The organism is Pseudonocardia terrae, from assembly GCF_021343995.1.
Taxonomy (GTDB): domain Bacteria; phylum Actinomycetota; class Actinomycetes; order Mycobacteriales; family Pseudonocardiaceae; genus Pseudonocardia; species Pseudonocardia terrae.
The window spans coordinates 57,143-112,833 of record NZ_JAJTTE010000001.1 but is presented as its reverse complement, the minus strand read 5'-3'; the positions used below and the strand labels follow the sequence as shown (position 1 = coordinate 112,833).

The 55,691-nt window shown below is 74.4% G+C and carries 57 protein-coding genes and 1 pseudogene (2 of these 58 running past the window's edge); 25 read left to right on the top strand and 33 right to left on the bottom strand.

All coding sequences use genetic code 11. The features are described 5' to 3' along the window. The 3 genes in view from LWC33_RS00550 to LWC33_RS00540 are tightly spaced (each overlapping or abutting the next) and all read left to right on the top strand, a layout consistent with a single transcriptional unit that may run on beyond the window. Positions 1-130, top strand: the end of a protein-coding gene (locus LWC33_RS00550; protein ID WP_233302247.1) for an amidohydrolase. It extends 1,490 nt beyond the left edge of the window; 130 of the gene's 1,620 nt are visible here — the last part of the coding sequence; its start codon lies off the left edge, out of view; its stop codon occupies positions 128-130. Further along, complete coding sequence (locus LWC33_RS00545) at positions 127-1,443, top strand: MFS transporter (RefSeq protein WP_233302111.1); 1,317 nt, start codon at positions 127-129, stop codon at positions 1,441-1,443. The genes LWC33_RS00550 and LWC33_RS00545 overlap by 4 nt, the downstream gene beginning before the upstream one ends. After that, positions 1,436-3,106: a thiamine pyrophosphate-dependent enzyme gene (locus LWC33_RS00540; RefSeq protein ID WP_233302110.1), complete on the top strand. Its 1,671-nt coding sequence runs from the start codon at positions 1,436-1,438 to the stop codon at positions 3,104-3,106. The genes LWC33_RS00545 and LWC33_RS00540 overlap by 8 nt, the downstream gene beginning before the upstream one ends. 7 nt (positions 3,107-3,113) lie before the next feature. Here LWC33_RS00540 and LWC33_RS00535 read toward each other — a convergent pair whose 3' ends face one another. From LWC33_RS00535 to LWC33_RS00525, 3 genes are all read right to left on the bottom strand, one after another. Then, positions 3,114-3,881 carry a DUF5995 family protein gene (locus LWC33_RS00535; protein WP_233302109.1) on the bottom strand — a complete coding sequence of 256 codons (768 nt, stop codon included), beginning with the start codon at positions 3,879-3,881 and terminating at the stop codon, positions 3,114-3,116. Between the two features lie 75 nt (positions 3,882-3,956). Then, positions 3,957-4,214 carry a DUF6295 family protein gene (locus tag LWC33_RS00530; RefSeq protein ID WP_233302108.1) on the bottom strand — a complete coding sequence of 86 codons (258 nt, stop codon included), beginning with the start codon at positions 4,212-4,214 and terminating at the stop codon, positions 3,957-3,959. A 3-nt stretch (positions 4,215-4,217) separates the two neighbouring features. Beyond that, positions 4,218-4,964 carry a dienelactone hydrolase family protein gene (locus LWC33_RS00525; protein WP_233302107.1) on the bottom strand — a complete coding sequence of 249 codons (747 nt, stop codon included), beginning with the start codon at positions 4,962-4,964 and terminating at the stop codon, positions 4,218-4,220. A gap of 110 nt (positions 4,965-5,074) precedes the next feature. Here LWC33_RS00525 and LWC33_RS00520 point away from each other — a divergent pair, with 110 nt between their 5' ends. The 3 genes from LWC33_RS00520 (at position 5,075) to dinB (ending at position 9,213) form a co-directional block, all read left to right on the top strand. Next, positions 5,075-6,325 carry an aminotransferase family protein gene (locus LWC33_RS00520; protein WP_372476526.1) on the top strand — a complete coding sequence of 417 codons (1,251 nt, stop codon included), beginning with the start codon at positions 5,075-5,077 and terminating at the stop codon, positions 6,323-6,325. 77 nt (positions 6,326-6,402) lie between these two features. Further along, entirely contained in the window at positions 6,403-7,881 is a 1,479-nt protein-coding gene (locus LWC33_RS00515; protein WP_233302106.1) for an aldehyde dehydrogenase, read from the top strand. A 117-nt stretch (positions 7,882-7,998) separates the two neighbouring features. Beyond that, the gene (gene dinB, locus LWC33_RS00510; protein ID WP_233302245.1) at positions 7,999-9,213 is read left to right on the top strand and encodes a DNA polymerase IV; all 1,215 of its coding nucleotides are present in this window, start codon (positions 7,999-8,001) and stop codon (positions 9,211-9,213) included. 182 nt (positions 9,214-9,395) lie between these two features. Here the strand turns inward: dinB and LWC33_RS00505 are convergent, their stop codons facing one another. Together LWC33_RS00505 and LWC33_RS00500 are read right to left on the bottom strand one after the other, a co-directional pair. After that, the gene (locus tag LWC33_RS00505) at positions 9,396-9,980 is read right to left on the bottom strand and encodes an Rv1733c family protein (protein WP_233302105.1); all 585 of its coding nucleotides are present in this window, start codon (positions 9,978-9,980) and stop codon (positions 9,396-9,398) included. 65 nt (positions 9,981-10,045) lie between these two features. Beyond that, entirely contained in the window at positions 10,046-10,858 is an 813-nt protein-coding gene (locus LWC33_RS00500) for a siderophore-interacting protein (RefSeq protein WP_233302104.1), read from the bottom strand. 202 nt (positions 10,859-11,060) lie between these two features. Between LWC33_RS00500 and LWC33_RS00495 the strand changes: the two genes are divergently transcribed. Both LWC33_RS00495 and LWC33_RS00490 read left to right on the top strand, forming a co-directional pair. Beyond that, complete coding sequence (locus LWC33_RS00495) at positions 11,061-12,347, top strand: acyl-CoA dehydrogenase family protein (protein ID WP_233302103.1); 1,287 nt, start codon at positions 11,061-11,063, stop codon at positions 12,345-12,347. Positions 12,348-12,478: 131 nt separating this feature from the next. Beyond that, positions 12,479-13,522 carry an NAD(P)-dependent alcohol dehydrogenase gene (locus LWC33_RS00490; protein ID WP_233302102.1) on the top strand — a complete coding sequence of 348 codons (1,044 nt, stop codon included), beginning with the start codon at positions 12,479-12,481 and terminating at the stop codon, positions 13,520-13,522. 22 nt (positions 13,523-13,544) lie between these two features. On the opposite strand, the gene LWC33_RS00485 is transcribed toward LWC33_RS00490, so the two are convergent. The 3 genes from LWC33_RS00485 to LWC33_RS00475 form a co-directional block, all read right to left on the bottom strand. Then, complete coding sequence (locus LWC33_RS00485; RefSeq protein ID WP_233302101.1) at positions 13,545-14,537, bottom strand: adenosine deaminase; 993 nt, start codon at positions 14,535-14,537, stop codon at positions 13,545-13,547. 83 nt (positions 14,538-14,620) lie between these two features. Next, entirely contained in the window at positions 14,621-15,409 is a 789-nt protein-coding gene (locus LWC33_RS00480; protein WP_233302100.1) for a carbon-nitrogen hydrolase family protein, read from the bottom strand. Positions 15,410-15,413: 4 nt separating this feature from the next. After that, entirely contained in the window at positions 15,414-16,061 is a 648-nt protein-coding gene (locus LWC33_RS00475) for a TetR/AcrR family transcriptional regulator (RefSeq protein ID WP_233302099.1), read from the bottom strand. A 77-nt stretch (positions 16,062-16,138) separates the two neighbouring features. Between LWC33_RS00475 and LWC33_RS00470 the strand changes: the two genes are divergently transcribed. Beyond that, positions 16,139-17,947 carry an acyl-CoA dehydrogenase gene (locus LWC33_RS00470; protein ID WP_233302098.1) on the top strand — a complete coding sequence of 603 codons (1,809 nt, stop codon included), beginning with the start codon at positions 16,139-16,141 and terminating at the stop codon, positions 17,945-17,947. On the opposite strand, the gene LWC33_RS34700 is transcribed toward LWC33_RS00470, so the two are convergent. Both LWC33_RS34700 and LWC33_RS00465 read right to left on the bottom strand, forming a co-directional pair. After that, positions 17,884-18,180: a hypothetical protein gene (locus LWC33_RS34700; protein ID WP_308190873.1), complete on the bottom strand. Its 297-nt coding sequence runs from the start codon at positions 18,178-18,180 to the stop codon at positions 17,884-17,886. The genes LWC33_RS00470 and LWC33_RS34700 overlap by 64 nt on opposite strands. Then, positions 18,099-18,764 (bottom strand): amino acid permease, encoded by a 666-nt coding sequence (locus tag LWC33_RS00465; protein WP_255690360.1) that lies wholly within the window; start codon positions 18,762-18,764, stop codon positions 18,099-18,101. Before LWC33_RS00465 ends, LWC33_RS34700 begins: the two co-directional genes overlap by 82 nt. Before the next feature lie 137 nt (positions 18,765-18,901). Here LWC33_RS00465 and LWC33_RS00460 point away from each other — a divergent pair, with 137 nt between their 5' ends. Further along, positions 18,902-19,450, top strand: coding sequence for a dihydrofolate reductase family protein (locus LWC33_RS00460; RefSeq protein WP_233302097.1), 549 nt, complete (start codon positions 18,902-18,904; stop codon positions 19,448-19,450). A gap of 224 nt (positions 19,451-19,674) precedes the next feature. Further along, the gene (locus LWC33_RS00455; protein WP_233302096.1) at positions 19,675-21,627 is read left to right on the top strand and encodes an HNH endonuclease signature motif containing protein; all 1,953 of its coding nucleotides are present in this window, start codon (positions 19,675-19,677) and stop codon (positions 21,625-21,627) included. Between the two features lie 25 nt (positions 21,628-21,652). Here LWC33_RS00455 and LWC33_RS00450 read toward each other — a convergent pair whose 3' ends face one another. Together LWC33_RS00450 and LWC33_RS00445 are read right to left on the bottom strand one after the other, a co-directional pair. Next, positions 21,653-22,417 carry an acetoin reductase gene (locus tag LWC33_RS00450; protein ID WP_233302095.1) on the bottom strand — a complete coding sequence of 255 codons (765 nt, stop codon included), beginning with the start codon at positions 22,415-22,417 and terminating at the stop codon, positions 21,653-21,655. Further along, positions 22,414-23,481 (bottom strand): 2,3-butanediol dehydrogenase, encoded by a 1,068-nt coding sequence (locus tag LWC33_RS00445; RefSeq protein WP_233302094.1) that lies wholly within the window; start codon positions 23,479-23,481, stop codon positions 22,414-22,416. The genes LWC33_RS00450 and LWC33_RS00445 overlap by 4 nt, the downstream gene beginning before the upstream one ends. 65 nt (positions 23,482-23,546) lie before the next feature. Between LWC33_RS00445 and LWC33_RS00440 the strand changes: the two genes are divergently transcribed. Next, a complete protein-coding gene (locus tag LWC33_RS00440; protein ID WP_233302093.1) occupies positions 23,547-24,626 on the top strand; it encodes a class I SAM-dependent methyltransferase in 1,080 nt (359 codons plus the stop codon). Positions 24,627-24,691: 65 nt separating this feature from the next. Here LWC33_RS00440 and LWC33_RS00435 read toward each other — a convergent pair whose 3' ends face one another. Beyond that, positions 24,692-26,215 (bottom strand): catalase, encoded by a 1,524-nt coding sequence (locus LWC33_RS00435; RefSeq protein WP_233302092.1) that lies wholly within the window; start codon positions 26,213-26,215, stop codon positions 24,692-24,694. A gap of 217 nt (positions 26,216-26,432) precedes the next feature. Here LWC33_RS00435 and LWC33_RS00430 point away from each other — a divergent pair, with 217 nt between their 5' ends. Both LWC33_RS00430 and LWC33_RS00425 read left to right on the top strand, forming a co-directional pair. After that, the gene (locus tag LWC33_RS00430; RefSeq protein ID WP_233302091.1) at positions 26,433-26,582 is read left to right on the top strand and encodes a hypothetical protein; all 150 of its coding nucleotides are present in this window, start codon (positions 26,433-26,435) and stop codon (positions 26,580-26,582) included. Positions 26,583-26,709: 127 nt separating this feature from the next. Then, positions 26,710-28,392: a sigma-54-dependent Fis family transcriptional regulator gene (locus tag LWC33_RS00425; RefSeq protein ID WP_233302090.1), complete on the top strand. Its 1,683-nt coding sequence runs from the start codon at positions 26,710-26,712 to the stop codon at positions 28,390-28,392. On the opposite strand, the gene LWC33_RS00420 is transcribed toward LWC33_RS00425, so the two are convergent. Genes LWC33_RS00420 through LWC33_RS00405 form a run of 4 tightly spaced genes read right to left on the bottom strand, consistent with a single transcriptional unit; the run spans position 28,378 to position 31,433 of the window. Continuing rightward, entirely contained in the window at positions 28,378-29,211 is an 834-nt protein-coding gene (locus LWC33_RS00420) for a DUF2182 domain-containing protein (RefSeq protein ID WP_233302089.1), read from the bottom strand. The two genes, LWC33_RS00425 and LWC33_RS00420, sit on opposite strands and share 15 nt — an antisense overlap. Positions 29,212-29,215: 4 nt before the next feature. Further along, positions 29,216-29,818 carry a DUF1326 domain-containing protein gene (locus LWC33_RS00415; protein WP_233302088.1) on the bottom strand — a complete coding sequence of 201 codons (603 nt, stop codon included), beginning with the start codon at positions 29,816-29,818 and terminating at the stop codon, positions 29,216-29,218. Positions 29,819-29,871: 53 nt separating this feature from the next. Then, positions 29,872-30,927 (bottom strand): LLM class flavin-dependent oxidoreductase, encoded by a 1,056-nt coding sequence (locus tag LWC33_RS00410; RefSeq protein ID WP_233302087.1) that lies wholly within the window; start codon positions 30,925-30,927, stop codon positions 29,872-29,874. Further along, positions 30,927-31,433 carry an SRPBCC family protein gene (locus LWC33_RS00405; RefSeq protein WP_233302086.1) on the bottom strand — a complete coding sequence of 169 codons (507 nt, stop codon included), beginning with the start codon at positions 31,431-31,433 and terminating at the stop codon, positions 30,927-30,929. The genes LWC33_RS00410 and LWC33_RS00405 overlap by 1 nt, the downstream gene beginning before the upstream one ends. A 241-nt stretch (positions 31,434-31,674) precedes the next feature. On the opposite strand from LWC33_RS00405, the gene LWC33_RS00400 reads away from it, so the two are divergent. Beyond that, positions 31,675-32,658 carry a beta-ketoacyl-ACP synthase III gene (locus LWC33_RS00400; RefSeq protein WP_233302085.1) on the top strand — a complete coding sequence of 328 codons (984 nt, stop codon included), beginning with the start codon at positions 31,675-31,677 and terminating at the stop codon, positions 32,656-32,658. 118 nt (positions 32,659-32,776) lie between these two features. Next, positions 32,777-34,627, top strand: a complete 1,851-nt coding sequence (locus tag LWC33_RS00395; RefSeq protein ID WP_233302084.1) for a putative nucleotidyltransferase substrate binding domain-containing protein — start codon at positions 32,777-32,779, stop codon at positions 34,625-34,627. Between the two features lie 57 nt (positions 34,628-34,684). Here LWC33_RS00395 and msrA read toward each other — a convergent pair whose 3' ends face one another. From msrA to LWC33_RS00350, 9 genes are all read right to left on the bottom strand, one after another. Continuing rightward, positions 34,685-35,200, bottom strand: a complete 516-nt coding sequence (gene msrA, locus LWC33_RS00390) for a peptide-methionine (S)-S-oxide reductase MsrA (RefSeq protein ID WP_233302083.1) — start codon at positions 35,198-35,200, stop codon at positions 34,685-34,687. A 95-nt stretch (positions 35,201-35,295) separates the two neighbouring features. After that, positions 35,296-36,210 carry an NADP-dependent oxidoreductase gene (locus LWC33_RS00385; RefSeq protein ID WP_233302082.1) on the bottom strand — a complete coding sequence of 305 codons (915 nt, stop codon included), beginning with the start codon at positions 36,208-36,210 and terminating at the stop codon, positions 35,296-35,298. A gap of 119 nt (positions 36,211-36,329) precedes the next feature. Further along, on the bottom strand, positions 36,330-37,301 hold the full coding sequence (locus LWC33_RS00380) for an L-histidine N(alpha)-methyltransferase (RefSeq protein ID WP_233302081.1): 972 nt from the start codon (positions 37,299-37,301) through the stop codon (positions 36,330-36,332). 10 nt (positions 37,302-37,311) lie between these two features. Beyond that, entirely contained in the window at positions 37,312-38,340 is a 1,029-nt protein-coding gene (locus tag LWC33_RS00375; RefSeq protein ID WP_233302080.1) for an iron-containing redox enzyme family protein, read from the bottom strand. After that, positions 38,337-38,546, bottom strand: a complete 210-nt coding sequence (locus LWC33_RS00370; protein ID WP_233302079.1) for a CDGSH iron-sulfur domain-containing protein — start codon at positions 38,544-38,546, stop codon at positions 38,337-38,339. The genes LWC33_RS00375 and LWC33_RS00370 overlap by 4 nt, the downstream gene beginning before the upstream one ends. Beyond that, on the bottom strand, positions 38,539-39,186 hold the full coding sequence (locus LWC33_RS00365; RefSeq protein WP_233302078.1) for a HemK2/MTQ2 family protein methyltransferase: 648 nt from the start codon (positions 39,184-39,186) through the stop codon (positions 38,539-38,541). The genes LWC33_RS00370 and LWC33_RS00365 overlap by 8 nt, the downstream gene beginning before the upstream one ends. A gap of 130 nt (positions 39,187-39,316) precedes the next feature. Beyond that, entirely contained in the window at positions 39,317-41,353 is a 2,037-nt protein-coding gene (ligD, locus tag LWC33_RS00360; protein WP_233302077.1) for a DNA ligase D, read from the bottom strand. 65 nt (positions 41,354-41,418) lie between these two features. After that, on the bottom strand, positions 41,419-42,405 hold the full coding sequence (locus LWC33_RS00355) for an FAD-dependent monooxygenase (protein WP_233302076.1): 987 nt from the start codon (positions 42,403-42,405) through the stop codon (positions 41,419-41,421). Positions 42,406-42,540: 135 nt separating this feature from the next. Next, on the bottom strand, positions 42,541-43,320 hold the full coding sequence (locus tag LWC33_RS00350; protein WP_233302075.1) for an enoyl-CoA hydratase-related protein: 780 nt from the start codon (positions 43,318-43,320) through the stop codon (positions 42,541-42,543). A 220-nt stretch (positions 43,321-43,540) separates the two neighbouring features. Between LWC33_RS00350 and LWC33_RS00345 the strand changes: the two genes are divergently transcribed. From LWC33_RS00345 to fmdA, 3 genes are all read left to right on the top strand, one after another. Further along, the gene (locus LWC33_RS00345) at positions 43,541-43,822 is read left to right on the top strand and encodes an FmdB family zinc ribbon protein (RefSeq protein WP_233302074.1); all 282 of its coding nucleotides are present in this window, start codon (positions 43,541-43,543) and stop codon (positions 43,820-43,822) included. A gap of 88 nt (positions 43,823-43,910) precedes the next feature. After that, positions 43,911-44,564: an AmiS/UreI family transporter gene (locus tag LWC33_RS00340; RefSeq protein WP_233302073.1), complete on the top strand. Its 654-nt coding sequence runs from the start codon at positions 43,911-43,913 to the stop codon at positions 44,562-44,564. Between the two features lie 39 nt (positions 44,565-44,603). Next, positions 44,604-45,857, top strand: coding sequence for a formamidase (gene fmdA / locus LWC33_RS00335; protein ID WP_233302072.1), 1,254 nt, complete (start codon positions 44,604-44,606; stop codon positions 45,855-45,857). A gap of 159 nt (positions 45,858-46,016) precedes the next feature. Here fmdA and LWC33_RS00330 read toward each other — a convergent pair whose 3' ends face one another. The 4 genes from LWC33_RS00330 to LWC33_RS00320 form a co-directional block, all read right to left on the bottom strand. Next, positions 46,017-46,373, bottom strand: coding sequence for a hypothetical protein (locus LWC33_RS00330; RefSeq protein WP_233302263.1), 357 nt, complete (start codon positions 46,371-46,373; stop codon positions 46,017-46,019). 128 nt (positions 46,374-46,501) lie between these two features. Next, the gene (locus LWC33_RS00325; protein ID WP_233302071.1) at positions 46,502-47,011 is read right to left on the bottom strand and encodes a MarR family winged helix-turn-helix transcriptional regulator; all 510 of its coding nucleotides are present in this window, start codon (positions 47,009-47,011) and stop codon (positions 46,502-46,504) included. Then, entirely contained in the window at positions 46,995-47,129 is a 135-nt protein-coding gene (locus LWC33_RS34695; RefSeq protein ID WP_255690355.1) for a hypothetical protein, read from the bottom strand. The genes LWC33_RS00325 and LWC33_RS34695 overlap by 17 nt, the downstream gene beginning before the upstream one ends. Positions 47,130-47,196: 67 nt before the next feature. Further along, positions 47,197-47,382 carry a hypothetical protein gene (locus tag LWC33_RS00320; RefSeq protein WP_233302070.1) on the bottom strand — a complete coding sequence of 62 codons (186 nt, stop codon included), beginning with the start codon at positions 47,380-47,382 and terminating at the stop codon, positions 47,197-47,199. 389 nt (positions 47,383-47,771) lie between these two features. On the opposite strand from LWC33_RS00320, the gene LWC33_RS00315 reads away from it, so the two are divergent. Further along, positions 47,772-49,043, top strand: a complete 1,272-nt coding sequence (locus LWC33_RS00315) for a protein kinase family protein (protein WP_233302069.1) — start codon at positions 47,772-47,774, stop codon at positions 49,041-49,043. A gap of 132 nt (positions 49,044-49,175) precedes the next feature. After that, positions 49,176-50,561, top strand: coding sequence for a GAF domain-containing protein (locus tag LWC33_RS00310; protein WP_308190872.1), 1,386 nt, complete (start codon positions 49,176-49,178; stop codon positions 50,559-50,561). Between the two features lie 6 nt (positions 50,562-50,567). Here the strand turns inward: LWC33_RS00310 and LWC33_RS00305 are convergent, their stop codons facing one another. Further along, positions 50,568-50,861, bottom strand: coding sequence for a hypothetical protein (locus LWC33_RS00305; protein WP_233302068.1), 294 nt, complete (start codon positions 50,859-50,861; stop codon positions 50,568-50,570). Between the two features lie 228 nt (positions 50,862-51,089). Here LWC33_RS00305 and LWC33_RS00300 point away from each other — a divergent pair, with 228 nt between their 5' ends. The 4 genes and pseudogenes from LWC33_RS00300 to LWC33_RS00285 all read left to right on the top strand — a co-directional run. Beyond that, on the top strand, positions 51,090-51,785 hold the full coding sequence (locus LWC33_RS00300) for a ThuA domain-containing protein (RefSeq protein ID WP_233302067.1): 696 nt from the start codon (positions 51,090-51,092) through the stop codon (positions 51,783-51,785). After that, complete coding sequence (locus LWC33_RS00295; RefSeq protein WP_233302066.1) at positions 51,778-52,551, top strand: sugar phosphate isomerase/epimerase family protein; 774 nt, start codon at positions 51,778-51,780, stop codon at positions 52,549-52,551. The genes LWC33_RS00300 and LWC33_RS00295 overlap by 8 nt, the downstream gene beginning before the upstream one ends. Position 52,552: 1 nt before the next feature. Then, complete coding sequence (locus LWC33_RS00290) at positions 52,553-53,311, top strand: SDR family NAD(P)-dependent oxidoreductase (protein WP_233302065.1); 759 nt, start codon at positions 52,553-52,555, stop codon at positions 53,309-53,311. 70 nt (positions 53,312-53,381) lie between these two features. After that, positions 53,382-54,239, top strand: a pseudogene (locus tag LWC33_RS00285) (zinc-dependent alcohol dehydrogenase); the annotation flags it as partial. Between the two features lie 43 nt (positions 54,240-54,282). On the opposite strand, the gene LWC33_RS00280 reads toward LWC33_RS00285, so the two are convergent. Beyond that, a complete protein-coding gene (locus tag LWC33_RS00280; protein ID WP_233302064.1) occupies positions 54,283-55,173 on the bottom strand; it encodes a TrmB family transcriptional regulator in 891 nt (296 codons plus the stop codon). Between the two features lie 59 nt (positions 55,174-55,232). After that, on the bottom strand, positions 55,233-55,691 hold the 3' portion of the coding sequence (locus tag LWC33_RS00275) for an SDR family NAD(P)-dependent oxidoreductase (protein WP_233302063.1). The gene runs 345 nt beyond the window's last position; 459 of the gene's 804 nt are visible here — the last part of the coding sequence; the start codon falls outside the window, past its right edge; it ends in the stop codon at positions 55,233-55,235.

Sequence of the window (55,691 nt, the reverse complement as noted above, 5' to 3'; positions counted from 1 at the left end):
CCTCGGCGACGACCCGCTGTCCCTGCCCGCCGACCGGATCGGCGCGACCGAGGTGGTCGCGACCCTCCTCGGCGGCCGCCCCACCCACGGCTCCGCCACGCTCGGTCTCGATCCCCTGGAGTTGTCATGAGCTCACCGGTCCGCGCCGCGACCGTCAGCGATCGCGAGGCGCGCACGGTCGCCTTCGGCGCCTTCGTCGGCACCGCTCTCGAGTGGTACGACTTCTTCCTCTTCGGCACCGCCGCCTCGCTGGTGTTCAACCACCTGTTCTTCACCGGCTCGCCGGTCGCGGCCACGCTGGCGGCGTTCGCCACCTTCGCCGTCGGGTTCGCCGCCCGGCCGCTGGGCGCGATCCTCTTCGGGCACCTCGGCGACCGCATCGGCCGGCGGACCTGCCTGCTCATCACCGTGACCATGATCGGCGTCGTCACCGGTGTGATCGGCGTCCTGCCGACGGCCCTGTCGATCGGCGTGCTCGCGCCGATCGCGCTCACCGCGCTGCGCCTGCTGCAGGGCATCGCCGTCGGCGGCGAGTGGGGCGGCGCGGTGACGCTCGCCGTGGAGCACGCGCCGAAGGACAAGCGCGGCCGGTACGCGGCGATGCCCCAGATCGGCTCGCCCATCGGCACGCTGCTGTCGTCGGGCGCATTCCTCGCCGTGTCCGCGCTGCCGAAGGACAGCTTCGACTCCTGGGGCTGGCGGATCCCGTTCCTGATCGCCTTCCCGCTGCTCGGCGTCGCGCTGTACCTGCGCCGCCGGGTCGAGGAGTCGCCGCTGTTCGAGCAGCTGCTGGCCGAGGACGAGCGGGCCAGCTCGCCGGTCAAGGACGTCGTGGTGCACTCGCTCCCGCAGCTGCTGGTGGGCGCCGGCTCGGCGTTCCTCGGCGTCGGCGGGTTCTACCTGGCCACCACGTTCGTGATCAGCTACGGCACGGCCACGCTCAAGCTCCCGTCGTCGCTGATGCTCGCCGCCACGCTCGTCGCGGCCGCGGTGGAGATCGCCGTGCTGATCACCGGCGGCCGGCTCGCGGAGCGGTACGGCGCGGCCAGGATCACCGTCGCCGGCGCCGTGTTCTCGGCGATCGCCGCCTTCCCGATGTTCTGGCTGATCGACTCCAGGTCGGCCACGCTGGTGATCATCGGCGTCACGTTGGGCGTCGCCTGCCTGTCGGTGCCCTACGCGGTCTCCGGCGCGCTGCTCACCGAGCTGTTCCCGGCGCGGCTGCGGTACTCCGGCGTGGCCCTGTCGGCCAACGTCGCCGGCGTGGTCAGCGGGTTCGTCCCGCTCGTCGCGGCCGCCTTCCTCGCCGGGGCCGGCGGGGCCTCGTGGACCGCCGCGGTCCTGCTGATCGTCATCGCCCTGATCACCGCGATCTCGGGCATGCTCGCACCGAAGGTCGCGCTGGGGCGCGACGACGAGGTCGTGGAGGACGTCCGTGGCTGACGGGACGGAACGGACCGGCACGGAACGCACGGAGCGGACCGGCGTGGAACGGACGGCGGGGGCGCTGCTCGTCGCGCAGCTGGAGGCGCTCGGGGTGCCGCGGGTGTACGGCGTGCCCGGCGAGAGCTACCTCGAGGTGCTCGACGCGCTGCACGACTCCCCGGTCGAGATGGTCGTCTGCCGGCAGGAGGGCGGGGCCGGGTTCATGGCGATCGCCGAGGCCCGGCTGACGGGCCGGCCCGGCGTCGCCGCCGTGACCCGCGGCCCGGGCGCGGCCAACGCCGCCATCGCGGTGCACACCGCGTGGCAGGACGCCACGCCGCTGGTCCTGCTCGTCGGACTGATCCCGGTCGCCGACCGGGACCGGGAGTCCTTCCAGGAGTTCTCCCTCGGCGGATGGTTCGGCACCACCGCGAAGCGGGTGATCACCCTCGACCGGCCCGAGCGGGCGGCCGAGCAGGTCGCGGAGGCGTTCGCGGTGGCGACGGCGGGCCGGCCCGGCCCGGTGGTGATCGGTCTGCCCGAGGACGTCCTCACGGCCAAGACCTCGGCGCCGGTCGTCCCCGCGCGTGCCTTCTCCGGCGGTGCGGTCTCCCCCGCCCAGGCGGAGGAGCTGGAGGTGCTCCTCGCCGGGGCCGAGCGGCCGCTCGTGATCGTCGGCGGGACCGGCTGGACGGCCGACGCGACGGCCGCGGTCACCGCCTGGTGCGAGCGGCGGCGCTTCCCCGTCGTCGCGGACTGGCGGTGCCAGGACATGGTCGACCACGACAGCCCGGCCTACGCCGGTTGGTTCGGCTACGGCTCGGACCCGGGACTGCTCGACGCCCTCGACCGCGCCGACCTGCTGCTCTTCGTCGGGGGGCAGTACGGCGACGTGCTGTCCGGCGGCTACACCCACGGGAACCCCGAGGCCCCGACGGTCGTCGTGTCCGCCGACCCCGACCTGCGGGCCCACCAGCGCCGCGTCGACCTGCACCTGCTCGCCACCCCGGCCGCCTTCGCCGCCGCGCTGCCCGAGGGACCCGCGGCGGACCCGGCCTGGTGGGACGAGCTGCGCGCGGCCCGCGAGCGGTTCGCGACGCCCGGCGGGCCGGTCGACGGCGAGTTCGTCGACCTCGACCGCGCCGCGGCCGCGCTGGCGGAGCGCATGACGCCGGACGCCATCGTCGCCCACGGTGCCGGGCAGCACGCGATCTGGGCGCAACGGTTCCTGCCGCGGCACGCCTTCCCCTCGCTGCTCGCCCCGCGCAACGGGGCGATGGGCTACGGGCTGCCCGCGGCCGTCGCCGCCGCGCTCGTGCACCCCGGCCGGCAGGTGGTCTGCGTGGCCGGCGACGGCTGCTTCCTCATGAACGGTCAGGAGCTCGCCACCGCCGCCGCGTACGGCGCCGCCCCGCTCGTGCTGATCGCCGACAACTCCGGCTACGGCACGATCCGTCAGCACCAGCAGCGCCACCACCCGGGCCGGCCCAGCGGCACCGCGCTGGTCAACCCGGACTTCGGCGCGCTCGCCCGCTCGTTCGGCCTGCACGGGGAGCGGGTCTCCCGCACCGACGACGTCCCGGCCGCGCTCGACCGCGCCCTCGCCGCCGTCGCGGGGGGCCGGGCCGCGGTCCTGCACCTCGACGTCGACCCGGAGATCCTCCAGCCGCGCGGGGTGTGAGGTGGGGTCAGGGCAGGTCGGGCGACTTGAGGATCATCCAGCCGAGGAGCTGGGCGCTGCGGTCGAGCCGGCGGTCGGCGTCGGCCCAGCTGTCCTGATACTTCTGCCCGCCACCATCCTGGGTGGAGTCGTAGTGCTGCCAGACGTCGTGCGCGGCGTCCCACGCCAGCCCGCGCGTCAGCCGGACCACCAGGTCGGAGGCCGAGTTGCCGAAGCGGTCGAGCAGGCCACCGTCGCGGGTCTCGGCGAGGAAGGCGCCGAAGTCCTCGCGGAGCTGGTCCATCTCCTCCGCGAAGATGTCGTTGACCTGGTCGTAGTCGGACCGGCGGGCGGCCGTCGGTGGGTACTTCTTCCAGGTCTCGAGCAGCGCGAACGTCAGGTCGTAGTTGACGTGCGCGTTCACGCCGGCGGCGGCGAAGTTGACGTGGTGGATGTCCTGGTCGCGGCGCCGGTCGAACAGCACGCTCCAGGCCCGCGGCGTGCTCCGCTCGCCGGCCTCGTACGCCCTGATCGCCGCGAGGTAGCGGCGAGCGAACTGCAGGTCGAGCTCGGTCAGGAACGCCGGGTCCTGGAACGTCCGTTCCTGCTTGTTGCCCTCGACCGTGTCGAGCACGTTCTGCGTGATGATCGTGTAGAGCCGCGAGAAGCACGAGATCCCGTCGACCTTCGGTGCGAGGATGTCCTCGGCCGACGCGTCCCGGATCGCCCCGAGCACCTTGACCACGTCCGGGATGCTCGTGACCTCGCTGCAGCAGTCCGTCAGGTTCCGTGCCACCGTCGCCACCGTCCGTGCTCCCCTCGTCGTCCGCCCCGGAAGAGGAGAGCACGAACGGTGGCCCGGGAATACCGCTCAGTGGTGCGCGGCGCGCTCCACGGTCGTCTGCAGCGCGGCCAGCAGCTCACGGGCCGTGTCGAGGCTCAGCTCCACCGCGACCCGCGCCCCCGGCCCCTGCTCGGGGTTGAGGAAGTCGATGTTGACCGTGTGCTCGTCCGGGGCGTGCACGGGGTGGTCGTAGTAGACCGTGGCGGTGCGCAGCGGGAACCAGCCCTCGGGCCCCTTCCCGCTGCTGCGCGCGACCTCGATCTTCTCCGTGGAGTAGGTGCACACGGGTCAGCCCGCCAGGTGAGTCGCGAAGAACGCCTCGACGTGGCGCCAGCCGTCGACGGCCGCCTCCGGGCGGTAGCTCGGCCGGTCGACGGAGAAGAAGGCGTGCCCGGCGCCGTCGTAGCGGTGGAACTCGTAGGTCTTGCCGCTCTCCTGCAGCAGCTTCTCCAGCTCGTCGACCTGCTCGGGCGACGGGTAGGAGTCGTCGTTCCCGAACAGGCCCAGGATCGGTGCCCGCACCTCGGGGACCCGGTCGGCGAGCGGCTGCACCTGCAGCGGGAACCCCTCGGGCGGCGTCCCGACGACGAACGCGCCGTAGCAGTCCACGGCCGCCTGGACGTCGACCTCGACGGTGGTCAGGAAGGCCTGCCGGCCACCGGAGCAGTAGCCGATCGAGCCCACCTTGCCGTTCGACGTCGGCAGGTCGCGCAGCCACCGGGCCGCGCCCCTCGCGTCGCCGACGAACCGCTCGTCCGGCACGCCGCCCCGGGCGCGGGCGGTCGCGGCCGCGTCGTCCGGGGCGGCGCCGGGCGCTTCGCGGCTGTAGAGGTTCACGCAGATCGCGTCGTAGCCGAGCACCGCGAAGCGACGGACGACCTCCTTGGACTCCCGGTCGTAACCGGGCATGTGGTGGATCACGATGACCCCGCCGCGGGGGCCGGGGGCCAGCGGCCGGGCGGTGTAGGCCTCGACCAGGTCGTCGCCGTGGCCGCGGATGCCCACGGTCTCGGCCAGCACGGCGTCGTACGCCACTTCGCGCCTCCTCGAAGATCTCGTGTTCCCGCCCTGCTTACTCTCCCGAGCGTGGCCCCGGCGAGCCGGACCCGCGCACGTACCGTCCGAACCGATCCGAAGGAGACACCGTGACCGGCACCGAGACCCTCTGGCACCCGTTCGCCGCGATGCACGCGGTACGGCGGTCGCAGGTGACGATCACCCGCGCCGAGGACGTCTGGCTCTGGGACGCCGCCGGCACCCGGTACCTCGACGCGACGGCCAGCCTCTGGTACGCCAACGCCGGGCACGGGCGGAAGGAGATCGTCGACGCGGTCGCCGCCCAGCTCCGGACGCTCGACGCCTACCACCTGTTCACCGACTTCGCGAACGAGCCGGCGCTGCGGCTGGCCGACGAGATCGCCGCCCGCGCCCCGCTCGACGACCCGCGGGTGTTCTTCACCAGCGGCGGCGGGGACTCGATCGACACCGCCGCGAAGATGGCGCGGGCGTACTTCGCGCTGACCGGGCAGCCCGAGCGCACGATCCTGCTGCACCGCGAGCACAGCTACCACGGCACGCACGGTCTCGGGACCTCGCTGGCCGGCATCCCCGGCAACCGGGTGGCCCCGCCCTTCGTGCCGGACGTCGTGCAGACGGCGTGGAACGACGCCGAGATGCTCGAGGAGACCATCCGCGAGCTGGGCGCCGAGCGGGTCGCCGCGTTCTTCTGCGAGCCCGTGATCGGCGCGGGTGGCGTGCTCCCGCCCCCGCCCGGCTACCTCGAAGCCGCCGCCGAGGTGTGCGCGCGGCACGGCGTGCTCTTCGTGGCCGACGCCGTGATCTGCGGGTTCGGCCGGCTCGGGAACTGGTTCGGCATCGAGCGCTTCGGGGTGCGGCCGGATCTCGTCGTCTTCGCCAAGGGCGTGACGTCCGGGGTGCAGCCGTTGGGCGGCGTCGTCGCGTCGGGGCGGGTGGCGGCCCCGTTCTGGGACGAGCCGGGCCGGGTGTTCCGGCACGGCCAGACCTACTCCGGGCACCCCGCCGCCTGCGCCGCCGGGATCGCGACGATCGCCGTCTACGAGCGCGACGGCCTGTTCGAGCGGGCCACCGACCTGGAGGGCCCGCTGGCCGAGCGCCTCGCCGGCCTGGCCGACCACCCGCTCGTCGACCACGCCCGGGGCGGCACCGGCTTCCTCGGCGCGCTCGAGCTCGACCCCGAACGCCTCGCCGCGACGCCCGGCCTGCCCGGTGTGGTCGCGAACGCGGTGCGCGAGCACGGCGTGCTCGTCCGGCCGATGGTCTCCTCGCTCGGCTTCTCCCCGCCGCTCACCGCGACCGAGGAGCACCTCGACCTGCTCGCCGACGCCGTCCGGAAGGGACTCGACGATGTGGCGTGACGGGGTCGCGTGACGCCTCTGGAGTGTGGCATGCCACTCCCCTAGGGTCGGGCCCGGAGACGTCGAGGAGGACGGGCATGAGCGCAGGGCTGGAACGGTTCCGGATGCTGATCGGCGGCAAACCCGCCGACGCCGCGTCGGGACGCACCTTCGAGTCGCAGAACCCCTACACCGGCCAGGCGTGGGCGGAGATCCCCGACGCCGGCACCGAGGACGTCGACGCCGCGGTCGCCGCCGCCCGCGCCGCGCTCGACGGCGAGTGGGGCCGGACCACGGGGTTCGCCCGGGCCGCGCTGCTGCGCCGGCTCGGCGACCTCGTCGGGGAGAACGCCGAGCGGCTGGCCCGGCTCGAGGTGAACGACTCCGGGAAGCTGTACCGGGAGATGATCGGGCAGCTCAACGGGCTGGGGTCCTGGTACCACTACTACGCCGGGCTGGCGGACAAGATCGAGGGCCGGCAGATCCCCTCGCCCAACCCGAACTACCTCGTGTACACGCGGCGCGAGCCGGTCGGGGTGGTCGCGGCGATCACGCCGTGGAACTCGCCGCTGCTGCTCATGACGTGGAAGCTGGCCCCGGCGCTGGCGGCGGGCTGCACGATCGTGGTCAAGCCGTCGGAGCACGCGCCCGCGTCGACCCTCGGCTTCGCCGAGCTGATCGAGCAGGCCGGGTTCCCGCCGGGCGTCGTGAACGTGGTGACCGGGCTGAACCGGGAGGTCGGCGCGCACCTGGCCGGGCACCCGGGCGTCGACAAGGTGGCCTTCACGGGCTCGACGGCGACCGGGCGCGCGGTCGCGCACGCGGCGGCGGAGAACCTCAACAAGGTCACCCTCGAGCTCGGCGGGAAGTCGCCGCAGATCGTGTTCCCCGACGCCGACCTGCAGGCGGCGGCGAACGGGCTCATCGCCGGGGTGTTCGCGGCGACCGGGCAGACCTGCATGGCCGGGTCGCGGCTGATCGTGCACGAGTCGGTGCACGACGAGCTGGTTCGGCTCGTGGCCGAGCGCGCGGCCACCATCAGGCTCGGGGATCCGAACGACCCGGAGACCGAGATGGGCCCGGTCGCCAACGCGCCGCAGTACGAGAAGGTCCTGGGCTACCTGCGAACGGCGCAGGACGAGGGCGCGACCGTCGCGTACGGCGGGGCGGCCGAGGACGGGCTCGGCGGGTACTTCGTGAAGCCGACCGTGCTCACCGGCGTCGGGCCGACGTCGACCGTGGTGCGCGAGGAGGTCTTCGGCCCGGTCCTGTCCGCGTACACCTTCACCGACGAGGACGAGGCGGTGAAGCTGGCCAACGACACGCCCTACGGGCTGGCCGGCGCGGTCTGGACCAAGGACGTGCACCGGGCGCACCGCGTCGCCGCGCGGATCCGGGCGGGCTCGGTGTGGATCAACGCCTACCGGGTGGTGGCGCCCAGCGTGCCCTTCGGTGGCTTCGGCGCCTCGGGGCTCGGCCGGGAGAACGGCGTCGCCGCGGTCGACGAGTACCTGGAGAACAAGTCCGTCTGGGTGGAGCTCACCGGCGGCACCCGGGACCCCTTCACCCTGGGGTAGCGGCTCCGTCGCCCGCGCGCGGTCGGTGGTGCCGGAGCACCGTTGACCGCGCTCGGCGGGTTCTCGGGGGGGTGGGATCTGTCGGGGTGGGATTCCGTCGGGGTGGGATGCGAACATCTGTTCGTGTCCCGGATCGAGAGTCGCGCCGAGGCGAGCATCCTGCACGCCGACCTCGACTCCTTCTACGCGTCCGTCGAGCAGCGGGACGCGCCGCGGCTGCGCGGCCGTCCCGTGATCGTCGGCGGCGGAGTCGTGCTCGCGGCCAGCTACGAGGCCAAGGCCTTCGGGGTGCGCACCGCGATGGGCGGCCGGCAGGCGCGGGCGCTGTGCCCGCACGCGGTCGTGGTCCCGCCGCGGTTCTCCGCCTACAGCGAGGCCAGCAAGGCCGTCTTCGCGATCTTCAGGGACACCACGCCCGTGGTCGAGGGGATCTCGATCGACGAGGCGTTCCTCGACGTCGGCGGCCTGTGGCGGATCGCGGGCACGCCGGTGGCGATCGCACAGCGGCTGCGGGCGCGGGTGCTCGCCGAGGCGGGCCTGCCGATCACCGTCGGCGTGGCCTGCACGAAGTTCCTCGCGAAGGTGGCCAGCGGGGTCGCGAAGCCCGACGGCCTGCTGGAGGTCCCGCCGGGCGGCGAGCCGGCGTTCCTGCACCCGCTGCCCGTCGAACGGCTGTGGGGCGTCGGGAAGGTCACCGCGGCGAAGCTGCACGCGCTGGGGATCCACACGGTCGGCGAGGTCGCGGACCTCGGCGAGCCCGCGCTGGTGTCGCTGCTCGGCCGGGCGTCGGGGCGGCACCTGCACGCCCTGGCCCACAACCACGACCCACGCGTGGTCGAGACGGGGCGGCGCCGGCGGTCCATCGGCTCGCAGCGCGCACTCGGCCGCCGCCACCGCACCCCGGAGGAGATGGATGCGATCCTGGCCGGGATCGTCGACCGGCTGGGCAAGCGGCTGCGCGGCGCGGGCCGGACCTGCCGCACCGTGGTCCTGCGGCTGCGGTTCGGCGACTACACCCGCGCGACCCGCTCGCACACCCTCGCCCGCGCCACGGACCACACCCCGACCTTGCTGGAGGCGGCGCGGCGGCTGCTGCGCGAGTCGTTGAGCATGATCCTCGACCGCGGGCTCACGCTGCTCGGGATCTCGTTCACGAACCTCGACACGGACGACGCGATGCAGCTCGCCCTGCCCTTCGACCGCACGAGCGGGCCCGAGCTGGACCGGACCCTGGACTCGCTGCGGAGCCGGTTCGGCGCGGAGTCCGTCACCCGGGCGGCGCGGCTGGGCCGCGACCAGGGACTGGAGGTGCCGATCCTGCCGGACGGATGATCCGGCGCCGCAGCCGGAACCCGGGACCGGGCCAGAGAAGGATCTGCCGGTATCGGCGAGGGGGCTCCCCAGTCCCCGCCGATACCGGCATCCGGTTCAACGAGCGGGGGCGCGGGGAGTTGCCCGTCGGGTTCGTTGTGGGTGCGTGAACGCTCCGGAAACCGGGCCGACGTGCGGACGGCTCAGCCCGCGCGGCCGGCCGGTCCGGCCGCGCGACCCGACCACTCGGGTTCGACCTCGGCCCACCGGCGGGTCCACTCGGCGTCGTTGCGTCGGGCGGTCCAGCCCAGCGCGAGCCGCCAGGCCGCCAGGAGCAGCAGCGCCGCGGCGACCGCGACCCAGCCCGCGGCCACGGCGCCCACCAGCACGCCCGCGCCGGGCGCGATCGGGGGCCGGGCGGGCGTCCCGGCACGGTCCACCCACACCGGGACGGCCGAGCCGGCCTTCGCGCTCAGCGGGACCGTGACCTCGTCGATGCGTTGCGTGCCGTCGGGAGCGGTCCAGGTGGCCGTGGCGCGCCGGGTGCCGGGGCCGACGCCGTCCGTCGTGGCGGCCGCGTCCGCCGGCAGGACGACCGTCGCGACCACGCGGGTGCGGTCCGCCGCCTCCTGGTACGCCCGCGCCGACACGGTGCCGTGCGCCGCCGCGCCGACCAGCCCGGCGAGCACCATCGCCACCACGCCGAACGCGCACAGCAGGACGGCCACGACGTCCTCGATCCGGTCCGTCCGCCTGCGCGGCAGCCTCCGGCCGCGTCGGGTCTCCACGGCCCGGTTCTCGTCCTGGCCCACCCCCGCCGTTACGGCCGGGCCGGATCGTCACACCGGGTTCGTCACAGCCCGAGGGTGGCGAGGCGCTCCTCGTACCGGGCGCGGACGTCCTCGAGGTCGCCACCCGCGTCGAGCTCCTCGGCGTAGATCGCGGCCGTGTCCGCGCCCGTCTCGGCGACCCGCGCGAACCACTTCTCGGACTCCGCCCGCCAGTACCCGACGACGCCGTAGGAGCCGGCGGACAGCTTCAGCTCCTGGCGCAGGTAGCGACGCACCGCCCGGGTCGCCGACGCCTCGCCGGCCACGTACACGTAGCCGGGACCGGGCGGCAGCTGCGCGCCCCGCACGAGCTCGGCGAGCCGGCTGGGCGCTTGCCCCAGCCCGGCCGTGTGCATCCAGCGCACCTGGGCACCGGGCAGCTCCTGGGCGTCCTCGCGGTGCGGCACCTCGACCAGCACCGTCGTCGGCAGCCGGTCCGCCGACTCCTCCACGATCCGGCCGAGGGCCGGCAGGGCCGTGACGTCGCCGAGGAGCAGCTGCCAGCCCGCCTCCGGGGGCCGACGGAACCAGCTGTTCCGGTGCGTGATCTCGAGCCGGTCGCCGACCTGCGCCCGGGACGCCCACTCGCCTCCGACCCCGCCGGGGTGCAGCACGATGTCGACGGTCAGCCGGCCCGGCTCGCACCGTCGCACGGTGTACCAGCGCGCTGCCTCGGACCCCGGGAACCGCAGGACCACGGCCTCGTCCGGGACCCCGAGCGGGGCGAACGAGGCCAGGCCGGGCCCGCCGAGACCCACCCGGACCAGGCTCGGCGACAGCCGCTCGACGGTCTCCGTCACCACGGGGACGGGGCCGTTCTCCAGCTCGGTGGCCATGTCGTGCGGACCTCCACGGACGAGGATCGGGGAACACAGGTGAGGCTAACCAATTCCCGCACCACCGTCGATCATCTACTCGGGAGACGACGCGACGAGTCGACTCCGGGAGGGGACTGCCGTAAGGCGGCTGCATCAACTAGCGTGCAGGCAACGGCCGACGCAGGCGTCGGCGAACGCGAGTCGCGGAGGTGCGGGCACGATGGCGTGGGACTTCTCCACCGAGCCGGAGTTCGAGAAGAAGCTGGACTGGATGCGGGAGTTCGTCCGGGAGGAGATCTTCCCGATCGAGACGCTGGACCTGACCCCGGAGCAGTACGCCCGGATCACCGCGCCGCTCAAGGAGCAGGTCAAGGAGCAGGGCCTGTGGGCCGCGCACCTGCCCCCGGAGCTGGGCGGCGGCGGGTTCGGGCAGGTCAAGCTCGGCCTGATGCACGAGATCCTCGGGCAGAGCAAGTTCGCACCGGGCATCTTCGGCAACCAGGCGCCGGACTCCGGCAACGCGGAGCTGCTGGCGATCGGCGGCTCGCCGGAGCAGAAGGAGCAGTGGATGCACCCGCTGCTGCGCGGCGAGCTGCGCTCCTGCTTCTCGATGACCGAGCCGGGCGCGGGCGCGGACCCGACCCTGCTCACCACCCGGGCCGTGCTCGAGGGCGACGAGTACGTGATCAACGGGCACAAGTGGTTCTCGTCGAACGCCAGCCGCGCGGACTTCCTGATCGTCATGGCCGTGACGGACCCGGACGTCTCGCCGTACCAGGGCTCGTCGATGATCATCGTCCCGACGGACACGCCGGGCGTGAACATCCTGCGCGACATCCCGGTCATGGACCACTCGACGGTGCACCCGCAGCTCGAGGGCGGGCACGCCGAGATCATCTACGACAATGTGCGGGTGCCGAAGTCGAACCTCGTCGGCAACCCCGGCGACGGCTTCAAGCTCGCCCAGCAGCGCCTCGGCCCGGGCCGCATCCACCACGCGATGCGCTGGCTGGGCCAGTCGAAGCGCGCCTTCGACATGCTCTGCGAGCGGGCCGTCTCCCGCTACGCGCACGGCTCGGTGCTCGCCGACAAGCAGATGATCCAGGACTGGGTCGCCACCTCCGCCGCGGAGATGCAGGCCGCGCGCCTGCTGACCCTGCAGGCGGCGTGGACGATGGACCAGGTCGGCGCGTCGAACTCCCGCAACGAGATCGCCATGATCAAGTTCTGGGGCGCGAAGATCCTTCACGACGTCATCGACCGGGCCATCCAGATCCACGGCTCGCTGGGCTTCTCCGGCGACCTGCCGCTGGAGCAGATGTACCGGGCGGCCCGCGCCGCACGCATCTACGACGGCCCGGACGAGGTGCACAAGGCCACCCTCGCCAAGCGCATCCTGCGCGGCTACGAGGCGAAGGACGTGCCGACCGAGCACGTCCCGACCCGCGCGGCGGCGGCCCAGAAGAAGTTCGCGCAGTACCTGGACCTGGCCACCGCGAACGACTGACCCGACGACGACGGCGCGTTGTCCGACAGGTGTAGGATAAGGGCGTACGACGATGAGGCCGCTCGCGACGCCGCCTCCTCGTACCCGACGCCCGGTCGGCCCCTCGAGAACGCTTCGAGAAAGGACCGACGATGCGCGCCGTCGTCTTCGAGCAGTACCAGACCTTCCCCGCGCTGCGGGAGGTCGACAAGCCCGTCCCCGGACCCGGCGAGGTCCTGCTGAAGGTCGCCGGGGCCGGGGCGTGCCACTCGGACGTCGCGGTCTACCGCGAGTTCACGGCCGGCACGCCCGGCGCCCAGGAGCCCGGGTTCGTGCTCGGCCACGAGAGCTCCGGCTGGGTCGAGGAGGTCGGGCCCGGGGTCACCGGGTTCACGAAGGGCGACGCCTACCTCGTCTACGGCCCGGTCGGCTGCGGCCACTGCCGGATGTGCGTGCAGGGCAAGGAGAACTACTGCGAGAACGCCGCGACGAACCCGTACGCGGCGATCGGCCTGGGTCGCGACGGGGGCATGGCCGAGTACGTGACCGTCCCGGCGCGCAACCTCGTCCCGCTCGGGGACACCGACCCCGTCGCCGCGGCGCCGCTCGCCGACGCGGCGCTCACGCCGTACCACGCGGTCCGCAACGCCCTGCCCCACCTTGCGGGCGGCGGGAGGTACGCCCTGGTCGTGGGCCTGGGCGGACTGGGCCAGATCGCCCTGCAGATCCTCACCGCGCTCACCGGTGCGACGGTCATCGCCACCGACACGAAGGCGGACGCGATGGCCCGCGCGGCCGAGCGCGGCGCCGTCACCGTTCCCGGCGGGCCGGACCGGGCCGCCCGGATCCGCGAGATCACCGGCGGGCGCGGCGTGGACGCGGCCTTCGACTTCGTCGGCGTCACCCCGACGATCGCGCTCGCCCAGGCCTCGATGGCCGTCGGCGGGCGGCTGACGGTCGTCGGGATCGCGGGCGGGACCGTGGAGTGGAACTTCTTCGCCACGCCGTACGAGTCCACGCTCACCAACACCTACTGGGGCAGCGTCGACGACCTGCACGAGGTGGTCGCGATGTACCGGGCGGGCCAGATCGTCCCGGACGTCGAGCGGTACTGCCTCGACGACGCCCTCGAGGCCTACCGCCGGCTGGAGGCCGGCGAGCTGTCCGGGCGCGCGGTCGTCGTGCCGCACGCCTGACCGCACGGCGGGACCTGCCGCGTCAGAGCCAGGCGTCGATCTCGGCGTGCCAGCGCCGCTTGTCCTCCTCCGGCGCGAAGGTGGCGTCGACGGAGTTGCGGGCCAGCTGCGCGAGCCGCGGCCGGTCCAGGCCGAGCTCGCGCGCGACGGCCCGGTAGTTGTCGTCGACGTACCCGCCGAAGTAGGCCGGGTCGTCGCTGTTCACGGTGGCGAGCAGCCCCTCGTCGAGCATCCGCGGGAGCGGGTGCTCGCCGAGGGTGTCGACGGCACGCAGGGACACGTTCGAGAGCGGGCACACCGTGAGCGGGATCCGCTCGTCACGGAGCCGGGCCACCAGTTCCGGGTCCTCCATGGCCCGGATACCGTGGTCGACCCGCTCCACGTGCAGCAGGTCGAGGGCCTCGCGCACGTACTCCGCGCCGCCCTCCTCCCCCGCGTGCGCGACCCGGTGCAGCCCCTCGGCCGCCGCCATCGCGTAGACGCCGGTGAAGAGCGACGGCGGGTACCCGACCTCCGCCGAGTCCAGCCCGACCCCGATGAAGTGCTCGCGGAAGGGCAACGCCGCCCGGAGGATCTCCTCCGCCGCCTCCGGGCCGAGGTCGCGCAGGAAGCAGAGGATCAGCGCCGCCGACACCCCGTGCGTCTCCTCGGCCGCGGAGAACGCGCTGCTCAGCCCATGGATCACCGCCTCGAGCGGCACGCCGTGCTGCACGTGGGTCTGCGGGTCGAAGAACACCTCCGCCCGCCGCACCCCGGCCTTCAGCGCGCGGTCGAGGTAGCCGGTGGCGAGCTCGTGGAAGTCCTCCTCGGTGCGCAGCACGGCGAGGTTCGCGTAGTACACGTCGAGGAAGGACCGCAGGTCGACGAAGTGCGCGTACCGCTCGCGCAGGACGGCGGGATCGCGCGAGGGCAACGGGAGGCCGTGCCGGTCGGCGAGCCGGACGAGCAGCTCGGCCTCGATCGTGCCCTCGACGTGGAGGTGCAGCTCGGCCGTGGGCGGAGTGGGAGCGATCATCCCCCGCAGAGTGCCCCACCCGGCCGGATTCAGTCCTCGGGCACGAACCCGTGGGCGTTCCCGTCGAGCACCGGCCGGAACCGTCAGAAGCGGCGGTTCGCCAGCACCGGGACGGCCTTGCGCGCCGCGTCGACCTCGTCCAGGTCGACCTCGGCCACGAGCAGCCCGGGCTCCTCCCCCAGCTGCGCGACGACCGCCCCGTACGGGTTCGCGACCAGGCTCGCGCCGATCCCCGTCGGCGCCTTCCCGCGCTCGCGGCCCACCGTCGCCGGGTCGGCCTGGTCGCAGGCGGCGACGAACGCCGTCGAGTCCAGGGCCCGCGCGCGCACCAGCAGGTCCCACTGCTCGCGCTTGCCCGGCCCCGCGCCCCACGACGCCGGCGCCAGGACCAGCCGCGCCCCGCGGTCGCCGAGGGCCTGGTAGAGCCCGGGGAAGCGCAGGTCGTAGCAGGTGGTGAGGCCGATCGTGCGCCCGTCGACCTGGATCGTGCGCAGCCCCGTGCCCGGGGCGACGGTGTCCGACTCGGCGAACCCGAAGGCGTCGAACAGGTGGATCTTCTCGTAGGACGCCTCGACCTCCCCGCCGGTCGCCAGCAGCGTGTTGTGCACGCGACCGTCCTCGGCCGGGGTGAACATGCCGGCGACCACGGTGATCCCGGCCTCCTCGGCGATCGTCCGCACCCGGCCTGCCCACGGGCCGTCGAGCGGCTCGGCGACCGGGCCCAGCTTCACGCCGAAGCAGCACATCGTGGCCTCGGGGAACACGACGATCCGGGCGCCGGCCTCGGCCGCCGCGCGTGCCCCGTCGGCGACGAGCCCGAGGTTCTCCTCCGGCGACGGGGTCGAGACGATCTGGGCCAGGGCGATCCGCATGGGCTCAGGCTGGCATCCCGAGCATGCGGCCCGCCAACTCGGCGTAGAGCAGGCCCAGGGCGTCGGGCGTCCACGCGCCGCCCGGGACGTACCACCGGGCCACGTCGATGCCGAGGGAGAGCACCGCGGCGCTGGCCCCACGGACGTCGGGCACGGCGAACGCGCCCGCCTCGCTGCCCCGGGTGATCAGGTTCCGCACGACCCGTTCGGTGTCCCGGCGCAGCTCCGCGATCACCTCGGCGTGGGCGGCGGTGAGCGCGCCCTGCTCGTACTGGACGACGCGCGCAGTGGTGCGTTGCTCGGCGTGCCAGCGGGTGAACGCGTACACCAGCACCCGCAGCGCCGTCACCGGGTCGGGCTCCGCGGCGGCCGCGCGGACGAGCTCCAGCGCGATGGTGTGCCCGCGCCTGCTGAGCGCGAAGAGCAGCTCCTCCTTCGAGGCGAAGTGCACGTACAGCGCGGCCGTGCTCAGCCCCGAGCCCTGGGCGATGTGCTTGAGCGACGTGCCGTGGAAGCCCCGCTCGGCGAACGACTCGAGCGCGGCCCCGACGATCGCCCGCTGCGTCGCCGTCGCCCACTCCGCCCACAGGTCCAGACCGGCGAGGATCCGCTCGCCCGCCTCCGCCGTCGTCCCACCGGTGACCCGCACCATGGCCCGCTCCCCTTGACGCCGCCGCTCGTCGCGCCCACTCTACTTACTGATCGATCAGTAACCATTCGGGAGCGACGATGCCACGAGGCGACCGCGACCTCATCCTGTCCCGCCGCGACGTGCAGTTCCTGCTGCACGACTGGCTGCACGTGGAGGAGCTGACCAAGCGCGAGCGGTTCGCCGAGCACTCCCGGGAGACGGTCGACGCGGTCCTGGAGCTGGCCGCCGACCTCGCCGCGGAGAAGTTCGCCCCGCACAACAAGCGCAACGACGCCGAGGAACCCCGGTTCGTCGACGGACGGGTGGTCCTGCACGACGAGGTCGCCCCCGCCCTGTGTGCCGCCGCCGAAGCCGGGCTGCTGTCCGCGACGATGGACGCCGAGGTGGGCGGGTTGCAGCTCCCGCACGTCGTCGGCACGGCGGTGCAGGCCTGGTTCCACGCGGCCAACATCGGCACCTGGGCCTACGCCATGCTCACCGTGGCCAACGCGAACCTCCTGCTCGCGCACGGCACGCCCGAGCAGATCGCCACCTGGGTGCCGCCGATGCTCGAGGGCCGCTACCACGGGACGATGTGCCTGTCCGAGCCGCAGGCCGGCTCGTCGCTCGCCGACATCACCACGAAGGCCGAGCCGCAGCCCGACGGCACCTACCGGCTGCGCGGCACCAAGATGTGGATCTCCGGCGGCGACCACGAGCTGGGCCAGAACATCGTCCACCTGGTCCTGGCCAAGATCCCCGGCGCAGCTGCCGGGGTGAAGGGCATCTCGCTGTTCCTGGTGCCCAAGTACCTGCTCGACGACGACGGGGAGCCGGGCGAGCGCAACGACGTCGCCCTCGTCGGGCTGAACCACAAGATGGGCTACCGCGGCACGGTCAACACCCTGCTCAACCTCGGCGAGGGCGCGCACACCCCTGGCGGCGAACCGGGCGCGGTCGGGTACCTCGTCGGCGCCGCCGGCGGCGGGCTGGCCGCCATGTTCCACATGATGAACGAGGCGCGCATCGGGGTCGGGGCGGGCGCGGCCGCGCTCGCCTACACCGGGTACCTCAAGGCGGCGGACTACGCGAAGACGCGCCCGCAGGGCCGGCCCGCCGGGGCCAAGGACCCGGCCGCGCCGATGGTGCCGATCGTCCGGCACGCCGACGTGCGCCGGATGCTGCTGGCGCAGAAGGCCTACGCCGAGGGCGCGCTCGCGCTCGTCCTCTACTGCGGCCTGCTCGTCGACGAGGAGCGCACCGCCGCGACCGAGGGCGAGCGCACCCGGGCGCACCTGCTGCTCGAGACGCTCACCCCGATCGCCAAGAGCTGGCCCTCGCAGTGGGGCCCCGAGGCCAACTCGCTGGCCATCCAGGTGCACGGTGGCTACGGCTACACCCGCGAGTACGACGTCGAGCAGCACTACCGGGACAACCGGCTCAACCCGATCCACGAGGGCACCCACGGCATCCAGGCCGCCGACCTGCTCGGCCGCAAGGTCGTCATGGCCGGCGGCGCCGGGTTCACCGCCCTGCGGGAGACGCTCTCCGCGACGACCGCGCGGGCCGCCGAGGCCGGCGGCGCGGCCGCGGAGTACGGCGCAGCGTTGCACGCGGCGCTGGACCGGCTCGTCGAGGTCACCGCCGTCCTCCACGCCCACCCGGACGCCGAGGAGCGGCTGGCGAACGCCTCGGTCTACCTCGAGGCCGCCGGGCACGTCTTCGTCGCCTGGATCTGGCTCGAGCAGCTGCTGGCCGCGGCCGGACGCGACGACGACCTCGGCCACGGCAAGCGCGCCGCCGCCCGCTACTTCTTCCGGTTCGAGCTGCCGAAGGTCGGCCCTCAGCTGGACCTGTTGGCCTCGCTCGACCGGACGTCGCTCGACACGGACCCCTCCTGGCTCTGAACAGGGTCCGGCCCGGAGCGGCGGGTGAGCACGATCCCGACGACGACCACGACCGCGGCGATCAGGTCCGTCATCGCTAGGTCGAAGCGGGAGCCCTCGCGGAACCCCATGTACACGAGCATGACCGGGATGACCACGATCACCGCCCACGTCAGCACGGGGTAGGCCCACATCCGCACGGGCAGCGCGACGCCCTCCCGCTCCAGCCGGCGGCGCATCCGCAGCTGGGACACGGCGATGACCAGGTACACGAGCAGGGCGATCGCGCCGGAGGTGGCGAGCAGGTGTAGAGCGCCGAGTTCAGGCAGCTCGCCACGGCGACCAGCACCACGATGTCGACGATCAGCTTGGCGTTCGGGATGCCGATGGCATCGAGCGCGGTCTGGTAGGAGCCGTTCTCGGGCAGCTCGGGGGCGCTCCACGGCACCAGGGCGACCACCAGCAGGATCGAGGCGAGGTAGAACACCGAGATCCGCCAGATCGCCGAGCGCGTCGCCCTGCCGATCTGCTCCGCCGGGTTCTCGGACTCCGCCGCCGCGATGGTGACGATCTCCGTGCCCATGAAGCTGAACATCGTGACGAGCACGGCCGCGACGACGGCGCCGACGGCCCAGCGGCCGATCGCGCGGTCGGCGTAGGTGGAGAAGGAGCCGGAGTCCGGGGTGGCCGCGGCCATCTCGCCGAGCATCCGCATCACGAGGATGACCAGCAGACCCGCGAACGCGTAGGCCAGCAGCACGGCCGGTCCCGCCGTCGCGATCGCGGTGCCGGAGCCGACGAACAGGCCCGCACCGATCACACCCGCGATGCTGATCATGGTGACGTGCCGGCTCTTCAGGCCCGCGCTGAGCTGCGAGTCCCCCCGCCATGTCCGCTCCCTCCCGTCGCGTCGGGGAATCACCACGCCGCGCAACGACCCACGCAGTGCGAAGGAGTGATGGCAGGGTCCCGGGCATGGCCCGTGTCCTGTACTCCGCCGCCATGTCGCTCGACGGCTACGTCGCCGGTCCCGGTGGGGACATGTCCTGGCTCGCGCAGCACGTCGGCCCGGACCCCGACGCCGAGGAGCTCGCGACCTCCACCGGCGCCCTGCTCGTCGGTGCCCGCACCTACCGCGGCGACGACCCCAACGCCGGGACGGACGCGGAGGGCGCCTTCGGCGGCACGTGGAGCGGGCCGACGATCGTCGTGACCCACCACCCGGACCCGGAGCCGCCACCCGACGTCACCTTCGTCGGGTCCGTCGAGGAGGGACTCGACCTCGCGCGGGCCGCGGCCGGGGAGCGGGCCGTGAACATCCTGGGCGCCGACCTGGCGCGGCAGTGCCTCGCCCTCGGGGCGGTCGACGAGATCGTCGTGTTCGTGGTGCCGGAGCTGCTCGGCGACGGCGTGCGCCTGTTCCACGAGCCGGGCGGGATGTCGGTGCGGCTGGAGCGGACCCGGCTCAGCGGGCCGCCCCACGCCACCTCGATCTGGTACCAGGTGGTCAGGTCCGGGCGATAGGCGCTCGCCCTGAGCTCCGCGTCGGCGGAACGGGTGCGGGTCAGGCCCGGGGAACGAACATGGCCCGGATCCAGTGCCGGCCATCTCGTGCCGCGAGACATCGGTGAGGGCGCGGACGCCGAGCGCGCTCCCGTGGAACGAACCTGCGCCCGACTTCTCCGGCCATCGTGGATCGGGCCGTCGGCTCGGCAGAAACTGTCGGGGGTCGAAGGTATGTTCGACCCGTGCAGCAGGTGGTGACTCTTCCGGAGGACCTGGCGGCGATGCCGCCCGGGCCGGAGCTCGCTGCCGCCCTGGCAACGATCGACCTTGCGGCCACGGCGAACGAGGACCTCCCGATCGTGCTGCAGGCGCGGTACCGGCAGGTCGCGCACGAGCAGGCGGGGCTGTACGAGGTGATGGCGCAGATCGGAGTCGCGGACCCGGAGCGCTGGTTCTCGGCGGCGAGGCGGGCCCGGCCGCAGAAGTACTGGTCGGACGAGGTGCGGGCCGCGCTCACCTGGACCCGGCGGGCCGCCGAGTACCACACGGAGCTGGCCTGGGTCCTGCACGCGCACCTGCCCTCGGTCGCCGAGGCGTTGCGCGGCGGTGTGATCGACCTGCCGAAGGCGCGGGTGTTCGCGGACCATCTCGCCGACCTGTCCGCGGAGCAGGCCGCGGCGCTCGTGTCCTGGGTGCTGCCGCGCGTGGTCGACTGGACCACCGGGCAGCTCGCGGCGCGGCTACGCGCGCTCGTCGCGGATCTCGACCCGGCCCACTTCGAGAAGCGCTACCGCCGGGCCGTGGCCGGTCGCGAGGTCATCGGCATGCTCTGCGACGACGGCACGGTCACGATCACCGCGACCGGCCTGCCCGCCCACCAGGCCCAGGCCGCGATCGACCGGGTCGACCGTCTCGCGCTGGCGATCCGCCGCGCCGGGCACCCCTCCCCCGTGGCCCACCTGCGCGTCGACGTCTTCCTGGGCCTGCTCGACGGCTCGCTCCACCACCTCACCCGCGACCAGATCATTGCGGAGTTCCTGACCCGCGCCGCCGCGGAGGAAGCGGGTAGCGCCAGCACCGCACAGGACGGGCCTGATGAGGGCGACGCGCGGGCCGGGGGAAGGACCGGAGACGCTGCTGGTGCGAGCCCCCACGTTCCGGACGAGCGATCTGGCAGCCCAGCCGACAGCCAGAACGATGACAACGGCGAACACGCCGACGCCAACAGCCGGCTACGCGACGACGACAGCGACAGGGACAGAAGGTGTCTCAGCAACAGCACCGGGAGTGCCAGCGCTCCGCTGGAAGACCCGGCTAAGGAGGCCGGGCGGGGCATCCACGTGCGGGCGGCGTTGAGCACGCTGCTCGGCCAGGACAAGCGGCACGTCGTGCTGCCGGGCCAGGGGCCGGTCCCGGCCTTTGTCGGGCGGGACGTGGTGGCGCGACAGCGCGGGGCACTGTGGCGGTTCGCCGTCGTCGATCACCGCGGGCGGTTCGTCCGGGGCGGAACGGTGCGAGCGCGACCATCACCCCCGACCGGTCCGCCGGTCCCGGACCGGCGCAGCAGCGGGCCACCCGGCGGACTGGTCGACATCCTGCTCACCGAGGCGGAGCTCGACACTCATCTCGAGCCGCGGACCGGCAGACCTCAGGACCCGATCCCGGACACCCGTGGACACGACTGGCGCCCGGTCCTGTCCGCGATCCGCCGTGCCCTCGCTCGTCTCGAGGACCTCGACGACGACGCGACCCGACGCTTCCCCCGCGCCGGGCTGCGCCGCCGCGTCCAACTACGCGACCAGACCTGCACCTTCGTCGGATGCCGCGCGCCGGCCGAACGGTCGGACCTCGACCACACCGTCGACCACGCCCGCGGCGGCCGTACCACCGACGACGACCTCGGCCCCGCCTGCCGTCACGACCACGGCCTCAAGCAGGCGGGCTGGACCCTCGACCAGCCCGAGCCGGGCGTCTTCCGCTGGACGAGCCCGCTCGGCCACACCTACGAGACCACCGCGGAGCCGCTCCTGCCCGAACCCCCGCGGCAGGTCCCCCACCGCGGGGACGCCGACCAGCCGCCCTCCGTCTGGCCCGACGACGAGGCATGTGGCCTGGTCGAGCCCCTCGGGCCGCCCGAGCCCGAAGCAGAGCCCGACCCGCCCGTCGTCGACCTCGACGACGAGCCGCCCTCCTGACCGGCTCGTGGCCGCTCGCCCGACCTCAGACCATCACGATCCCACCGTCGATCATCACCGACTGGCCCGTCATGTAGTCCGAGTCCGGGCCGGCCAGGTAGGAGACGAAGCCGGCGACGTCCTCGGGCGTCTGGACCCGCTTGAGCGCGATGAGCTCGGTGTACTGCTTGAGCGTCTCGCCGCGCTCGTTGCCCAGATAGGGGCCCATCTTCTCGTCGATGAGGTCCCACATGTCCGTGCCGACGATGCCCGGGCAGTACGCGTTGACAGTGATCTTGTACTGCGCCAGCTCCTTCGCCGAGGCCTGGGTCAGCGCACGCACGGCGAACTTGGTGGCGGAGTAGTGGCCGAGGAAGTCGAAGCCCGAGTGGCCGGCGATCGACGCGGCGTTGATGATCTTCCCCCCGCTGTGCTCCTTCATGTGCTCCGCCGCCGCCTGGATCCCGTAGACCACGCCGAAGACGTTGACCCCGAAGATCGTCTGCAGGTCGTCGGGCGTCAGCTCCAGCAGCGTCTTGACCTGGGCGATCCCGGCGTTGTTGACCAACACGTCGAGCCCGCCCAGCCGGTCGACGGTCGCAGCGACGCCGTCGAACACCGCGTCCCGGGACGTCACGTCGAAGGGCAGTGCGACCGACGACCCGCCCGCCGCGGCGATCTCCCCGGCGACGGCCTCGGCGCCGGCCTTGTTGACGTCGTTGACGGCCACGGAGTGCCCGTCCTTCGCCAAACGGAGCGCGATCGCCCGGCCGATCCCCCGCCCGGCCCCGGTCACCAGTGCGACGCTCATGCCAGCAGCTCCTTCGGCGAGACGAGGATCTTCACGTTCTCCTCCTTGTTGTCGATCAGCTCCCGGAAGCCGCCGGACACGATGTCCTCCAGGCCGATCCGGCCGGTGATGAACTGGGCCGCGTCGACCTTCCCGTCGCGCAGCAGCGCGATCGTGTCCGGGTGGTCGCCGCAGTAGGCGAGCGAGCCGAGCAGGTTGACCTCGCTCATGACCAGGTCGTTCACGGCGACCGACGGGACGTGGCCCCAGATCGCGACGTTGACGACGGTGCCGCCGGGGCGTACGGACCCGATGGCCGAGGCCAGGACGGCGTCGATACCGGCGCACTCGAAGGCGACGTCCGCGCCGCCGCCGGTGAGGTCGAGGATCGCCGCCGGTGCGTCGTCGGCGATCGGGTCGATGATGACGTCGGCGCCCGCGGGTCCGGCCTTGGCCTTGCGCGCCGCCGCGGGCTCCACCACCACGACCTGCGAGGCGCCCGCGGCCTTGAGCGCCGCCGTGGTGACCAACCCGATCGGGCCGGCGCCGTAGACCACCGCCGTCCCGCCCTCGCGGACCCCCGACAGACGCACCGCGTGGTAGCCGACGGCGAGGGGCTCGACGAGCGCGCCGAGGTCCGTCGGCAGGTCGCCGAGGGGGTGCACCCACCGCTGGTCGACCACGCAGCGCTCGGCGAAGCCGCCCTGGTCACCGGCCAGGCCGACGAAGCCGAGGCTGCGGCAGATGTTGTAGCGGCCCGCCTTGCAGGCAACACACTCCCCGCACACCCAGTACGGCTCGACGGCGACCTTGTCGCCCTCGCTCACGCCCGTGACGCCCGATCCGACCGCCGACACCACGCCGGCGAACTCGTGCCCGAGCACGACGGGCATCTCCACGCCGGTGAGCGGGTGCGGCTCGCCCTTGTTCGGGATGAAGATCGGCCCCTCGAGGAACTCGTGCAGGTCGGTGCCGCAGATGCCGCACCAGTCGACCGACACCTCGACCTGGCCCGGCCCCACCACCGGGTCGGGGACCTCGTCGATGCGGATGTCGCCGGGGCCGTGGAACCGTGCTGCTCTCATGTGTCCACGGTCACGCCCGCGCCGGGCCCTGGGCAACGGTTGCAGCGAGGTTGCAGGATCACCCCATGACCACGAGCGCGGACACCGACGTCCCGAACAGGCGCGCGGTGCGCGAGTTCGCCCGCCACCTCTTCGGCGTCTACACGGCCGGCGGGCTGACCATGATGATCGACCTGGGGCACCGCACGGGGCTGTTCGAGGCCGCGGCCCGTGGCCCGGCGACGTCGGCCGAACTGGCCGAGCGGGCCGGGCTGCAGGAGCGCTACGTGCGCGAATGGCTCGGCGCGATGGTCACCGGCGGGATCATGGCGTTCGACGACGGGCAGTACGTCCTGCCCGCCGCGCACGCCGCCGCGCTCACGGGCCCGGGTTCGAAGAACATGGCGCCGATGGCCGCCATGGTGCCGCTGCTCGGCCGCAACCTCGACGGGATCGCCGAGGTCTTCCGCAGCGGCGGCGGCCTGCCCTACGCGGCGTTCGCACCCGACTTCACCGGCGTGATGGACCAGCTCAACCGCCGCCCGCTCGACGAGCTGCTGGTGGACGCCTGGCTCCCGCTGGTGCCGGGACTGACCGAACGCCTGACCGCGGGGGTGCGCGTGGCCGACGTGGGGTGCGGGACCGGGCACGCGATGGTGGTCCTGGCGAAGGCGTTCCCGGCCTCGACCTTCACCGGCTACGACATCGCCGAGGACGCCCTGGAGCGGGCCCGCGCCGAGGCCGCCGCAGAGGGTCTCACCAACCTGCGGTTCGAGCGCGCCGACGCGGCCGCCTTCCGCCCGGCCGAGCCGGTCGACGTCGCGTTCGCCATCGACGCCGTGCACGACCAGGCCGATCCGGCCGCGGTGCTGCGCGGGATCCACGACGCGCTCGTGCCCGGCGGCACCTTCGTCATGGTGGACATGGCGGCGGCGACGGACCTCGCCGACAACGTCGGCAACCCGTTCGCCCCGTGGATCTACACGATCAGCACCCTGCACTGCATGACGGTCTCGCTGGCGGAGGGCGGCGCCGGGCTGGGCGCGGCCTGGGGCCGGGAGCTGGCGGTGCGCATGCTCGGCGAGGCCGGGTTCGGCGAGGTGACCGTCACGCCGGCGCCGGGCCAGGCGCTGAACCTCCTCTACGCGACGGAGCGGCCGGGCTGAGCCCGGCCGCTCCGTGGCCCCCCGGATCCCCCGGGGCGGTCCTGCGGGACCTGTTCAGGCCTGTGTCAGGCCTTGGCCTGCATGCTCCTCCGGGCGGGGTTGCCCTGGTCGTCGGCCTTCGGGTCGGTCTCGGAGGCCTTCTCCCGGACGCCGCTCTCGATCCGGTCGCCGATCTCCTTGTCGATGTTGTGCCAGTACTCGAAGGCGCGCTCGAGGACCGGCTCGGACACGCCGTTGAGCAGGTGCCCGACGACGTTGTCGACCAGCCGGGCGCGGGCGTCGTCGTCCAGCACCTCGCGGACCATCGTGCCGGGCTGGCCCCAGTCGTCGTCCTCGGCGTGGTCGACGTAGGCGCTGCGCACGAGCTCGCCGTCCACCTGCCAGGTCGGGACCCGCCCGTAGCGCTCGGTGTCCGCCGCCGGGCCGCCGTAGGAGTTCGGCGCGTAGACGGGGTCGGACACCTTGTGCATGCGCATCGCCCCGTCCTTCGAGTACGAGTGCACGGGCACGACGGGGGCGTTCACCGGGATCTGCTGGTAGTTGCCGCCCAGGCGGTGGCGGTGGGCGTCCGCGTAGGAGAACAGCCGCGCGAGCAGCATGCGGTCCGGCGACGGCCCGATGCCCGGCACGAGGTTGTTCGGTTGGAACGCGAGCTGCTCGATCTCGGTGTGGTTGTCCGTGGGGTTGCGGTTCAGCGTCATCCGGCCGACCTCGGTCAGCGGGTAGTCGCCGTGCGGCCAGACCTTCGTCAGGTCGAAGGGGTTGAACCGGTACGTCTTGGCGTCCTCGTACGGCATGAGCTGGACGTGGAGCGTCCAGGACGGGTAGTCGCCGTCGCGGATGTGCTCGAACAGGTCGCGCGTGTGGTAGTCCGTGTCGGCCGCCGCCATCTGGTCGGCCTCGTGCTGGGTGAAGTACTCGACGCCCTGGTCGGTCTTGAAGTGGTACTTGACCCAGGTCTGCTCGCCGGCCTCGTTGATCCACATGTAGGTGTGGCTCGTGTAGCCGTTCATGTGCCGCCACGTGCGCGGGATGCCCCGGTCGCCCATGAGCCAGGTGACCTGGTGCGCGGACTCCGGCGAGAGCGTCCAGAAGTCCCACTGCATGTCGTGGTCGCGCAGGTTGTTGTCGGCGCGCCGTTTCTGCGACCGGATGAAGTGCTGGAACTTCATCGGGTCCTTCATGAAGAAGACCGGCGTGTTGTTGCCGACCATGTCGTAGTTGCCCTCGGACGTGTAGAACTTGATCGCGAACCCGCGGGGGTCGCGCCACGTGTCGGGGCTGCCACGCTCCCCCGCGACGGTCGAGAACCGGATGCCGAGCTCCGTCTTCGCACCCGGCTGGAAGAGCGCCGCCTTCGTGTAGGCGCTCACGTCGTTGGTCACCTCGAAGGTCCCGAAGGCCCCGCTGCCCTTCGCGTGCGGCTGGCGCTCCGGGATGCGCTCCCGGTTGAACTGCGCCATCTGCTCGATGAGGTAGCTGTCCTGCAGCAGGATCGGGCCACCCGGGCCGACGGTCAACGAGTGCTCGTCGCTCTCGACCGGGATGCCGGCGTCGGTCGTGGTGGGGTTCGGGCGCGTGCTCGTCACGGGGTGCGCCTCCTCGTCGTGGGTCGCCTTCGGTGCTCGCGTGGTGGGCGAGGAGCGGCGCCGGGCGCCGCCACACGCGGGTGGCGTACCCGGGCCTCGCGCGCGTGAACCTCCTTCCGCCGCTCGGCCCCCGTCCGGATTCCGGGTATCTCCGGTCCGCATACCGCGCTCGTTGCGGGGGTAGTGACCGTCTTGCCCGAGCACGGAGGTACGCACGATGGTCGACGACGACCGGCTCCCCCAGAACGACGACATGACGGTCGCCGCGGCACCGCCGACGGTGATGTCCATGGACGAGGACCAGCTCTGGGACGTGGTGCGGTCACTGGCCGAACCCGCCCGCGGCGAGCTACGGGCGCTCTCCTGATCCGCCCGACCCTCGCCTTTCGCCCAGGTGATCGGCGTTCTTCCGCCGTGTAGCGTCGGACGTCCGGCGACGGCGGCGGGGCCGACCGGCGACTGTGTGGAGGCGGTACGCGGACGGTGATCGACGGGTGATCGACAGGGACCGGGAGCGGCTGCTCGCCGGGGAGGTCGAGCGCATCGCGCGCCGGCCGGAGATCGTGGCCTCCTGGCGGCGGTCGCGGCTCTCCGGGGTCGACCCCGACCAGCTGGAGCTGCCGCAGGCGCAGCCCGAGGAGAGCCGCTTCAGCCGCACCGCCACCCCGGTCCTGGAGGCGGCGGCCGACACCCTGGTCGGCGCGGACACGAGCCTGATGCTCACCGGCCCCGGCGGCACGGTCCTGTGGCGCTGGACGGACACCGACGGCCTGCGCCGCCGGCTGGACCGGCGCTCGGTCGTGGTCGGCACGCAGTGGGCCGAGGAGCACGTCGGCACCAATGGGATCGGCACGGCGCTCGAGACCGCGCGCCCGGTCGTCGTGACGGGGGCCGACCACTACGCCGCGGCGCTGCACGGGTTCAGCTGCGCGGCGGCCCCGGTGCGGCACCCGATGACCCGGCGCGTGCTCGGCGCGCTCAACATGACCTGCCGTGCCGAGGACGCGAACCCGCTGGTCCGGCCCACGCTGCTCAAGCTCGTCCGGGAGATCGAGGCCGAGCTCTACGGCACAAGCAGCGCCCGGGAGCGCGAGCTGTTCCGGCACTACCTCAGCGCCCGTCGCCGCAGCTCCGCCGCGGTCGTGGTGCTCGACGGCGACATCCTCATCGCCAACCGCGCCGGCGCCCGCCTCGAGCTGGACCACCGCGCCTGGTGGGCCCGCGCCCAGGACGAGCTGGCCGGCGCCACCGAGGTGACCGTCCCCGCCGGCCCCGACGGTCCGGAGGTCCGGTGCCGCACCGTGACGTCGGCCGGCCGGACGGTCGGGCTGATCGTGACCGTCCCCGAGGCCGCCGACGGCCCGGCCCTCCCTGCCATGGCGGCCTCCGCCACGTCGGGCGACGGGCTCGCCGACACCGTGCGGCGGCGGCTCGGGGTGGAGCCGCTGCTGGTGCACGGCGAGCCGGGCACGGGCAAGACCACGCTGCTCACCGGCCTGGGCCTGGCGGTCCATGACGCCGCGCGGGTGCCCGCCGCGGGTCTCCCGGCCTGGCTCGACGCGGTGCGGAACGGGCTCCACGAGCGTTCCGGCGTCGCGCTGACCCACCTCCAGGCGCTGGACGAGGCGGGGTGCGCGGCGCTCGGCGCCCTGCTCGACGACGCCGCCGGGCACCCGGCCCGGATCGCCGGCACCTGGTCCGGCGACCCCACCGCGGCCACGTCGGCCCAGCAGGCGCTGCTCGACCGGTTCGGGCCGGACGCCGTCGTCGTCCCGCCGCTGCGCAGCCGGGCGGCCGAGATCCCCGCGCTGCTCGACGGCCTGCTCGACGCGCTCACGGTGGACCGCCGCGCGCCGCGGCCGCGGCTCACCCCGGCCGCGACCGAGCTGCTCCGCCGGCACCCCTGGCCGGGCAACCTCCGCCAGCTCGCCGGGGTGGCGCGCTGGCTCGCCCGGCAGGACCGCGCCGTCGTCGATGTCGACGACCTGCCCGGCCGGCTGCGCGCCGAGACCCCGCGGACCCGGCTCACCCCGATGGAGGCCGCGGAGGCCGACGCCATCCGGGACGCGCTGCGGGACTGCGGCGGCAACAAGGTCGCGGCCGCGGCCCGGCTGCAGATCGCCCGGTCCTCCCTCTACCGGAAGCTGCGCGAGTACGGGATCTCAGGAGACCGCTGACGGCATGCCGTTCATCGACCCGGAGCCGGGCACGGTGAGGGCCGGAACCGCGTCCGGGGCGACGAGGAGCAGCACACCGAGCGCGAGCAGCAGGGCCGCCGTCGCGACGGTCGTGATCCGGCGCCACGGCAGCGTCTTCTCGACGGTGATGAGCCCGGCGACGGCGGCCATCCAGATCAGGCTCATGACCCCGAGCGCGAACAGCGACGCCATGAGCGCCCAGCAACACCCGACGCACCAGGCCCCGTTGCGCGCACCCATCCGGAGGGCGCCCCAGCGGCCCTCGCGCCAGGAGGTGAGCAGGAACCCGAGCGGGCTCGTGCACTTGGCGAGGCAGACGTCCTTGAGCGGCGTCAGCTCGTACACGGCGGCGACGACGAGCGTGCCCCCGGCGATCCAGCGTCCCGCCCGGTCCCACATCAGGACGTCCCCAGGGACGTGCCCGGCCAGCGTAGCGATCACGAAGGCGCCCAGACCGGCGGCCGACCAGGTCAGCACGTATCCCGCGGTGAACAGCAGGGGCGACGCCGGGGAGCGCCTCCTGGTCAACCGCGAGTAGAGCGCGACCGTCGGGGAGACCGAGGGGAACATCATCGCGGCCATCATCACGACCCAGATGCCGAGGAACCAGCCGAGCCCACCCAGACTCGTCCACGGCCCCTGGTCCATGCCGCTCATCTGCCTGGCCGTCGACCACCAGGCGAGCGCCGCGAGGGCGAAGAGGAGGACGACCAGTCCGAGCCGGGTACGGACGGCGGCGTAGGCCGGCGCGAGACCGCCGCCGGTTCCGGCCGGGCGGTCCTGCGCCGGAGCGCTCATCGCGTCAGGCTGCCCACGAGAAGTCGGACGTGGACAGCCCCGTCCTGCCCTCGTACCGGATACCGAAGGCGTCGATCCGCGAGCGCCGGGCCTCGGCCATGGTCAGGTTCGAGCCGACCGGGTGGAACATGCCGTCGAACCGCACCGGCCGCCCGTCCTCGACGCCGAACGGCACGATGTCCTCGACCTCGAAGTCGATCGAGTCCGCGACGCGCACGCTGTGCCGCAGCCCGTCGTGGTCGAGCTCGATCGCGGCACGCTCGACCCCGACGACCTCGCCGACGAGCGGGGCCAGCGCGGCCATCGGGCCGCCGAGCTGCCCGCCGAACACCTTCACCAGCTTGTCGAACTGTTCGTCGGTGGCCTGGTCGTCGACGAACATCCCGAGGCGCCAGTTGCCGTCCGTCATCACCTTCGGCGTGTCGATGATCGCGACGACCCGGCGGCCCCGGACGTCCGTGCCGTCGATCTCGCCCTCGGCGATGTCGAAGGCCAGGGTCGCCCGGCAGAAGTCGTAGGTGGCGCCGTGGTCGAACGTCAGGTTGCACGGACACATGAGCTCGCACGAGCACGTCTCGACGTACCGGCCCCTCAGGTTCCACGCCATCGTCGGCCCCCCTCCGCGAGGGCGACGATTGTTCTCCGCCTCCCACGGGCGGGTCAACGTTCGGCCGGCCCGATCTCCCGCACGAGGTCGAGGGCCCGGCCCAGGGTCGTGAGCCGCTCGTCGAGGGTGCGTCCGGCGGGGTAGAGCCGCACGGTGTCGACGCCGGCGTCGCGCCAGACCCGCAGGCGGGCGCGGACCCCCTCCTCGGTCCCGATGAGGGTGGTGCCCAGCACCATCTCGTCCGTGACGAGCGCGGCGGCGCCGGTGCGGTCGCCGGCCTGCCACCGCTCCCGGACCTCGGCGGCGACGTCGGCCCAGCCCTGCCGGCTGTAGGCGGCGTTGTAGAAGTTGGTGGCCGCAGAGCCCATGCCGCCCAGGCTGAACGCCAGCCCCTGCTTCCGCTCGGCGACCATGCCGCGCAGCTCGTCCTCGTCGGCGGCGAAGGCCACCTCGGCGCCCTGGCAGACGTCGAGGTCGGCGCGGGTGCGGCCGGCAGCGGCCAGCCCCTCGTCGAGCGGGCCGAAGTACGCCGAGGCGCCTTCGGGGACGAAGCTCGTGCCCAGCCAGCCGTCGGCCGTCTCGCCGGTGAGCCGCAGCATCCGCGGGGACAGGGCGGCGAGGTAGATCGGGATGTCCGGGTTCGGCGCGGTGGACAGCCGCATCGGCCGCCCCTCCCCGCCGGGCAGCGGGATGTGCACCGTCTCGCCGTCGAGAGCGATCTTCTCCCCCGCGAACGCCTGCCGGATCACCGCGATCGCCTCGCGGGTCCGGGTGAGCGGACGGGCGAACGGGACGCCGTGCAGCCCCTCCAGCACCTGGGGGCCGGAGGCGCCGAGGCCCAGGACGAACCGCCCCTCCGACAGGTCGGCCAGCGTGAGTGCGGCCTGCGCGATCGCCACCGGCGTACGCGTGCCGACCTGCACGATCCCCGAGCCGAGGGTGATCCGCTCCGTGCGCGCCGCGAGGTGGCCCAGCACGGACGGGGCGTCGGAACCCCAGGCCTCGGCGACGAACACGGCGTCCATGCCGAGCTTCTCCGCCTCGACGACGAACTCGACGGTCTCTCGGACGTCGCCGCCCGACCCCTCGACCGTGGTGGCGGTGCGCATCACGCGCCCTCGACGCGCTTCTTGATCGCCTCGACCGTCCCGGCCATGTTCGCCTCGAACTCCCGCAGCCGGACGAAGACGATCTTCTGCTCCTTGTCCGGCATGCGGTCGATCGCCAGGCTCAGCCCCGACGGCGCCGGGCCCATCCGCACCCACTGCCGCAGCCGGGTGCCGCCGTCGGCGGGTTCAAGGGTGAAGCGCCAGGTCGCGGTGGGGTTCTCCGGGTCCTCGACCGCCCACGCGAACACGCGCGGCTCCTCGCACTCCACGACGTGCGAGACCGTGGACCACTCCCCCAGCGCCTCGTGCGCGTTGTGGCCCCGGAAGCGCGCCCCCACCGCCGGGGCGCCGCCCTCCAGCCATTCCACCCGCTGCACCTCGGGGCTCTGCCCGGGCATCGACTCGACGTCGACGACCGCGGGCCACACCCGCTCCGGCGGCGCGTCCACCCAGGTCTCGACCTCCACGGTCGGCAGGTCGGCGTAGCGGGCTCCGGTCCACTCCATCGGGGTCCCTCCTCGTCTCGTTCTCGGGGACGTCGGCCGCCCCAGTCTCGCACGTAGGGTTTCGCAGGAAAACCCACGTGGCCGTCCGGCCGCCGCCGGTCGGTCCAACGTCGCATCGCCCTACCGACCAGTAGAGCGCTGCTTCGAAGATCCGCAGGTCACAGCCCGGTTGTGGGCACGCGAGGGAGGCAGGAGACTCGGACCGGTCCGCCGCCGCCGACTCGGAACCGGGTGCCCCGTAATGCACGACCGCGCTCTGCGCCTGACCGGACTCGGGCACGCCTTGCCCGCCCGGGTCGTCACCAACGACGACCTCGCCGCGACGCTGGACACGTCCGACGAGTGGATCCGGACCCGCAGCGGCATCGCCACCCGGCACCACGTCGACCCCGGCACGGCGACCTCGGACCTGGCCGCGGAGGCGGGGGCCCGCGCGCTCAAGGCCGACCTGCGCTCGGGCGGCAGCGGCGAGGTCGACCTGGTCGTGCTCGCCACCACCACCCCGGACCGGACCTGTCCGGCCACCGCCCCGCTCGTCGCCCACCGGCTGGGCCTCGGCACGGTGCCGGCGTTCGACGTCAACGCCGTGTGCTCGGGGTTCCTCTACGGCCTGTCCACCGCCGCGGCGATGGTCACCGCCGGCGCGGCCGAGTCGGTGCTGCTGGTCGCCGCGGACACGTTCTCGACCATCGTCGACCCCACCGACCGCCGGACCGCCTTCCTGTTCGGCGACGGCGCCGGTGCCGTGGTGCTCCGGGCCGGGGGCGGGCCGACGGTCCACGACATCGTCCTCGGCAGCGACGGCGGCCAGGAGGACCTGATCATCACGCCGGGCGGCGGCTCCCGCGAGCCCGGCTCCGACGAGCGTTGGTTCACCATGCAGGGCCAGGCCGTGTACCGGCAGGCCGTGGACCGGATGACCCGCTCGACCCGGGAGATCCTCGAGCGCACCGGCTGGGCCGTCGACGAGGTCGAGCGGTTCGTCGGGCACCAGGCCAACCGCCGCATCCTCGACGCCGTGGCGCACCGGCTCGGCGTGCCCGCGGACCGGGTGGTGGCCAACCTCGACCGTGTGGGCAACACCGCCGCCGCCTCCATCCCCGTCGCGCTGTCCGACGCGCACGAACGAGGGATCCTGCGTGCCGGCGAGAAGGTCGTGCTCACGGCGTTCGGCGGCGGGGCCACGTGGGGCGCCGCCACCCTCACCTGGCCCGAGCTGGGCTGACGGTCGTCCCGGCCCCGATCCCACCGGGACCGTGCGCTTCGGCCGCGCGAGTAGACGCCCGGCGGATCCCGGCACGATGCCGGTCGCCCGAGGCCGGCCGCCTGACACGATGACCCCCGTGGAGGATCTCGCGGGCTTCCTGGCGCGGACCGCGCCGTTCGGCTCGCTCCCGGAGCGCGAGCTGCGCCGGGTCGCCGACGCGGCCGAGATCGTCGACCACCCGACCGGGGCGCAGATCCTGGACGCGTTCGCGCACGCCGCCGAGGCGGTGCACGTCGTGCTGTCCGGGCAGGTCGAGATGTGGACCGTCGACGACGCCTGCGACCGGCCCGCCGACGAGACCGTCGGCCGCGGCGGGGTCTTCGGGCAGACCTCGGTGCTCACCGGGGCCGCCGTCGGGCCGCGGGCCGTCGCGCTCGGCCCCGTCCGGCTCGTGCGGATCCCGCGCAAGGCCGTGGCCTCGTCGTTCTCCTCCCCCGCCGGCGTCCGGCTGTTGGCCCACGACCTGTTCGCCGCCCGCAACCACGCCGGCCCCGCGCCCCGGTTCCGGACCGTCGACGAGCTGGTCGTGTCCGAGCCGGTGCTCGGCACGCCGGCGACCACGGTGGCCGAGGCGGCGCGGCTGATGACCGAACGCCGCGCGGCCTACCTCGCCGTCCCGGTCGGCGAGGGCCGGTTCGGGCTGGTCACCGACGCCGTCCTGCGGGCGCGGGTCGTGGCGGAGGGACGGCCCGGCGACACCCCCGTCACCGAGGTGATGCAGCCGGCGGCGCGCACCGTGCGGGCCGGCACACCGACCGTCGACGTGCTGCAGGAGCTCACCGAGGACCGGCTCGACCTGCTGCTGGTCGTCGACGCCGACGGCAGGCTCTGCGGCGCGGTCGACCCGCAGGACTTCCTCGCCTCGCCGTCGGCCGCCGGGGTGGTGCTGCGCGAGCAGGTGGTGCGTGCGGAGCGACTCGACGACGTCGTGACCCTCGCGCGCGGCCTCCCCCTGCTGCTGGGCGACCTCGTCCGGCAGCGCCGGGAGGCCTCGGACACGACGGCGGTCTACTCCACGGTGGTCGACGCCGTGATGCGACGGGTCCTGACCCTGGTCCTCGGCGGGCGTCCGGACCTCGACGAGGCCGAGGTCACCTGGATGCTCCTGGGCAGCAACGCCCGCCGCGAGCCCACCCTCGGCTCGGACATCGACTCGGCCGTGGTGTTCGCGGAGTCCGTCGACGCGCGGCGGGCGGCGGCCTACCGGGCTGCGTTCGCCGAGGTCGCCGCCGTCCTGCGCCGCGCGGGCCTGCGGGTCGACGCCCACGGCGCCACCCCGGCGTCGCCCGCCTTCGCGCGCACCCGGGCGCAGTGGCGCACCGCGGCCGAGCAGTGGCTGGTCTCGCCGCTCGACGGCCAGGGGATGCTCATGGCGTCCCTGCTGCTCGACGGGCGACCGATCCAGGGCGACCCGGCCCGGCCCGTGGTCACCGAGGTGTTCGCCGGCGTGCGCCACCACCCGGCGACCATGAAGCTGCTGGTCCGCGAGTCGCTGTCGCACCGGGCGCAGCTGCGCTCGGTGCGCGACGTGCTCGCGGGGCGCGGCGGAACGTTCGACCTCAAGGCCCACGCCCTGCGCCCGGTCGTCGAGATCGCCCGGTGGGCGGCGCTCAGCGTGCGCTCCCCCGAGCTGTCGACGCGGGCCCGGCTGGCGGCGGCCGCCGGGTCGATGCTGCTGTCCCGCGACCAGGGCGCGACGCTGATCGAGGTGTTCGAGGTGCTCCAGCGGGTGCGGCTGCGCCAGCAGCTCGCCCAGTTCGACCGGGGCGAGCCGGTGTCCGACGTCGTGTGGATGCGCCGCCTCGCCCCGCTCGACCGCAGCCTGGTCGCGCAGTCGGTCCGGGAGATCGCGACCGTGCAGAAGCGGCTCTACAACCTGCTGCAGTACACCTCCCCCCAGGAGTGGGGACGCCCGGACCACGCCTGAGAACGCGAACGGCGCCCTCGCTCACCAGCAGTGGGCGAGAGCGCCGTGCGCGAGGGATCAGGCCTTCGACTCGGCCCGCTTCGGCAGCACCCAGTCCGGGCGCGGGAAGTGGCAGGTGTAGCCCCACGGGATGCGCTCCAGGTAGTCCTGGTGCTCGGGCTCGGCCTCCCAGAAGTCCCCGGCCGGCTCGACCTCGGTCACGACCTTCCCCGGCCAGAGCCCGGACGCGTCGACGTCGGCGATCGTGTCCTCGGCGACGCGCTTCTGCTCGTCGTCGGTGTAGTAGATCGCGGAGCGGTAGGACATGCCGATGTCGTTGCCCTGCCGGTCCTTCGTGGTCGGGTCGTGGATCTGGAAGAAGAACTCCAGCAGCGCGCGGTAGCTGGTCCGCTCCGGGTCGAACACGATCTCGATGCCCTCGGCGTGCGTGCCGTGGTTGCGGTAGGTGGCGTTCGGGACGTCCCCGCCCGTGTAGCCGACGCGGGTGGACACCACGCCCGGCTGCTTGCGGATGAGGTCCTGCATGCCCCAGAAGCAGCCCCCTGCCAGGATCGCCTTCTCGTAGCGGCTCATCACTGCTCCCTTCTCGTCGTGCAGTCCCACGCTCGTCAACGGTTCGGTGTCGCCCGATAGTCCCGCACGCCGGGCGCCCCGGCGATCGCGCCGGCTCAGCCGCCGGGCGTCATCACCAGCACCACCTTGCCCTGTGCGTGCCCCGCCTCCACCTCGGCGAGCGCCGCCCCGGCCTCGTCGAGCGGCAGCACGCGCGTGACGTGGGGGTCGAGCGCGCCCTCCTCGACCAGCCGGACCAGGGCGGTGAGCACCGCCGTGCTGCGGTCGCGCTCCACGTCGCGCCCGCCGAGCTCCTTGACCAGCGGCTTGTCCGCGACCGACAGCAGGTTCCGGCGATCGGAGAGCAGCGTGGCGACGGTGCGCAGGGCCTCGCCGCCGACCATGTCGAACACCGCGTCGACGCCCTGCGGCGCCGCCTCGCGGATCCGGTCGAGCACGCCCTCGCCGTAGGCGACCGGCGTGGCGGCGAGCCCCGCGACCAGGTCGCGCTTGGCGGGGCTCGCCGTGCCGACCACCCGGAGCCCGCGGGCCCGGGCCAGCTGCACCACGGGAACGCCGACGCCGCCCCCCGCGCCGTTGACCAGCAGCGTGGAGCCCGGGGTGAGCCTGAGGTTCTCGAGCGCGTCGTAGGCCGTGCCGGCCGCGACCGGCAGCGCCGCCGCGGCCTCCGGCGGGACGGCCTCCGGCCGGAGCGCCGCGAACGAGGCCGTGACCAGGGCCTCCTCGGCCCAGCCGCCGACCATGCCGGGGCAGCCGCCGAAGACCTCGTCGCCCTCCGCGAACGCCTCGACGCCGGGGCCCACGGCGGTGACGGTGCCGGCGACCTCCCGGCCGAGCACCGCCGGGCCGGCCGTGCCGTACGAGCCCTCGCGCAGCCGCCAGTCCCCCGGGTTCACCCCCGCCGCGCGCACCCGCACCCGCAGCTCGCCGGGACCGGGCTCCGGGACCGGGACCTCGAGGAACGCCTCGTTCTCCGGTCCGCCCACCGCCGTGAAGCCGTACGCCCGCATCGATTCTCCTTCCGCAGCGACCCGATGATCGCACCCCGCCGGAGAAGTGACCCGGCCCCCGCCGACCTGAGCACCCCCTGGCGCACCTGGCTCTGGGTGCCGAAACGCGTTGGACCTGATCACGCAGCAAGCCGGTGGAGGAAGATCCCGTACGGCTCTGCGTCGTCGACCCACGCGGTCTGCAGCGCGAAGCCGTGCGGGGCGAGCTCGGTGGCCAGCCCCTCGGGCGTGAACTTCGCCGAGAAGCCGACGTTGATCGAATCTCCGCGGCGCAGCTCCAGCTCGGCGCCGAGCGCCGGCAACACGGCCGTGTGGTCGGTGAGCGCGTACAGGTGCCCCTCGACGACCGGCCCGACGGCATGCGCGCGCGGCTCGTAGTTCTCCAGTCCGAAGTCGGCCCCGAAGCGACGGTTGAGGTGGCTCAGGTGGTTGAGCCGGAACCGGCGGAAGGCGTCGTACCCCGGCGGGTCGTTGTAGCAGCGCTCCAGCGCCGCCGGCGGCTTGACCAGGTCCGCCGAGACGAGGAAGCCGTCGCCCGGCCGCAGCGCGGCGGCGACCTCGGCGAACAGGGCCGCGCGCTCGGCGGGGGTCGTGTTGCCGACGTTGCTGCCGAGGAATGCGACGACGACCGGCTCCCCGTCGGTCCGCAGCTGCGCCAGACCCGCCTCGTACCGTCCCCAGAGCCCGCGCACCACCAGCGCGGGAAGCGCGACCGTGAGCGTGGCGGCGCTGTGCTCCAGCATCTCCCGGCTGACGTCGACGGGCAGGTACGTGGTCGGGCGCCGGCGCAGGCACGCGTCGAGCAGCAGCCGGGTCTTCTTCCCGCTACCGCTGCCCAGCTCGGCCAGCCGCGGGGTGTCCAGCGCGGCCGCGATCTCCCCGGCGTGCCGCTCGAGCATCGCCCGCTCCACCCGCGTCAGGTAGTAGGTCGGCAGCTCGGTGATCGCCTCGAACAGCTGCGACCCGAGCGCGTCGTACCCGAAGTGCGGCGGGATGCGGGGCACCGGCTCGCGCAGGCACTCCGTCAGCTGGGCGCCGTCGTCCCAGAACGCGTCGTCGACGGCCAGGACGGCGGTGTCGGGCGGGGGCACGCCCCGGAGGCTAGGGGCGGCCGGGCGCCAGCGGCATCCGCAGGCTGGTCTCCCCCCGGTCCCAGCAGCCGAGCAGCCGCTCCCCCATCCGCTCGCCTAGGAAGAGGCTCGCCCGGATCCCGAACACGACGTCGGCGGCCAGCTCCGGCTCGGCCTCCAGCAGCGGGGCGAGCACCCCGCGCCGCACGACCTGCTCGTGCACGGCGTCGGCCTCCACGTGCTCGTCGTAGAACCGGATCGAGGCGGGGCCGCACTCCAGCCGGCGCATGCCGCGGACCAGGCGTTCCGAACCCGGCGACGACGTCAGCTCCACCATCGCGAACTGCCCGACCGACGCGCCGCGCAGGCTGCGGTGCAGCCCGCACAGCGACATCAGGTTGACCTCGGCCAGGGTCTCGCCCGGCACGTGCTCGACGTAGGCGCCGTACGCGTCGGAGAGCCCGAGCTCGGTCATCATCTCGGCGAACAGCAGCGCGTGCATGCGCTCGGGCCGGCCGGAGCCGTACTCGTCGTGCTCCACGGTGACCAGCCCGGCCTTGGCCGCCCCGTTGAGCCGCGGGATCGCCCAGGCCTGCGGGTCGGCCTCCTTGAGGTGGTAGATCGAGCGGTGCGCCACGTACTCGCGCAGCTGCTCGAGCGTCCCCTCGCGCTGCAGGTGGTGCGACACCCCGCGCACCCCCGGCCCGACGGGCTCGACGAGCAGCGCATCGACCTCGGCCGGCACGTTCTCGCCCGGCTCCACATCGGCGCGCAGCGCGGCCAGGAAGACCCGTTCCAGCTCGCGGCGCAGGCCCAGCACCTCCGGGTCCCACTCCCGCTCGGCGTCGACCCCGGCGAAGCCCCGGTAGTGCAGCTCGTAGCAGCAGTGCAGGGCCAGCTGCAGGTCGTCGCCGTACGGCTCGGCGCCGGCCGGGTCCACCGGGCGGAGCGGGCCCCCGCGCAGTGCCTCGACGACCGCCTCGGACAGCGGCCCGCGGGGCGCGGGCAGGTCCGGCGCCGCCACCTGCTGCAGGAAGTTCGGTTCGAGGGTCGCGGTCACGCGTCGGGTCCCTCCTGCCGCACCTTGCGCCGGTGGCTGGCGTCGCAGATCGGGTAGCGCTTGCTGCGCCGGCAGTGGCAGACCGCCGTGACCGCCCGGTCGGAGCGGACGCGGGTGCCGTCGGGCAGCTCCAGCTCGACGGGGCCGGAGATCAGGGCGGGACCCTCCTCGGTGAGCAGGACCCGGGTGGGTCCGGGCTCAGCCATGGCGTGCCTCCACGACCACCAGCTCCTCCAGCCGGTCGCCCGGCTCGATCAGCCCCCGCTTCTCCAGCATGGTCGCCCGGGAGCGCATCACCGGCCCGAACGGGATCCGCGCACGTTCGACGACGTCGGCCACCAGACCCGTGCGCTCCAGCCGCTCGACCGTCGCCTCGGGGCCGCAGACCTGCGAGTGCACGATCAGCACCACGCCGTCGGGCTCGAGGTGGTCGGCGGCGCCGTCGCAGATCCGGTCCAGGATCGCGCGCCCGTCGGGCCCGGCGTCCCAGCTGCGACCCGGGGTGTGCCGGGGCAGCACGGTGCTCTCCGACGGTACGTACGGCGGGTTCGCCACGATCATCCCGAACCGGCGGCCGCCGACCGGCCCGAACAGGTCTCCGCGGTGCACGCGCACGGCGGCCCCGTGGATCAGGCAGTTCACCCGGGTCGCGGCGACGCAGCGCCGGGAGAGGTCGACGGCGGTCACGGACGCCGCGCCCTCGCGCCACGCGGCGAGGGCCAGCGCCCCGGTGCCGGTGCCGAGGTCCAGGACGTCCCGACCGGTGGCATGCCGGGACAGCCGGCCCGAGAGCAGCTCGGTGTCGGACTGGGCCCGGTAGACGCCGGGCGGGCAGAAGAGGATCACGTCGGGGTCCTGCCTGTCGTCGGGCCCGTCGCCGGGGGCGGAGGGGGCGGGTGGTGGGCGACAAAAAGGGAGCTACCCGTCCGGACGCCGGATATGCCGACTCCGCCGACCACTTCCTCACCGGCGTGACCTACAAGGGCGGCAGGGTCTGCGGGAGCCCGATCAGCGGGCGGAGCGGGTCGGCGTGCGCCGCGAGGCGGTCCGGCAGCGTCCGCACCGTCCAGCGGTCCGGGCGCAGGTCCGGGTCGTCGAGCTCGTCCCACTCGATGGGCACGGAGACGGGCGCGTCGGGCGCGGGCCGGATGCTGAACGGGGCGACGAGCGTCTTGTTGATCGCGTTCTGGGTGTAGTCGAGGCGCATCAGACCGGACCGGCGATCGGTGTACCACTCCCACGTGACCAGCTCCGGGACCATGCGACCCACCGCCTTCGACAGCCGCTCCACCCAGCGCCGGGTGTCGGCGAACGTGTAGCCGCTCTCCACCGGCACCCAGATCTGCACGCCACGCTTGCCGGTGACCTTGGGCGCGGCGCGGACGCCGAGGTGGTCGAGCGCGGTGCGGTACAGCCGGGCCAGCACCAGGACGTCGGCGAACGTGCTGTTCGTGCCGGGGTCGATGTCGATCAGCGCCCAGCTCGGCTGGTGCACGTCGTGCAGGGCGGAGGTCCACGGGTGCAGCTCGAGGGCCCCGTAGTTGGCCATCCAGACCAGCGCGGCGGCGGCGTCGACCACCGCGTAGACCTGCGTCTCCCCCGGCTCGGCCTCCGGGTTCCGCCAGCGCCGCAGCCACTCGGGCGCGTGCGACGGGACCTCCTTCTGCCAGAACCCCGGCCGGTCGACGCCGTCGGGGTAGCGGTGCAGGTTGACCGGCCGGTCGCGCAGGTAGGGCACGAGGCACGGGGCCACGCCGGCGTAGTGCCGGATGACGTCCCGCTTGGTCAACGGGTCCTCCCGCCGGCCGGGGAACAACACCTTGTCCAGGTTGGTCAGCGCCAGCTCGCGTCCCCCGACCTCCCAGATGCCCTTGCGACGCAGCAGGTCCAGGGCGGCGAACTCGTCCGCGGTCACGGTGTCGGCGGGCTCGGCGGCGTCGGCGGGGTCGGCGTCGCCCAGGGCCGCGGGCGGGATGCGGTCCTCGGTGCGGGCCGGCGGCGTGCCGTCCGGGCCCACCGAGGGCGCCGCTCCGCCGGCCAGGGCGGGCAGCACCACCTCCTCCGGCTCGCGGTCGGGCCGCAGGCCCCGCCACACCGAGTGCCGCAGGCGCCCGTCGTGGGTCAGGGTGCGGTACTCGACCTCGCCGACCAGGCACGGTTCGATCCAGGTGACGCCGCGGGACTGGTCGCGCGGGACGGGCTCGTCGAACGGGCTCGCCGCCCGGCGCAGCGGCGCCATCCGGTCCAGCAGCGCCCGTAGGGCGGCCTCGGTGAAGCCGGTGCCGACGTTGCCGACGTAGCGCAGCCGGCCGTCGGCGTCGTGCGCCCCGAGCAGCAGCGACCCCAGGGTGGAGCCGCGGTTGCCGCGCCCGGGGGTCCACCCGCCGAGCACGACCTCCTGGCCGTGGAACAGCGCCGTCTTCACCCACGCCGCGGCGCGCCGCCCCGGCTCGTACCGTGAGGTGCGCCGTTTCGCGACGATCCCCTCCAGCCGGTGCGCGCGCGCCACCTCCAGCACCTCGGCCGGCGGGACGTCCGTGAACGAGGGCGGCATCGACACCCGGCGCCACTCCGCCGCGCCGAGGGCCTCGAGCCGCCCGCGGCGGTCGTCGTAGGACTCCTGGAGGTGCCACTCGCCGTCGATCCGCAGCACGTCGAACACGTAGAGCTCCACCGGGACCGCGTCCAGCAGCGTGGCCGGCGGGTTCCGCACGTGCATGCGGTTCTGCAACAGCCCGAAGTCCGGCCGGCCGGCGGCGTCGAGGGCCACGATCTCGCCGTCGAGCACCAGGTCCCGGTCGGTCGGCACCGCCGCGACCAGCTCGGGGTAGCCACCGGTGACGTCGTTGCCGTTGCGGCTCACGAAGCGCACGTCCCCGTCCTCGACGACCACGAGCGCCCGCACGCCGTCCCATTTGAACTCCACGGCCCATCCCGGGTCCGCCGGCGGCGGCCCGGCCGTGGCCAGCATGGGGCGCAGCTCGTCGTCGCCGCGCGGGCGGGAGGTGGGCACGGGACCACAGTGCCCACTCCGCGGTCGTCCGGCCACCGTGGACCACCCGGACGGGGAGCGCCGGGTCAGACGGCCGAGGGTTCGGTGAGGCGCAGGGCGTCGTCGAGGTAGCGACGGACGAGGCCCGGGTCCGCCGAGTCCGCCACGGGATCGGGCGCGTGGTCCCCCGCGCGGGCCGGGGCGGCGTCGCCGGCGAGCAGGACCCGGCCGTGGCGGTACCGGGGCACCTGGGCGTGGTGGATCTCGAAGTAGGTCAACCAGCGCGGGTCGTGCGCCCGGACCCGGCCGCCCATCCGGGCGTCGGCCAGGGCCTGGATCTGCTCCAGGGTGGGGGCGCCCGCGTCGGGGCCGGGCGGGTCGACGAAGAACATGATCCGGGCCCGCGTCCCGGCCAGCGGGAACAGGATCCCCATGCCGTCGGGATGGGTGAACATGCGGATGGTGTCCGGGGACAGCGGGGTGTCCACGTCGACGTCGGCCATGGCGAAGTGCTGGCCGTGGAAACCGCCCTCCAGGTGCGTGCCCGCGAGGTGGCGGGTGGTGCTGTGGCCGCCGTCGGCGCCCACCACCCAGCCCACCGGCACGGTGCGCTCCCCGTCGGCCGAGCGCAGGGCGACCTCGACGCCGTCGGCGTCCTGGGTCAGCGCGGTGAGCGTGACGCCCCGCTCCACGACCACCCCGAGCTCGGCGGCGCGCTCCGCCAGCACCGCCTCGGTGTCGGGCCGGGCGACGTCGAGCACGTAGGGGTGCCGGGTCGGCGCGTCACCGAGCTCCAGGCGCGCCCGCGTCCGCGCCGTCCGGCCGTCGACCATCTCGAGGGCGGCGATCCGCCGGCCGCGGGACTCCAGCCGGGGCAGCACGTCCAACGCCGCGAGCATCTCCAGGCTCCGCGCGTGCACCCCGACGGCGCGCGACTCGGTGGTCGGCCGCTCGAGGGTCTCCACCACCCGCGGACGGACGCCCAGCCGGGCCAGCTGGCACGCGGCCGTCAGGCCGACCGGTCCCGCCCCGACGACCAGCACGTCGTCCCCGCTCCTGTTGCCGTGGTCCACGACGAGCACCTCCGTTCCCGGTGGGCGGCGCCTCCACCCGGGCCCACCGTGCCGCCACGGCCTCCGAACCGGCTTCAACCGGCGCCCCGGTCGACCCCGGTCGACCGGTGTCCCGTGCACCCGAGGCCGCGGGGCTCAGGGTGAGGGGTGCATCCCCAGTTCCGCCATCCGCCCGGCGACCGCCTCCTTCGACGACGCGTGCTCGGACAGCCGCACCGTGAAGGTCTGTTCCAGCCGGTACCCGCGCTCCAGGTCGAGCGGCTCGCACCCGTTGAGCGACTGCTTGGCCAGGGTGAGGGCGTACCGGTCCTTGGCCGCGATCGACCGCGCCAGGCGCAGCGCGGCGGGCCGCAGCTCCTCGTGTGCAACGACCTCCGCCGGGGCGCCCCAGTCCCGGAAGGTTGCCGCGTCGACCGGCTCGGCGGTGAAGAACAGCCGCCGCACCGCCTGCTGCGGGAGCATCCTCGCGGTGAAACGGCCGCCGCCCAGCACCCCGACGCCCATCTCGGGCAGGCCGAAGGTGGCACGCTCGGAGGCCACCACGAGGTCGCACGACGCGACGAGGCCGAGCCCGCTGCCCAGCGCCGGTCCGTTCACCGCGGCGACGACCGGGACCGCGCACTCCAGCAGCGCCGCGAAGCAGCGGCGCACCGTGCGCATGTGCTCCTCGCCGCCGGCCGCGTCCGTCGCCGCGAAGTCCCGCAGGTCGTTGCCGGCGCAGAACACGTGGCCGCGGCCCGTCAGCACGGCACAGCTGATCTCCTCGTCGCCGGACACGGCGTCGAACACGTCCCCGAGCTCGGCGTAGAGGGCGTGGTCGATCGCGTTCACCTTGCCGCGGGCCAGCTCCAGCACGGCCACACCGGGCTCGGGCCGGGACACGAGCACGTGCTCGGACCCCTCGAACCGGGGCACTCGGACCACCTCGTTCGCGTCGTCGTTCCGGGCGCCCGGGCGGGTCGGCCCCCGTTCCGAACGATAGGACGCCGGCGCGACCGGACGGCGTCGCGGCCCTGCGCCCGGGCCTCAGGCACAGGGACCAACGACCCGCCCGCGGCGGGCCCTCCGCCCGGATGCGCCGGACGGAGTGGCTGGGACGCTCGGCGCCCCGTCGAGCGGGAAGGGACGACACCTGGTGACCACCTACTCGTTCCGGTGCGAGGAGCACGGCACGATCGACGTGCGCCGCGACTTCGGCGCGGCGCCGCCCGTCGCGCCGTGCCCCCTGTGCGGCCTGCCGATGCGCCGGGTCTGGACCGCCCCGATGGTCTCCCTCGCGCCGCGGGCGGCCGTCGAGGCGATCGACCGGGCGGAACGCAGCCGCACCGAGCCGGAGGTGGTCACCCGCGTGCCGGGCAGGCCCGGCCGCCGCACGACCGCGCCGACCCCGGCGCAGCAGCGCCTGCCACGCCCCTGAACCGCCCGGCGGGAACTCCGCTGCGTGGCCCGGCCGGGCGGACCCGGCCGGACCGGGAGCGGCCCGCCCGGCCCCGAGAGGAGATCCCATGGCCAGCGTCGGCCTGTTGTACGTCGGAGCGGTGCTCTTCCTGAACGGTGCGATGCTGCTCGGCTGGGTCGAGGCCAAGTCGGCGGCACCGCTGAACCTCTTCGTCGGTCTGCTCCAGGTGGTCACCCCGACGTACCTGATCTTCACCGCCGCCGGGGACCCGACGATCGTGCTCAACGCGTCCGGCCTGTACCTGTTCGGTTTCACCTACCTCTACGTGGCGTGCAACCTGTACGGCGGCCTCGACGGCACCGGCCTCGGCTACTTCTCCCTCTTCGTCGCGATCTGCGCCGTCGGGTACTCGGTGCTCAACTTCATCAAGCTCGGTGACCCCGTCTTCGGCGTCATCTGGCTCTACTGGGCCTTCCTGTGGGCGCTGTTCTTCGCGCTGCTGGGCCGCGACGTCGGCAGGATCGGGCGCTACACGGGTGCGGTCGCGGCGATCCAGGGCTGGGTGACCGGCGCGATCCCCGCCTTCGTGCTGCTCAACGGCTGGTGGGGCTACTCGGCCGGGTGGACCGCCATCGGGCTCGCCGTCTTCGGCGTGGTGGTCTTCGGCCTGCTCTACCCACGGATGATCCGCCCGAGCGCCGACACCACCCCACCCACGGAGCACACGCCGCAGGACCGCGGCGCCGCCGTCTCCCCCTGATCGGATCCGTACTGCCGGCACACGAATCGAGGTATCACCATGCCCGAGGTCGTCTTTCCCCTGGACTCGATGAAGAGGTTCACCGAGCAGCGGATCGTCGGTCACAACCGCTGGCACCCGGACATCCCCGCACTGGTGCGGGTCAAGCCGGGCGACACCTTCCGCGTCCACTGCCGGGAGTGGTTCGACGGGGCCATCCACAACAACGACTCCGCGGACGACATCCTCAACGCCCCGCTGCCGAGCGTGCACGTGCTCAGCGGCCCGATCTCCGTCGAGGGCGCCGAACCCGGCGACCTGCTGATCGTCGACATCCTCGACGTCGGCCCGATCCCGCAGGAGGACTCCGGTCCGCTGGCCGGGCAGGGCTGGGGCTACACCGGGGTGTTCGCCACCCGCAACGGCGGCGGCTTCCTCACCGAGCAGTTCCCCGACGCCTACAAGGTGATCTGGGACTTCCGCGGCGGGGTGGCCACGTCCCGGCACGTCCCGGGCGTGTCCTTCGTCGGGATCGTGCACCCCGGCCTGATGGGCACGGCGCCGTCGCACGACCTGCTCGCCAAGTGGAACGCCCGCGAGCAGGCCCTGATCGACACCGACCCGGACCGGGTGCCGCCGCTGGCCCTCCCGCCGTTGCCGGACTCGGCGGTCCTCGGCTCGCTCAGCGGCGACGACTTCGACCGCGTCGCCCGCGAGGCCGCCCGCACCGCACCCCCGCGCGAGAACGGCGGCAACCAGGACATCAAGAACCTGACCAAGGGCTCGCGGGTCTTCTACCCGGTCTTCGTCAACGGCGCCAACCTGTCCATGGGCGACCTGCACTTCTCCCAGGGCGACGGCGAGATCACGTTCTGCGGCGCCATCGAGATGGGCGGGTTCATGGACCTGGGCGTCGACGTGATCAAGGGCGGGATGGACACCTTCGGCGTGTCCGAGAACGCCCTGTTCATGCCGGGCCGCACGGACCCGCAGTACAGCGAGTGGCTGGCCTTCTCCGGCACCTCGGTGACGCTCGGCGGCGAGCAGCGCTACCTGGACTCGCACCTGTCGTACCAGCGGGCCTGCCTGCACGCGATCGACTACCTCAAGAAGTTCGGCTACTCCGACATCCAGGCGTACATGATCCTGGGCGCGGCGCCGATCGAGGGCAGGCTGTCCGGGGTGGTCGACATCCCGAACTCGTGCTCCACGGTCTACATCCCGACGGAGATCTTCGACTTCGAGGTACGCCCGAGCAAGGGCCAGCCGGCTCAGGTCGACCCGGGTGCCGGGGTGCCGGTGGCGCGCGCCTGACCCGCGCTCGATCCCGGGCCCGGCCGCCGTGCGGGCCCGGGCGTCGCCACCCCGCCCGGTCGGACCGGGCGGGGTGGGGTGGGGCCGCGCCGGCTGGGGGGCGCGGCCCCGGTCCGGGGTGCGCGGCCTCGGGCCGCAGAACCGTCGGGGTGCGCGGCCTCAGGCCGCGGTGCCGTCGCCGGCGGGTGCGGCGGCCTTGCCCGGGTCCAGGATCTGCGCGACGAGCCGCGAGACCAGGGTGTGGGCGCCGAAGCGGTGCCCGAAGTCCTCCCAGAGCAGCAGCTCGCGCGCGAGCAGCTCACCGACCGGGCCGGGGTAGCGCTCGGGGGCCACCAGGGCGGCCCGCCGCAGCAGGACGCGCTGGTCGGCCGGCATCGTGGCGTGCCGCCGGCTGGGCCGGTCGAGCGGGTCCTCCGCCCGGTGCGCAGGACCGGGCGGATGTGTGCGGGCGGCCGGGGGCGGGCCGCCGGGGCGGTCGAAGGAATCGAAGGAGTCGTCGGAGCCGTAGTCGGGCACGGGTCACCGCCGTGGTGCTCGTCGTTGGGGTGGTCCGATCCCACCGTCCGGCCCCGTCGACGGACCACCGCCGGACGGCGCAACTCCCCGCCGAGATGTTCGGTGCGCGAGAAGTCCCGTTCCCGCGGCTATCGGGGATCCTCGCCGACACTCCGGGTGCGGCGGCCGAGCTCCTCCTCGAGGGTCGCGCGGTCGGCCGCGCGCGCCTGCAGCGCGCGCACCATCCGGGACAGGGCCCGCGCGAACTCCGTGACGTACCGGGGCTCCGCCGTCCGGACGGCCTGCTCGATGTCGTCGGTGAACAGGTCGAACATGGCGCGGATCGTCGCCCGACCGCCGGGCGTGAGCACGACGAGCACGCTGCGGCGGTCCACGGGATTGGGCTGCCGCTCCACGAAGCCCGCGACGGTCAGCCGGTCCAGCAGCGAGGTCACGCTGGCCGAGGCGATGCCGAGGCGTCGGGCGATCGCCGACGGCGGGAGCGGGCCGCGGTGCAGCAGCTCCCCCAGGGTCGCGGCCTCGTGCAGGCCGACCCCGGCGGCCTGCGCCATCATCCGCCGGTACTCGTCCGTGGCGACGACGAGCTCACGCACCCGCTCCGCCAGCGTCCGGACGGCGGCCTCACCCCGCGCCGGCACCCGGGCCCGCCAGGATGCTGCGCCGGGAGCCGACGGCCGGCGCGACCTCGCCGCCGCGCACGAGGGTGCTGCGGTCGCCCGGCTCGCCGGTCACGACGACCTCCACCGACAGGCCCACGGCCTCCTCCTCGCGATTCGCGGGCGGCGGCACGGACCCACGGCGGGCACGTGCGGCCGCGCCGGCGTCAGGCCGGGGTGGCGACGGGTCGGGCGGACGCGGCGGGTTCGACGGCGTCGACCACCGGCTCGGCCACCGGGGGCGGGCAGTACCAGCTGCAGACCCCGACGTCCCAGTAGCAGCGGGTCGTGTGCCGGTGGCCGGACCTCGACCCGCCGCCCGGGGCGGGCGCGGAGTGCGGTGCGGACGGCATCGGGGCCTCCTGTGGTCGCCGAGCGGGCCGCGTGAGCCTCCCCGGCCCGGGCCCCACCCGCCAGGGTCGGACGTCCCGGAACCGCCGGTCACGCCGAGCGGCCGGTCGCGCGGCGGCACGCCCGGTGTCGCGCGGGTCCGTGCCGGTGCCCCGGCCCGGACGGGCGTGACTTTCGGCCCTGCCCCGAAACCGTGCCGTGCGCCACGCTGTGGGCCGCACGGGGCGGGGTAGTCCGGGGGACATCGGGGGTACGCGGGATCCGACGGGGGCACCGACGGCGCCGTCCGGCTGCGGCCGGCACGGTCCGTCCGGCGCCCGGGGACCGCGACCGGCACGGCCACCACGCGCACGACCGCGGGGTGGCCGGCCGCCGACGGGGGGTAAGGCGCGTGGCCACGACCGACGACGTCGTGCAGCCGTCGAGGCGACCGGCACGTCCGGCGGGGCTGCCGGGCCGGTACCGGCTCGACGCCCGGCTGGGCCCGGGCCGCGGTCATCGCCGCTACCGCGGGTGGGACGACGTCCTGTGCCGACCCGTCGTCGTCGAGATCCTGCGGCCCGCCCCGGCGGGTCCCGCGGTCGCGGGGCTGCACCATCCGGGCCTGGCCGCGCTGTACGACGTCGGGACCTGCGAGGACGGACACTTCCTCGTCCTGCAGTTCGTCGACGGCCCCTCGCTCGCCGACCGGGCCACCCGACGGGCCCTGTCCGTGCCGGTCGTCCTGGCCGCCGGCACCCGCGTCGTCGAGGCCCTGGCCTACCTGCACGCCCACGGCGTGGTGCACGGCGCGGTCCGCCCCGCGGCCGTGCGGTTCGACCGGGCCGGGGACGCGCACCTGCTCGGCCGTGTCCACCGGCCGCCCGAGGCCGCGTTCGGCACCCCCGCGTTCGACGTCCGGGCGGCCGGGGACGTCGCGCAGGTCGGCCGGCTGCTGCGGCACTGCCTGCTGGGCGCGGGCATGGCCCCACGGGGCCGGATTGCGCCCGAGGTACCGGCCGGGGTCGCGGCGCTGCTGGCCCGCGCCTCGGCCGCCGACCCCGCCGAGCGGCCCTCCGCCGATGAGCTCGCCGCCGGCCTGGCCCGGGAGTCGCGACGGGTCGGTGAGCCCGGGCCCGCACGGCCCCGGCCCGCGGCGCACCGCCGGATCGCGGTCGTCGCGATGCTCGGCGCCGCCGCCGCGGTGCTGGTCGGCAGGCCCTCGCTCGGCCCCGACGGGGCCGTCGTCACCGGGGCGCCCGCCGCCCCCGCAGCGGCGGACCAGGCGTCCGGGTCCGCGGGCGGGGTGCGCGACGCGACGGTGCTGCCCGCCCCGCCCGTGGGGGTCCCGGTGCCGGCCGCGGCCGCGGCGGGTGCACGGGCGCAGGCGGGCCGGATCGTGCGGGCGTCCGCGCCCGGGACACAGGTCACGCCGCCCCGACCCCGGCCGGCGAACGCCGCGGCGCCCTCGATGGACGACGAGAACGCCCGGGACGGGCACGGCGACGACCACGGGGACGACCACGGGGACGACCACGGGGACGGCGGCGACCACGGCCACGAGCACGGCCATGACCACGGGAACGGGCACGGGGACGAGTACCGACACGGCGGCTGGGACGAGGGGTACGGGTCGGACGACACCGACAGTGACGACCATCCGGACGCCGACCGCTGGTCCTGACGCCGGGTGCATCGCCCGTCGGCGTGCTGGACAGCGCCGGTCACCGTGGCCATAGTGGGACGTCTCGCCGCACGGGCCGTGTCCCCCGAGCGGTCGGTGGGAGCCCCTCGACGCGACGGGTGGTGACGGCCGGTGGTGCAGACGCGGCCGCAGTACGGCGAAGGCCTCGGGGGGCCGGGCGACGACGACCCGGACGGCGACCTGGGCTTCGTCGACGTGCCGCGGCTCGAGCTCGACCAGCTGCTGGAGCAGATCGTCGACCGGGCCGAGGAGGTCATGGCGAGCCAGGGCCGGCTGCGCGGCCTGCTCCGGGCCCACCGGGCGGTCGGCGCGGACCTGGAGCTCCCGGTCGTGCTGCGGCGCATCGTCACGGAGGCCCGCGCGCTGGTCGGGGCCCGCTACGCGGCGCTCGGCGTCCTCGGCGCCGACGGCCATCTCGTCGAGTTCCTGCACGAGGGCATGAGCGAGGAGGACGTCCGGGCGATCGGCCGGCCACCGCGCGGGGAGGGCCTGCTGGGTGCGTTGATCGAGGACCCGCACCCGATCCGGCTCGCGTCCATGCACGACGACCCGCGCTCCGTCGGGTTCCCGCCGGGGCATCCCCCGATGACCAGCTTCCTGGGCGTCCCGATCCGGGTCCGCAGCGGGGTGTTCGGCAACCTCTACCTCACCGACCGCCAGTCCGGCGGCGGTTTCAGCGCCGACGACGAGGAGCTGGTCCAGGCCCTCGCGACGTCGGCCGCGGTGGCGATCGAGAACGCGCTGCTGTTCGCCGAGACCCGGCGCCGGCAGGCCTGGCAGGCCGCGTCCACGCAGGTCGCGACGGACCTGCTCGCCGGCGAGGAACCCGCCGAGGTGCTGGAGGGGCTGGTCGCGACGCTGCGCGACCTGAGCGACAGCGACGCCGCGGCCCTGCTGGTGCCGGCCGAGGGGGCAGGCGAGTTCCTGGTGGCCGTGGCCGAGGGCGAGACGCTCACAGCGGTGGAGAACACCCGGCTGCGCGCCCGGGACAGCGCGGCGGGCCGCGCGCTCATGGCCGGGGCCGCGGTCGCGACCGCCGACGCGCGCGGCGATCCACGGCTGGCCGGTGTCCCCCTGGGCCGGCTCGACGTCGGGCCCGCGCTGGTGGCGCCGCTGACGGCGGCCGGGGCCCCGCGGGGCGCGCTCGCGGTGTGCCGGCGCCGCGGCCGGCTCCCGTACCGGCGCGAGGACCTCGACGCCGTCGTCTCGCTGGCCGGGCACGCCGGGCTGGTCGCCGCCTACGCCCGGGTGCGGGTGGAGCAGGAGCTGCGCCGCCGACTCGACGACCGCGACCGGATCGCCGACGACCTGAACACCTCGGTCATCACCGAGCTCCTCGCAGTGGCCACCGACCTCACCGGCCTCGCCGGAAGCCTCACCTCGCCGGTGCACCGCGCCAAGCTGCTGGCCCAGGCCGACCGCCTCGACCGCGTCGCGCGGGGCATCGGGTCCAGCGTGTTCGACCTGGGTCGGCCGCCCGATCCGCGGGCCGGCTGACGCCGGTCAGCCGGCGGCGGGCGTGCCCAGCGCCGCCCGGGCGCGGACGATCGCGGCCCGCACCGCCTCCGCGGTGTCGTCGCGGTGCAGCTCGGCGAGGATCTCGCAGACGGTGGTCAGCCGGTCCCGGATCCGCCCCGGGGGCACGGTCGCGACGGCGGCCCACGCCTGGTCGAGGGCGGCCAGCCGGACGGTCGGCGGCGCACCTTGGCGGTCCAGGTCCAGGCACAGCCGGACGAGCAGGGCGGCCCGCTCCGCGGCGACCCCTCTGGAGCGCACAGGCTCGGGCCCCTCGCGCATCGTTCCTCCTCCCGCCGCCGGTGCGGCGAAAGCGGAAGCCTGACCGACGCGGCGGGGCCACGACAGGGACCACCGACCCGCCCGACAGGGCCGGGCGGACCCTGACCCGGTGCCCGGGCCCGTCCGAGCGCTGGATCCGGGGCCCTCGCCGGGCTAGGGTCGCACTAGTCGTCAGTGTTGTGACGACGAGCTGGGACGACGAGCCTGACGACGACGAAGAGGTGGGGCGTGCGCGCGGTCGTGCTCTCGGGTGGGCTCACCCACGACTTCCTCGCCACGACCGCCTGTCTGGAGGCGTTGCTCGACGAGGCCGGGTTCGCCGTCGAGGTCCACACGGGTACGGCGGGCGTCGACTCGGCCCTGGAGGCGCTGCCCGGCGCCGCCCTGCTCGTCGTCAACGCCCTGCGGTGGACCATGACCGGGCCCGGCACCCCGGACCGGTACCGGGAGCGCGCGGCCGAGGAGGGCGCGAGCCCCTCCCCCGCGGCCCGCGAGGCCCTCGCCGCCCACCTCGCCGCGGGCGGCGGCGTGCTCGGCATGCACACCGCGAGCATCTGCTTCGACGACTGGCCGGAGTGGGGCGACACGCTCGGCGGCCACTGGGAGTGGGGGCACTCGCACCACCCGCCGCTCGGCCCCGAGGTCACGGTCACGGTGGGGTCGGCGCACCCGCTCGTCGACGGCGTCGACGACTTCGCGATCGTCGACGAGGTCTACGGCGACCTGCGCACCCGCGGTGTCACCGGCCTGCTCCATGCCGCCACCCCGGGCACGGACGGCCCCGCGCGGCCGCTGTTGTGGGCCCGCGAGCACGGCGGCGGCCGGGTGGTCTACGACGCCCTCGGCCACCATCCGCCCTCCTACGAGGTCCCCGCGCACCGGGAGATCGTGCGCCGCGCCCTCCGCTGGACGACCCGTGGCTGACGGGACCGAGCTGTCCCTCTCCGCGGGCAGCGTCCTCGAACTGGCCCCCGACGGCGTGATCCGCTGCGCCGCCGAGGCCGGGTTCCCGCTGGCCGGCGTGCGGCTCGCCGATCCCCGCGCGCAGGCGCCCGCGGTCGCCGACGCGGTGCGGCGCACCGGCGTCCGGCTGCTCGACGTCGAGGTCGTGCGGCTCGGGCCCGCCGGCGTCACGGATGCGCACCGCCGGCTCGCCGACACCGCGGCCGTGCTCGACGCGGCGTTCCTGCTGACCGTCTCGGAGGATCCCGACGAGGCCCGGACGACCGCGTCGCTCGCCGAGCTGGCCGACATCCTGGCCGGCTCCGTCACCCGCATCGCCCTCGAGCCGATGGCCTTCACCGCCGTCCGGTCCCGCGCGGCGGCCGAGCGGATCGCCCGCGCCGTGCCGGGCACCGTCGTCCTGCCCGACGCGCTGCACCTGCACCGGATGCGCGAGCCCCTGGGCGCACCGTGGCCGGACGGGCTCGTCGGCTACGCCCAGCTGACGGACGTCGGGCCGGCGCCGCGGCCGGGCGACCCGGAGGCGCTGGCGCACGAGGCCCGGCACGAACGGGTGCCGCCCGGCGACGGGGTACTGGACCTGGCGGGGTTCCTCACCGCCTTGCCGGCGGCCGTGCCGCTCGCCGTCGAGGTGCAGTCCGACGTCCTCGCGGCCGAATACGCACCGCTCGACCGTGCGGTGCTGCTACGCAAGGCCGCGTCCGCGGTCGTCACGGGAGGGAGCTGAGGTGGGACGTCCGATCGAGGGCATGTCCGTGCTGGTCACCGGGGGTGGATCCGGCATCGGCGAGGCCGTGGTGCACCGGCTGGCCAAGGCCGGCGCCCGGGTCACCCTCTCCGGGCGCCGCGCGGCCAAGGTCGAGGCGGTCGCGGCCGCCGCCGGCGCCCACGGGGTCGTCGGCGACGTCACGGTGGCGGCGGACCGGGAGGCGATGGTGGCGGCCGCGGTGGAGCACGGCGGCCGCCTCGACGCGGTGGTGCACGGCGCCGGGAACATGTACCGCGGCGCGCTCGAGGAGCTCACCGAGGAGGACCTGCACGCCGTCTTCGCCTCCAACACGATCGGCCCGATGCTGCTCACCGGCCTCGCCCTGCCGCACCTGCGGGAGGCCCGGGGCGCGGTCGTGTTCTTCGGGTCCGTGCACACCCAGCGCGCCTTCCCCGGCGCCTCCCCCTACGCCGCCACCAAGGGCGCGCTGGAGACGCTGACCGGAGTGCTGGCCGCGGAGCTGGGGCCGCAGGGCGTGCGCGTCGGCTGCGTCCGGCCGGGCGGCGTGCTCACCGAGATCAACCAGCGGGCCGGGCTCTTCGACGACGCCCAGGCCGCCGAGCGCATGGAGTCCCTCGGCCCCGCGCACGCCCTGGGCCGGCCCGGCACCACGGACGAGGTCGCCGAGGCGGTCGAATACCTGCTGAGCGCGGAGTGGGCCACCGGCGCGGTGCTCACCATCGACGGCGGGCTGAGCCTGGGCGTCACGAACGCGTAGGGCCCGGCCCCCCGCTCCCGACGTCCCGGCTCCCGCACCCGCCACCCCACCGACCCGAGGAGGACCGCGGATGCGCGCCGCCGTGACCACCGCACCCGGCACGATCGCGATCGAGCAGGTGCCGGACCCCGACCCCGGCCCGGGCGACGCCGTCGTCGACGTGGGAGCGGTGGGACTGTGCGGCACGGACCTGCACATGTTCCTGGGAGAGCGGCACGACACCGGCTTCCCGCTCCGCCAGGGCCACGAGGTGGGCGGCACCCTCGCCGAGCTTCCCCGCGGCTACGACGGCCCGCTGCAGGTCGGGCAGACCGTCGCCGTGGACCCCGCGATCCCGTGCGGGCGCTGCCGACCCTGCACCCGTGGCGCCTGGCCGGCCTGCACCGGCTTCCGCGCGCTCGGGGTGGCCCTGCCGGGCGGCCTCGCCGACCGGGTCGTCGTACCCGTCGGGCAGCTCCACGGTGCCGGCGGGCTGACCGCCGTCGAGGCGGCCCTGGTCGAGCCGTTCTCCATCGCGGCCATGGCGCTGGCCCGGGCCGAGCTGCGTGGCGACGAGCGGCTCGCGGTCGTCGGCGGCGGCCCGATCGGGCTGGCGATCACGGTGGCCGCCGCGGCCCGCGGACACGCGGTGCTGGTCAGTGACCCCGTCCCGGCCCGGCGAGCGCTCGCGGCGGAGCTCGGCGCCGACCGGGTCGCCGCGCCGGACCCGGACGCGGTCACGGACTGGACCCGCGGCGAGGGCGCGGACGTGGCGTTCGAGGCGTCCGGCACCCGGCCGGGACTCGAGGCGGCGCTGGCCGCGACCGGACGCGGCGGGCGGCTCGTGGTCGTGGGGGTCGCCGCGCACGATCTCGTCGTGCCCGTGCCGCGGGTGCTGTTCGAGGGTGTGACGATCGTGGGCGCCCGGGCCGGGCTCTTCCCCGAGGCCCTCGACGTGGTCGCGGCACGACGGGACGCGGTGGCCCGGTTCGTCAGCCGCGAGGTCCCGCTCGCGGACGTGGCCGGGGCGTTGCGCCACCGGGACCGCGGGCCAGCAGCGCCGCCGGGATGCCGTGGTCGGCCCGCAGCTTGCGCAGCGCGGGATCGGAGGTCCAGAACGCCTCGAAGTCGTCCGGCGCGAACTTCTCCGCGATGAGGTGCATGGCGATGTCGTGCCGCACGTACTCGACGGCCACGAGGACCACGGCCGGGTCGTCCGTGTAGACGCCCCACGCGTCGCCGTTCACGACCCCGCCGATCACCGCCTGCTCCCGGTCCGCGGCCACCACCAGCAGCCGGCAGCCGAGGTTCTCGAGGACCACCTCGGGCGAGGAGAACCGGTGCGGGTAGGTGGAGCCGACGGGCTCGGGGTCCTCCCCGAAGGTCACGACGGTGACCTCGACGCCCTCCGCGTCGGCCCGCCGCACCATGTTCTTCAGCGGCGCGATCTCGGCCGGCCAGCCCGACAGGAACAGGTCGGTGCGGGCCGCGGCCACGACGTCCTCGGCGCGCGCGAGCAGCGACTCCCGATCGGAGAGGTTGTGCACGAGCCGGACCTGCGACGGCGCCGCGACCTGCGGCAACGCGGAGCTCAGCGCGTCGATCGACTGGTCGAACTCGCGGCGCAGCCGGTCGAGCAGCGCGGAGGGCGGCAGCGAGATGTACCCGACGCCGGCCTCCCCGGCCCGCACCTCGTAGGCCGCGCCCCGCCCGACGAGCTTCGCGAGCGTCTCGTAGACCGTGGAGCGCGGGACGCCGGAACGCTTGGCGACCTCGTAGCCGTTGAGCGGGGTCCCCGCCGCGACCAGGGCGACGTAGGCCTTCGCCTCGTACCCGGACATCCCGAGGCGCTGCAGCTCCTCGACCACGCTCTGCTGGGACATGTGTCCATCGTCCCATCCGGACCGTCCGGCCCGGGACGCCCCCGCGACCATGTTCGCTGCTAGTCGCCCTGGCGCGCCGCGGCGCCCTCGTCGACGCCGACGGAGTCCACCGACTTCGGCCGCGGCATCGACGCGAGCGCCGTCTTGGTGATCCCGCCGTCCACGGCGAGCGTCTGTCCGGAGATGTAGCCGGCCTTGGGCGAGCCGAGGAACAGCACGGCGTCGGCGACGTCCTCGGCCGTGCCGAGCCGGCCCTGCGGCACCCGCGCCTGGCGCAGCCGGCGGACCTCCTCGTCGGCGTAGATGGCGTCGGACATCCCGGCGTTGATCAGGCCGGGCGCCACGCAGTTGACCCGGACCCCCTGGCCCGACCACTCCAGCGCCATGTGCTCGGTGAGCTTCACGATCCCGGCCTTCGACGCCGTGTAGGCCCCGGCGTTGGGTGCGGCGGCGATCCCGTTGACCGACGCCATGTTCACGATCGCGCCGCCGCCGGCCTCGATCATCCGGGCCGCCAC

What these genes read in the sequence shown, in the direction of transcription:
- LWC33_RS00545 (WP_233302111.1), top strand. Translation starts at nt 127, where the DNA reads ATGAGCTCACCGGTCCGCGCCGCGACCGTCAGCGATCGCGAGGCGCGC.
- LWC33_RS00515 (WP_233302106.1), top strand. Translation starts at nt 6,403, where the DNA reads ATGAGCGCAGGGCTGGAACGGTTCCGGATGCTGATCGGCGGCAAACCC.
- LWC33_RS00500 (WP_233302104.1), bottom strand. Translation starts at nt 10,858, where the DNA reads ATGGCCACCGAGCTGGAGAACGGCCCCGTCCCCGTGGTGACGGAGACC.
- LWC33_RS00495 (WP_233302103.1), top strand. Translation starts at nt 11,061, where the DNA reads ATGGCGTGGGACTTCTCCACCGAGCCGGAGTTCGAGAAGAAGCTGGAC.
- LWC33_RS00490 (WP_233302102.1), top strand. Translation starts at nt 12,479, where the DNA reads ATGCGCGCCGTCGTCTTCGAGCAGTACCAGACCTTCCCCGCGCTGCGG.
- LWC33_RS00485 (WP_233302101.1), bottom strand. Translation starts at nt 14,537, where the DNA reads ATGATCGCTCCCACTCCGCCCACGGCCGAGCTGCACCTCCACGTCGAG.
- LWC33_RS00480 (WP_233302100.1), bottom strand. Translation starts at nt 15,409, where the DNA reads ATGCGGATCGCCCTGGCCCAGATCGTCTCGACCCCGTCGCCGGAGGAG.
- LWC33_RS00475 (WP_233302099.1), bottom strand. Translation starts at nt 16,061, where the DNA reads ATGGTGCGGGTCACCGGTGGGACGACGGCGGAGGCGGGCGAGCGGATC.
- LWC33_RS00470 (WP_233302098.1), top strand. Translation starts at nt 16,139, where the DNA reads ATGCCACGAGGCGACCGCGACCTCATCCTGTCCCGCCGCGACGTGCAG.
- LWC33_RS00465 (WP_255690360.1), bottom strand. Translation starts at nt 18,764, where the DNA reads ATGATCAGCATCGCGGGTGTGATCGGTGCGGGCCTGTTCGTCGGCTCC.
- LWC33_RS00460 (WP_233302097.1), top strand. Translation starts at nt 18,902, where the DNA reads ATGGCCCGTGTCCTGTACTCCGCCGCCATGTCGCTCGACGGCTACGTC.
- LWC33_RS00450 (WP_233302095.1), bottom strand. Translation starts at nt 22,417, where the DNA reads ATGAGCGTCGCACTGGTGACCGGGGCCGGGCGGGGGATCGGCCGGGCG.
- LWC33_RS00445 (WP_233302094.1), bottom strand. Translation starts at nt 23,481, where the DNA reads ATGAGAGCAGCACGGTTCCACGGCCCCGGCGACATCCGCATCGACGAG.
- LWC33_RS00440 (WP_233302093.1), top strand. Translation starts at nt 23,547, where the DNA reads ATGACCACGAGCGCGGACACCGACGTCCCGAACAGGCGCGCGGTGCGC.
- LWC33_RS00430 (WP_233302091.1), top strand. Translation starts at nt 26,433, where the DNA reads ATGGTCGACGACGACCGGCTCCCCCAGAACGACGACATGACGGTCGCC.
- LWC33_RS00420 (WP_233302089.1), bottom strand. Translation starts at nt 29,211, where the DNA reads ATGAGCGCTCCGGCGCAGGACCGCCCGGCCGGAACCGGCGGCGGTCTC.
- LWC33_RS00415 (WP_233302088.1), bottom strand. Translation starts at nt 29,818, where the DNA reads ATGGCGTGGAACCTGAGGGGCCGGTACGTCGAGACGTGCTCGTGCGAG.
- LWC33_RS00410 (WP_233302087.1), bottom strand. Translation starts at nt 30,927, where the DNA reads ATGCGCACCGCCACCACGGTCGAGGGGTCGGGCGGCGACGTCCGAGAG.
- LWC33_RS00405 (WP_233302086.1), bottom strand. Translation starts at nt 31,433, where the DNA reads ATGGAGTGGACCGGAGCCCGCTACGCCGACCTGCCGACCGTGGAGGTC.
- LWC33_RS00400 (WP_233302085.1), top strand. Translation starts at nt 31,675, where the DNA reads ATGCACGACCGCGCTCTGCGCCTGACCGGACTCGGGCACGCCTTGCCC.
- msrA (WP_233302083.1), bottom strand. Translation starts at nt 35,200, where the DNA reads ATGAGCCGCTACGAGAAGGCGATCCTGGCAGGGGGCTGCTTCTGGGGC.
- LWC33_RS00385 (WP_233302082.1), bottom strand. Translation starts at nt 36,210, where the DNA reads ATGCGGGCGTACGGCTTCACGGCGGTGGGCGGACCGGAGAACGAGGCG.
- LWC33_RS00370 (WP_233302079.1), bottom strand. Translation starts at nt 38,546, where the DNA reads ATGGCTGAGCCCGGACCCACCCGGGTCCTGCTCACCGAGGAGGGTCCC.
- LWC33_RS00340 (WP_233302073.1), top strand. Translation starts at nt 43,911, where the DNA reads ATGGCCAGCGTCGGCCTGTTGTACGTCGGAGCGGTGCTCTTCCTGAAC.
- fmdA (WP_233302072.1), top strand. Translation starts at nt 44,604, where the DNA reads ATGCCCGAGGTCGTCTTTCCCCTGGACTCGATGAAGAGGTTCACCGAG.
- LWC33_RS00320 (WP_233302070.1), bottom strand. Translation starts at nt 47,382, where the DNA reads ATGCCGTCCGCACCGCACTCCGCGCCCGCCCCGGGCGGCGGGTCGAGG.
- LWC33_RS00305 (WP_233302068.1), bottom strand. Translation starts at nt 50,861, where the DNA reads ATGCGCGAGGGGCCCGAGCCTGTGCGCTCCAGAGGGGTCGCCGCGGAG.
- LWC33_RS00280 (WP_233302064.1), bottom strand. Translation starts at nt 55,173, where the DNA reads ATGTCCCAGCAGAGCGTGGTCGAGGAGCTGCAGCGCCTCGGGATGTCC.